The organism is Arthrobacter sp. Dra40 (assembly GCF_059091905.1).
On the sequence record NZ_JBNHHB010000038.1, the window covers coordinates 1 to 46,733 of the forward strand.

Sequence of the window (46,733 nt, forward strand, 5' to 3'; positions counted from 1 at the left end):
CGAACTCCACCCGGTACCGGTAGTCCAGGTAGGTCATCTCGCCCCACGGGGTGGAGCGCATCTTGTCCCGCATGTCCGCCGGGGTGGAGATCTCCGGGGTGCGCTTCTGGAACTTCACCGCGTTCGCGCCGGCCTCGGCCGCGACGTCGATCAGCTGCTTGGCGATCTCGATGTCGCCGTTGTGGTTGATCCCGATCTCGCCGATCACGTAGACCGGCTGCCCGGCACCGACCAGCACGTCACCGATCGCGACAGGAGCCGGCGCACCGGCAGGAGAATTGGAAGGCATAGCGTGCGTGGTCAATGTAACTCTTTCTGTACCGCTGACTCGATGACCACCCCACGCTATGGTCAAACGGTAAAGCAAGAGGGCCAGCTAGGTTGCCGGCCGGTGTACAGGAAGCGACGAACTGAAAAAGCGCTTTCGGCAGAGGCGCATAAGTGCTATTGGGCCCGGTAAGGGAGGCGTCCCCGTACCGGGCCCCAGATGGATCGAGCGGCCCCCGAAACCGGGAGCCGCTCACAAGCAGTTGATCAGAAGGACCTACATATCAGTCGCGGGTGAGGCGACGGTGCGTCACGCGGTGCGGCTTGGCCGCATCCGGCCCGAGCCGCTCGACCTTGTTCTGCTCGTAGGAATCGAAGTTGCCCTCGAACCAGTACCAGTTCGCCGGTTCTTCTTCGGTGCCCTCGTAAGCAAGAATGTGGGTGGCCACCCGGTCCAAGAACCAGCGGTCGTGCGAGACCACCACTGCGCAGCCGGGGAATTCCAGCAGCGCGTTTTCCAGGCTGGACAGCGTTTCCACGTCCAGGTCGTTGGTCGGTTCGTCGAGCAGCAGCAGGTTGCCGCCCTGCTTCAGGGTCATTGCCAAGTTCAACCGGTTACGTTCACCGCCGGAGAGAACGCCGGCCTTCTTCTGCTGGTCCGGGCCCTTGAACCCGAAGGCGGAGACATAGGCGCGGGACGGCATTTCGACCTGACCCACTTGGATGTGGTCCAGTCCGTCGGAGACCACCTCCCACAGGGTCTTGTTCGGGTCGATGCCGCCGCGGGACTGGTCCACGTAGGAGATCTTCACTGAATCACCGATCTTCAGCTCACCGCCGTCCAGCGGTTCGAGGCCGACGATGGTCTTGAAAAGCGTGGTTTTGCCGACGCCGTTGGGTCCGATTACGCCGACAATGCCGTTGCGCGGCAGCGAGAAGGACAGCCCGTTAATCAGCTCGCGGTCGCCGAACCCCTTGCGAAGGTCGCTCGCCTCGATGACCAGCTGACCCAGCCGCGGTCCCGGCGGAATCTGGATTTCTTCGAAGTCCAACTTCCGCGTGCGCTCGGCCTCGGCGGCCATTTCCTCGTAGCGCGCCAGACGTGCCTTTGACTTGGTCTGCCGGCCCTTGGCGTTGGAGCGGACCCAGTCCAGTTCCTCGGACAGGCGCTTGGCCAGCTTTTGGTCTTTCTTGCCCTGGACTTCCAGTCGGGCGCGCTTCTTCTCCAAGTAGGTGGAGTAGTTGCCCTCGTACGGGTACAGGTGGCCGCGGTCCACTTCGGCGATCCATTCGGCCACGTGGTCCAGGAAGTACCGATCGTGGGTCACGGCCAGGACGGCACCTGCGTACGACTTCAGGTGCTGTTCCAGCCACAGCACGCTTTCGGCGTCCAAGTGGTTGGTGGGCTCATCGAGCAGCAGAAGGTCCGGCTTCTGCAGCAGCAGCTTGCACAGCGCCACCCGGCGTCGCTCACCGCCGGAGAGCACGGTCACGTCGGCGTCGCCCGGGGGGCAGCGCAGCGCATCCATGGCCTGTTCCAGCTGCGAGTCGATGTCCCAAGCGTCGGCGGTGTCGATCGCCTCCTGCAGCTTGCCCATCTCTTCCAGCAGGGCATCGTAGTCGGCATCCGGGCTGGCCATCTCTTCGGAGATCTCGTTGAAGCGCTGGATCTTCCCGTAAATCTCTCCAACGCCTTCCTGCACGTTGCCGAGGACCGTCTTTTCCTCGTTCAGAGGCGGCTCCTGAAGCAGGATGCCCACGGTGTAGCCGGGGCTCAGCCGGGCCTCGCCGTTCGACGGTGTGTCCAGCCCGGCCATGATCTTCAGGATTGTGGACTTGCCCGCACCATTGGGGCCGACCACGCCGATCTTGGCGCCGGGGAAGAACGACATGCTCACGTCGTCCAGAATGACTTTGTCGCCAACGGCCTTGCGAGCCTTGGTCATCGTGTAAATGAATTCCGCCATGCCCTCAAGGCTAGTCGCTGCGCCCCGCGATCACACATTCAGCACAAAGGCCATCCGATGGCGGCCGGGGCGCCCACCGCCCGCCACCGGACGCTCAGCTGGCGATCGGCAGGTCCGCGCCGCTTTCCCCGGCCTCGTCGGATGCTTCCTCACCCGGGGGCGACATGGCCGGTCGGCCGGTTCCAGCCGGTGCGCCGCCTCCTGTGTCCGGCCCGGCCTCAGCGAGTTCCGGATCCACCAGCGCCATCGACCGGTAATCCGTACCGGAGCGCAGGTGCTGCCCGTCCTGGCCCTCCGGCAGCACTGCACTCATTGGCGCCGCCGACCAGTTCTTGATGAATTCCGCGGTGCCCCGGCGCAAGTCGTGCCCGATCGAATCGGCGTCAATCTCCGGCGACGTGCCGCGGCGGCCGTCCTGCAGTTCCCACTGGCGCAGTTTCAGCTTGCCGGTAACCACCACCGGATCGCCCTTGGACAGGCTCCTCCACAAGTTTTCAGCCAGTCCGCGGAAGGCTTGCACCGTGTACCAGTTGGTTACGCCCTTGACCCACTCGCCGGTGTCCCGGTTCAGCCAATCCCCGGACGATGCCAGCCTGAACTCGGCCACTGCGTCACCCTTCTTGGTCCGCTTCCGCTGCACTTCCGTGCCAAGCACGCCGCGGACCGTGATGTAGTCACTCATCTCCTGCCTCCGATCTGTCTGTCGCCGGCGGGGACGCCGGCACCCATCACTCTTCTGGAGCAGCACGTGACACAGAAGTCTCCGGAGTGTGGCTGTGGACGGAAGGTGGCTCAGCGGCCATTGTGTAGGAGCGGCCCCACTTCGGCCCACCCCGAGAGCGGCTGGATTCTCCGGTCTGTATGGCCAGCAACCCCGCGTCCGGGTCGCCCAAGCTAATTTTTCTGGTCCACAAAATGAACTCTCTGGGGTTTTCCGCTTTGCACGGCAATCAGGCCGATGATGTGAGCCGCTTTGAGGCTACGGTGAATCGATATCGCGCCTAGATCCACCCCTCTTCCTGGTCGCGTCCTTCCCATAGCGAGACTCCGGAGAACGACACCTATGGCTCACGGTCAAACACAGGTCAATGACAGCCGCTTCCCCTTCCCGCGCAAGCTCGTGACGGGCTGCACAGCGTTACTGCTGCTCTTCCCACTGGGTGCGTCCCCGGCGTGGGCCGCAGAAACGGATGCAGCGGGAGCCTTCGAAACTTCGAATCCGGCCCACGGCACCCCACCAGAAGCTGCCCCGGTGAATGTCCCCGCCACACCGGCCACTCCATCGGAACCCGCTACCGGCGCGCCGAGGGAACCTGCGCTCCGGGACGCAGCCTCGGCACCAGCGCCTCATACAGAAACGCAACCGCATGCCGGAGACGGCCACAACGATCCGTCTCCTTCAACCGAGGAGGACAATGCCGGTAGCCGTGAAGACGGCGGGGAGATCCCTTTCGACGACATGACTCCGGAGCAACTGCAGCAACTCATGAAGTCCCTGTACGGAGAACGCGGCGCCGCCATGGGCAAGGGCCAGGAGCTAGCCGAAGAGAACGCCGCAAAACTGGACGAACCCGAAGAGCAACAAAAGCTAGACGAAACGCTCGAGACTCTCGACGTTGAACGCACAGCGTCCGTTCAAGCCCCAGCCGCAACGACCTCGGCCACAGAGGACAAATGGCGTCCCGCCGGAATTCAAGGCATTGACGTCAGCAATTGGCAGGGCGCAGACGTCAACTGGCAGGATCAATATGACAAAGGCGTTCGCTTTGCCTACGCCAAAAGCACGGAGGGGACCTATTTTGAGGACACCACCTTCGCCAATAATTATACCCGCGGGTATCGGGCCGGCATCATCCGCGGCGCCTACCATTTCGCCATTCCGAGGGTCTCAACGGGCAAGGCGCAAGCGGAATTCATGCTCAAGAACGGCGGAGGCTGGTCCGCCGACGGGCGCACGTTGCCGCCTCTCTTGGACATCGAGCACAACCCGTACTCGAAACTGTACGGAAACATGTGTTACAACATGTCCGCAACCTCGCTGGTGAACTGGATCAAGGATTTCTCGAACACCATCAAAGCCAGGACCGGACGGCTGCCGGCTATTTACACGACTGCAAGTTGGTGGAACAAGTGCACGGGCAATAGCACGGCATTCAAGAATCACCCGCTCCACGTGGCCGGCTACCCCATCGCCGGCTGGCCTGCCACGGACGCGCCGATGATCCCCAACGGTTGGAAGACCTGGGACATCTGGCAGTACAGCTCTACCGGTCCCTTCATTGGCGACTCCAACGTCTGGCGTGGCAGCCTTGCCCAGTTGAAGTCTTTCGCGAAGAATGCAAGCTTCAAGTCAGGTGCCCGGATCACTAAATCGACTACAACGCCGGGGACTTCGCGCCTCGCTGGCTCTGACCGCTACGCAACAGCTGTCGCCATTTCGCAGCGCTCTTTCAGTCCCGGCGTGGACAGTGTCTTTATAGCCTCCGGCGCTGGTTACGCTGATGCGCTGGCGGGTGGACCCGCGGCGGCTCGCGAAGCCAGTCCCGTATTGTTTGTCGCCAAAAACAGCGTCCCGTCAACCGTCCAGAACGAGCTCAAGCGTTTGAAGCCTCGAACCATCTACATCCTTGGCGGGACTGGCGCCGTCAGATCCGGCGTTCATCGGTCCCTCCAACGGATTGCCAGCGTCAAGCGAATTGGCGGCGCCGATCGGTACGAGACGGCTTCGGCCCTGGTGGATCAGGTTTGGGGCACCTCCCGCACCGTTTATGTCGCCTCCGGGGCCGATTACCCGGATGCCTTGGCTGGCGGCGCCGCTGCCGCTGGTCAAGGAGCACCCGTTCTGATGACCAGGCCGAACGTGCTGCCCAAACCGACGGCGGCAGCGATGAAACGCTTGAAGCCTTCCCGGGTCGTGGTCCTCGGTGGCACCGGTGCTGTTTCCAAAAAGGTGGCCGGACAGATCGCATCAACCCTGAAGTCTGTCGGCGTCAGCGCCTCCCAGGTCCGCTATGCAGGTTCCGACCGTTACGACACAGCTGCGAAGGTCGCCCGCGGCGAGTTCCCCGCTACTCAGTGGCGAATCATGTACGCGTCGGGCTTGGACTATCCTGACGCATTGGCCAGCGCTCCGGCTGCCGCAATCAACGGGGCACCGCTCCTCCTGACCCGGGCTACATGCTCGCCTGGCCCGGTCGCTCACGCGTCAGCCGCATTCGCGAGCGCTCTGGCGTCCTACGGTGCTTCACCTGTGCGCATTATCGCGGGCGGATCCGGTGTAGTGACAACCGCGGCACCGACGAGCCGCTGCTGACCGCGCTCAACACAGGAGCCTGGATTCGTCCTGAAGGAGCGAGCACGCGCGCGACCAATCTGTTGAGAGGCCGATCCTGCGTAATCACGACGGCTTGGTAGAGTAAATGGTGGATTTGACCCGAGCCGGTCGACAGTAAGCGGCCCGGGCTGAAGCCGCCAGCCTCGGTAGCTCAGCGGATAGAGCAGGAGCCTTCTAATCTCTTGGTCGCAGGTTCGATTCCTGTCCGGGGCACAATAAGAACTGGCCGCCCTTGCGGCGGCGCCTACTGGCATTTTGGTGACATCAACCCGGCTGGCTGGTCGCACGGCTGGTTCCGCGCCTGAGGCAAAGCGCGCAGTCCGCTATAGCGGCGCCGGCGGAGGTCACAATGAAGTAGCCGATCCCGCGGAGCGAAGATGACGACGGCAACCAGTCACCGAGACGGGCAGGCCGCCGTCGTTCCCGAGCCCGGCACCCCGGAACGACTTCCCGGGCCGCTGTGGTGAGAAGCGTCTCAATTGAACATGGCCGTACCGGGAACCGACCGCGCACAGGTATCGTTACCTATCCGTAATATTCTCTCTGATCGAATTAGGTATGAAATATGGCTGACGATTCCGCTGCCAACGACACGCGAAAGCCGTTTCTAGGACTAAGTGGCACCCAAACTATTGGCTCGGCGATGGCCGCGGTGACCTCCGCAGTAGTGGGGTCCTTTCTCGGCGTCGCCGGAACGCTGATCGGCGCCGCACTTGGTTCCGTCGTCGCTACCGTGGGCGCCGCGCTCTATGCCCGAACGCTGAGCTCGGCCGCCACTGTGGCGATGAAGAAAATCCCCAAGGCTCGAGTGGGCGCCCTCCGGGAGGTAGAAAGGGCGGCAGCCAGCGCCCCGTCAGAGGCGATCGAACAGCCGACTAAACCTGCCAGAAAGCCCATCGCCCCGATGACGTGGGTCAAGGTCGGACTGGCCAGCGCCGCAGCCTTCGCCATCGCGATGGTCGGCATTACCGCAGTCGAATTCGGCACCAGCCAGCCAATCTCCAGCTTGGTCTCGTCGACTACGGGCATTGACCGTGCCTCGAGCGCCCACAAGACGACGCTTGGCTTCTTGGGCGGCAACCAGGAGGCCTCGGATCAAAAGGACAAGCCGGCCAAGCAGGACGAGGACCCCGCGAAGACTGAAGATGGCGCAGCCGACGACGCTGTGCCCACGGATGATCCCGCAGTCGGCGGGAACAGCTCAACCGAAACTGAAGCGCCGGGAAATGGCGAGTCGGACGGCACGGAACAGGGCCCTTCCCCTGCCCCTGCCCCGGAAACGGGCCAGACCGCCGAGCCTGCTCCCGAAACGAGCCAGGCCCCGGCACCGGAAGAGATCCCGGAGCCCGGTCCAGCCGAGCAAGGCGCCCCGTCTGATGGCGGCGGCGACGCCGGAACCGGCCAGTAGCAAGTCCCTTCCGCGGCTGGGCGCCGGCCGCCCTGCCGCGGAAGTCGATGGCTGCATCCTGTCACCGCGGGAAGGCCGGGCACCGATAAACAGTCAGAAAACCGTTCGTTGACAGCGTCTGGGCGCAGGTCCATACTGGCTGCTGTCTGCACGGCCTTCCGCGGAAACAGACCGCGGTTTCAGTCCGCAGCCAGGGGGAAAAGCGGGTGGCGCCATGCTCGCAAGCGCGTTGGTCATGCCGTCCAAACCGGCGGCTTTCCTGTCCGCGATGCTCCTTGTCGCCGGCGTCCTGTTCCCTTCGTTTCTGTCCGCAGACGTCCTAAGCTGGGGCCCGCTCCCGCCCGGGCACAGCAATGCGGCGGGAGACAGCACGGGCGGGCCGGGAACCGCCGTCGGGATCGACGTGCGGGTCATGACCTTCAACATCCGGCACGGCACGGATGAGGATAACGACCTTGACCTGGAGAGCGTTGCCGACGATATTGAATCCGCCGAGGCACAGATCGTCGGGCTACAGGAGGTAGACCGGCACCGCTCCGCCCGGAGCGATTTCGTCGACCAGGCCAAATGGCTGGCGAAACGCCTTCACATGCATTTTGCCTTTGGACTTAACCGCGTGACACCGCCGAAGAAGGGGCACAAGAAGCCCGGCCTGCACGGGGTCGTCGTGCTGAGCAAGTTTCCCATCCTATCCGCGCGCAACCACATGCTGACCAACATCAAGTACAAACACCGCCCCACCAAGCAGCGCAGCATGCTGGAGGTGGTGGTTGACGTTGAAGGCACCAAGGTCAGCTTCTACAACACGCATCTGGACAACCAGCGCAAGGAACAGCGCCTGGCCTCGATGAAGGAAATTCTGGCGATAACGCGGCAGTCCCGCAGTCCATCGATCCTTGTCGGCGACTTGAACTCCCAGCCTTTCTCCGGCGTGGTGGCCCTTGCCAAGACACAATTTCACGATGTGATGGCTGACCTGGGAGAAGGCGATGAGCCCACCTTCCCCTACGATGACCCGGACCGGAGGATCGACTACATTCTGACCCGGGGACCGATCTCCGCGCGCTGGGCCCAGGTGATTGACACGGGGTCCTCGGACCATATGCCCGTGCTGGCGGGCCTCACTATCGCCAAGTCCGCCAAGCAATCTATGTCGACTCCGAGTGGAGTGGAGGGCGGGCCGGGGATTGTGCCGCATCCGTCGGCCGCGCCGAGGACCGGCGCCAGGCGAATGTGGTTCTGACCAGGAGCCCCGGCCAGCCGGCGACGGTGCCCCGGGCGGGTCAGGGGCGCATCGACGACGACGCCGGGCGATCGCCGTCGTCGTGGCTCGGCGGGCTGGCATCATTCGGATCAGCACGTTGCCGCGGCTGAACCGGCGGCAGCATTTGGTCCACCACGCGCCGGGCGGCACCGCCGTCGTCCTTTGGCGCGAAGCGTGCTGCAAACTCCTCCAGCCGGAGCTCGCGCTTGGGATCCGGGGCAGCCGCCTCAGCCAGCGCATCGAACAGTTCGTCTTGGGTCTTGACCACCGGCCCGGGCAGGTCCGGACCATAGTCGAGGTAGAAGCCGCGCAGGGTGTCCCGGTAATGCTCCAGGTCGTAGGCGTAGAAGACGATCGGCCGGCGGAGAATGGCATAGTCGAACAGGACAGATGAATAGTCGGTCACCAGCACGTCGCTGGCCAGAAACAGTTCCTGGATTTCCGGATAGCCGGAAACGTCTCGGACGCAGCCCGCGACGCTCTCCGGAATGGTGAGCCGGTTGGCGATCAGCACATGCATCCGCAGCAGGAGCACGGTGTTTGTCCCAAAGCGCCGTTGGAAGGCATTTAGGTCCAGCGGCAGTTCAAAGCCGAACCGCCCTGTGCCGGTGGACTGGTCGTCCCGGAAGGTCGGCGCGTACAGCACCACCCGACGTCCGTGCGGAATGCCAAGCCGCTCCCTGATGACGTTGCCCGCGTCACTCCGGCGGCCCAGCGCGAGCACGTCGTTGCGCGGATAGCCTTCCTCCAGCACGGGCCCCCGATAGCCGAAGGCGCTGCGGAAGGCGCGCGTGGCATACGAACTGGGCGAAAGCAGCACGCTCCATTGCCGGACGGCTTGGTTGACCCGGGCCATATAGTCCTCATCACGGCCATGGACCTGTTCCAGGTCCAGCAGCATGCGCTTGAGGGGTGTGCCATGCCAGGTTTGGATGAACACGCCATTTCGGCGGCGTCGCAGGTAGTGCGGGAAGTTCTGGTTGTTTACCCAGTACTTTGCCCTGGCAAGATACCAAAAATAGCCCGGCGAGAGCCGCCGCACCACCTTGGTCCGTGGATCGCTGCTGGGCAGTTTCCGGTGGTAGATCCAGACTTTGCGGCGCTGGTCCCCGCGTCGCACCAGTTCCTCGTAGAGGTAGCGGGGGCTGTCCGCGTACTGGGTGCCCAGCCCGCTTTCGAACACGACGAGGTCCTCGGCGATCGGTGTGCGGGACACTGCGCGGAAGAATCGGCGCATCGCTGGGAAGTAGAACCGGCTGCTACGCAGCCGATGGCCCGCGGTTTGCACAATTTCCGGTACTCCGCCGTCGCGCAGTCCGCGCGGGGCAGGCCGAGCGCCGAGCACCGCATCGAAAATGCGGCGGCAGTTCTGCTGGTCCTTGAACGTGAGGAACCGGCGGGCCCGCCGCTGGTATTCCGAGGTGACTGTGCAGCCGGCCCCGAGAGCCTCCTCCAGCAGGTCCAGCAGGCTGTCACGGTCGAACGCGATCCTGCCCGGCAGTTCCGCGTCCAGGTCCAGGTGCGACCCCCGCGGACCCAGGAAGCGTTCCCTGTCGAACTGGTAGTAGAGCACCGGTTTATCCAAGAAGCTGAAATCGAATCCCACGCTGGAGTAGTCCGTGACCAGCAGCGCGCTCTGCTTAAGCAGGTGCTGAACGCTGACTTCTCCCTGCGAAATGACGCGGGCCGGGACGCCGTCGAAGTAGGAGCGGTACTGCTGCATGTTGGGGTGCAGACAAAAGACCAGTTCTGCTCCGTACTTTTCGGCCAAAGCGGACATCCGGGGGTCCCGCAGGAAACCAGACCAGGCGCGCAGATAGTCGGACTCGGCGAAGTGGCCAGGATCCTGCAGCCAGTCGCGCCAGGTAGGGATGATCAGGATCTGGTTCGGTTTGACCGGCACGTCTCCGGCAAAGAGAGTGTCGAAACGGGACAGGCCCGTTACCGCAACCTGCTCCGGCCGGTAGCCGAAGTCGCTGACAATGTACTCCTTCTCCCGCTCCGAGCTGACCAAAAAGAGGTCCGTTTCGAAGCCCGGGGAATTGCGCCCGTAGTTAGGCACCATCCATTTGGTCCCCATGACTCCGTGTTGCAGGAAGACCTTCACGCTCCCCACCGAACGGTGGAACTGCGGCAGCCTCGTCGGGTAGAGGAAGTCGGGGTGATGCGAGCCAATGAACCGTTCGGCTTTCAGGGCCACTTCCACGTGCTCTTTGGACTGATACGCGACGACGTAATCCAAACCCTGAAGGTTCCGGACCTCCGGGGAATCCGGATCGATGACGTAGTAAGCGTCGATCTCCGGATGGCTGGCGCGCAGGTACTGGAAGAAGGCCAAACCCGTGTCCTGGGCTTTGTAGGGCTGCTCCCCTACCAGCCATACCGGGCGACCTGCCACCTTACCAACATTCCGCACCCGGGGCAACCGGGCGCGGGCGTGCTCCTGCAGGCTCTCGAAGGCGTCAGTATCCAGCAGCTCAATATGGAATGACGTCTTCTTCGCTTTGAACGTGTAATACGGGATGATGCACAGGGTGCGCTCGCCGCGGTTCTTCCAGCCGGGCCGGGTCAGCGTCCGGACGATATATCGGGTGCGGCCTACCCGCACGCGGTGCGGCTGGTCCGACGCACGGTCATGGACCTCCAGCCAGGCGTCCAGAATGCCGTCTTTGGTCAGTGCATCATCCGATAGGGCGCCCAGGTCAAGCCGAACCGAGAGCCGGTATTCGTGAAGGCCGAAATTGCGCTGGGTCACGGTGCTATCCAGAGCCAGACGTGCGGGGGCGGTGTACCGGGTTCCGCTGCGGCGGCCGATGAGGACGAGATCGGCCCGCACTGCCTCGCCGTGGCGCGTGCGCAGCCGCCCGGAGAGCCGGACGACGCCTCCGGCCACCGAGAGGCGTTTCACGTAAATGACGTTGTAGGGCTTCAGCTGGCGGTCGACCGCGAGGCGGAGAAAGCCGTTGCGGTTCACATACAGCGCCAGGACGTTCCCAGTGTCCGCCGTGACCGGCCGCAGTGGGCCGATATTAGTGCGTCGGAACCTGCCCACGGAGACGAAGCCACGGGCATGCCCGTCTTCCGCCTCAACCCTTGATGCATAGCGCGGCAACCGGTCTGCCACGGCCCTGACTTCCAGCAGCACCGGCAGGACACCACCCTCGCCGTCATGGGCCGGCTGCGCAGCGACGCCCGGGAACTCCTCCAGCGCGATCACTGCCGAGTACTCTGGCCCCGCGTGGCCGGCGACGTGGCCGGGACCAATGCGCGGCGCCACAGGCGGAGCAACGGCCGGAGCCACTGGGTTCAGTTCGGCCAGACGGACGAACTCCTCCCCGGATCTGGTCCACAGCGCGATCGGTGTCAGCTCCGCCGACAGTCTCAGGCGCACCGTCAACTGCGTGCCCTGCTGGCTGACAGTCAGCCGGTGCAACTCCAGCCGGGCGCCGGCCGCGCTCCGGTCCAGAACGTGCTCAGCGCGCCGCCGGGCCGTGCGCAGCAGGCTCCGGAGGGAAGCCGACGCGGTCACTCTTGCACCTCGAACGAGCATGGCACCGGGAAGTACTCGGTGAGGAACTCCTGCACCATCCGGTCTAGCGCGCCCGCGTCCAACCCGGTGCTGTCCACCTCATTAAGGCAGAAGACGTCCGAACTGCGGTCCCGTAGCAGCCGCAGTAACTTGCCTTGGGCGGAGGGCTGGGAGATGTCGCAGTACCGGTAGCTCAACCGTCCAGGCACTGTGGTGCCGATCAGGTAACCGTAATAGTGGGCAACCGCGGACGCCACCGAGACGTCCTCGGGCGTGCGGAACTTCGCCGACGTGGTCGCTCGGATCTGGTCCGGAAAATGCTGTTCGATCCGGGCCAGCGTGCTGACCCGCTCCGGGTGGGCCACGTGCTGGAATTTGTAGGCGACAGTCTTGCCGAAGGCCGCCTCGAGCAGCTCACGGTTCCGGCGGGCCGCACTGTCCACGGGAAGGTCCTCGGGGCTGCCTGGCCCAAAGCCCACTGCCTTGTTGGATAGGAACATCTTGGTCAGCCCGTTACCGAGGAAGAATAGTTCAGGATCCACATGCCGGCCGAAGAAGACGTCGTCGTTCAGGTAGAGAAAGTGCTCGCTTAGGCCTGGAATGCGGTGCAGCTGTGCCTCGATGGCATGCGAGTTAAAGGTGGGCAGCGCGCCGGGGTCCGCAAAGATTTCGCGGTGGTGCACCAGCGTGATCCGAGGGTTGGCGAAGTCCAACCAACTCGGGGCCTGCCCGGCGGTGACCAGGTAGACGTGGTTGATCCAGGGGGCGAAGTAGTCCAGCGAGCGCAACGAGAAGCGCAGTTCGTCATGCTGCCGGAAGCGGGCCTCGTTCGCCGAATACGCGCTGTACCGGCTTCCGCGGTCGCCACCGTGGTCGACCGCTTGCCGCCAGGCCTCGGCTTTCTCGGCGGCCCACGCTGGATCGGCGCCGTCCACCCAGGTGTAGACGGCGTCAATTGGAAAGGTGACGTCCGAATACAACGGCAGAGTCCGGCGCGGACCGGCGGCCACGCTCAGCACACAGCCATGCCGCTGGTCGGCCAGCACTACTCCGCCTGCCTCCAATGCCTCGAAAAAGGTCAGCTTCTCGCCCGGGTTCGGCTTGGCATCCGCGACAGGATACGGACCCTCCCCCGTGCCGGAGAGCACATAGACGGGCCGCCCCTTCGCGGCATGTGCCACAGCCGCCACGGCCTGCTGCAGTTGCTCGGGCGCGATGTCCAAGGTGGGACCTTCGCCGGGCAGCGTCACGTCTCGGTAGGCGACGCCGGCGGTCTCGAGGGCTCCAACTAACAGAGCCCGGTTGTCCGCAATGGCCCGGACTGCGCTGAACCGTGCCACCGAACGCGCTGGCAGCAGTCCCCCCGCCACAGACACGGCGGCTTCGCCCTCGGTCAATTCGGTGTGCTGGACCCGCAGCCGGGTGTGGTCCACGGCCCGCTTGAGGCCGCGCTGCATCCCCGTCCTGCCGTAGACAAGGTTGAACAGGGTCCGCGCCATGGGCCTGGGAAGGGTGCGTGCGAACCATCCCCGCACTGCAGCGATCATACGTTTCCCTCCCCCAGCGGACCGGTAGTCCCCCTCAGCAGGAATACTAGGCTGGTAACAGTCCCACGGAAAGCAGGAAAGCCCTTGACCATCGCCGCCACCGCCCGACGTACGCTGGAGCTAGCACGCGACCGAGCCGCAGGAACGCTGCTGGAGCGACGGGTCCGGATCAAGCTCGCCGCCGCCAATACCGGCGCCCCGGATCGGTTCGACTGCGTGGTCTACTTTGCCGATGATCCCGGCAGCGCCTACCAGCTCCGGCAATGGCTGGCGCCGCTGGCGGAGCTGGCCAAGAGGCATCCGACTGCCGTGCTGGTGCACCGGGCGACAACGGCCGCTGCGCTGCTGCGGGATTCTCCGCTGCCGGTGTTCCTAACCACCGGCATTGGTCAGGTGGAGGACTTCGTGGACTCCCACCACGTCAGGTTGGTGTTCTACGTGAACAACAACCGGGACAATTTCACCGTCCTGCGCCTCGCCGGACCGCGCCACGTGCACCTGAGCCACGGCGAGAGCGACAAGATTTCGATGGCGTCAAACCAACTCAAGGCCTACGACTATGCCTTCATCGCGGGTGCCGCGTCCCGCGAGCGCATCCTCGGCCGCCTCCACCTGATGGACCCAGCCAAGCTGGTGGAGATCGGCCGGCCCCAGCTGGACGCTCCGGTGCGGGACATCAAAGCGTACGACGGCGGACGGACCACTGTGCTGTATGCCCCCACCTGGGAAGGGGACCGGCCGGCGATGTCCTACGGTTCGGCGAACAGCCACGGCACCGCCCTCGTCGAGGCACTGCTGGCCGATCCGCGCTACCGGCTGATCTTCCGGCCGCACCCGCGTACCGGGGTACGCGTCCCCGCCCATCGGACCGCGGTACGCCACATCACCAGCCTCATCACGAACGCTCAGCAGCAGGATCCCCGGGCCGGGCATTATCTGGACACGCGCCCCGACGTCGCGGCTGCAATGGCCGAGGCCGACGCATGCATCTGCGACATCTCGGCGGTGGCGATGGACTGGCTGCCACACGCCAAGCCGTTGCTGGTCACGCGCCCGGTGGATCCAGAGGCCGAGATCCAGGACAGCGGCATCACCGCCGTCGTGCCGCTGCTGGACGCCACGGATGCGGTAGACGTCCCCAGCATCCTCGCAGGCATGCTGTCCCGGCCCGTCCCTCAAGAGCAGATGGCCCTGGTGGAACACCATTTCGGCAATACGGCACCGGGGGCTGGCACCCAACGCTTTATGAATGCAGTAGAGCAGGTGCTGCAAGCGGGCTGAAGCCCTCCCTGTCGCAATCGAAGCAATACCTCCGGGAGAAGTAGCTGGTTGCCCATGTGTAAGTCTTCGAACGGGCGTGGTCCTTGCCCGGAAGGGGCTCCGGGGGCCAAGCCTTCCCTGCCCGTTATCGGCGGCGTGAGACAAGGTGTTGTCCTCTTACAGGCCGAAGAGTAGCGTTCGGGCACTATCGCATCTTGGGGTTGCGCGCTGGGAAGACGGTTGCCACCGGCTCCCAGGACTCCGGTGGCAAGGCGAACGTCAGTATCTCCAACCCCTTGGAGGTCGGGCACGTGTACCGTGCGGTGACCGGCGCCGGCAGCACCGATACGGTCTTCAGCGCTGTCAGTTACGCGTCCAAGACGTTACCAAGAAGTCCGGAGTCCCCGTGGTGTACCTCATCACGAACGATCAACACCCGCAGCCGCTACTTCAAAGGCCGGTTTGCCACAGCCGATGGGAAGCTGTATTTCGGACCGCTGTGGGACTTTGATATCTCAGCCTGGAAACGCCAATGACGATCCCGGTTTCCGGAAGGCCGTCAGCAAGCGCTGGACCAAGTTCACGCCTCGTTAGAAGAATAGCGATTCCTACCTGGCCAGCCAAAGCAAGCTGAGCCGACTGCCGCTCCCTTCTTCCCAAGGGGAGCGGCGGGTAGACTGACCGGCACACCTTGGCCGTGACCTTCGTCAGGAGCCACCACGAACGCTCAGCCAACAGCACCGGCCGGAACCAGCCATGATTCCGGCAGCACGCCCCGCAGGGCCGGCTTCCGGCAGGATATCCAAGGCCTGCGGGCGCTCGCCGTGTCCATGGTCGTGGTCTACCATCTCTGGCCCGGGACGCTAACCGGCGGCTTCGTAGGCGTGGACGTCTTCTTCGTCATCTCCGGTTACCTGATGACGGCACATCTGCTCGGCAAGCAGCCGCGGACCGGCCGGGACCTGCTCCAGTTCTGGGGCCGGCGCATCCGCCGACTACTGCCGGCAGCCTTCGTTGTGCTCGCCGCGACGGCGGTGGGCTCGCGGCTGCTGGCCCCACCTACACAGTGGGAGGACACTGCCCGGCAGATCATCGGTTCGGCGCTGTACGTGCAGAACTGGCTGCTGGCCAACAGTTCGGTGGACTATCTGGCAGCCGATAACGCCCCCACGCCTGTCCAGCACTTTTGGTCTCTGTCCGTGGAGGAGCAGTTCTACCTTGGCTGGCCGGTGCTGATGCTGCTGGTCTTCGCGGCTGCCCGTCAACGGCACCTCCGTCCGGCCGTGGCGGTTCGGTGGATGGTGGCAGCGGTGATCGTGGTTTCGCTGGCCTTCTCCGTGCTGGGCACCGCGGCCGAGCCGGCGAGCGCCTACTTCATCACCCCCACGCGGATCTGGGAACTGGCCGCAGGAGGCTTCGCCGCCACCCTCCCGCCGCTCGCCGCCACTCGCCTCTCACAGCAGACGACGGCGGCGCTTGGCTGGGCAGGCATGGCGGCTATCGTGGTGGCCGGGGCCACCTTTTCCACCCAGACCCCCTTCCCCGGCTATACCGCGCTGTTGCCGGTGCTGGGCACGGTAATGGTGGTGCTGGCAGGATCAACCCAGTCATACTCCCCCGCCGGGATCCTGCGGCCGCGCCCGGTCCAGTGGCTCGGAGATGCGTCTTACTCGATCTACTTGTGGCATTGGCCCCTGATCGTGCTGCTGCCTCTGCACTTGGGCGGCGCCGGCCTGCCGGCCCAGCTAACCGTCCTGGCGCTGACGTTGGCCCTCTCGGCTGTGACGAAAACTTATGTTGAAGACAGGTTCCGGCGGTCACTGCCCTCGGCTCGGCTGCTGCCCAGTTACCGCTTTGCCGCCGTCGGTATGGCAGCATTGGCGGTCTTTGGCGGTGTCCAGCTGGCGGAAGTTGGCGTGCGCCATCAGGTGGCGGCCAGCCAGTTGGCCGCGGTGACGCAGAGCGGGGAACCGTGCATCGGTGCGGCGGCCGCAGCAATGGGCTTCGACCGCTGCCCGCAGGATCCGCAGGCGACGCTTGTGCCGGACCCGTCCCTGGCCAAGGACGACCTGCCGGATGCCTACCGGGACGGCTGTTGGGCGACCAATGATTTCGCGGACCGGCCGGTGTGCCGTTATGGCAAGGGGCCGGTGCGGATCGCACTGGTGGGCAATTCCCATGCCGGACAGTGGCTGCCCGCGCTGCAGGCGCTGGCCGGGCAACAAGGCTGGACCATCACCACCTTCCTGGCCTCCCGCTGTAACGCGACCGACGCCCCGCTTGAGCTAGGCAGTGAAACCAAGACACAGAACTGCCTGGCCTACGGGGACTGGGTGATGGAGCAGACCAAGGGCAGCCAGTTCGACTTGGTCATCACCTCAGAACGCCAGTCTGTCCCGGTGCGGGGCGAGAGCTGGGGCACCACTCAGGCGCCTGCCCTCGCCGGTTATGAATCGTACATAAAGCAGTGGGCCGCGGCCGACACCCGCGTGCTGGCGATCAAAGACCCGCCTTATCCGGGAATTAAGATCAGCAACATCCCCGACTGCTTGGCCTCGAACCCCGGCAACCCCAGCGCCTGCTCCGGCACGCCGTCCAGCTGGCACTGGATGGACCCGTTGGACGGTGCGGTCCGCAACCTGTCCCTGCCAGGCATCAGCCGGGTGGACCTGGACAAGTACTTCTGCGTTGACGGTGTCTGCCCGGCGGCCATCGGGTCCGTGGTTGCCTATCGAGATGGCTCCCACATCACGGCAACCTACGCCTCCTCACTGGTCCCGTATTTGGAGCAGCCGATCAGCAAAGCCCTGGCGGCTCCCCGCCCGGGGGCAAAATAGCTGCACCGGAGCGGCGCGAACGGGCCGCGTGGGCTCATCCCCCCGGCAGCACCGGTCCCGCACGGAGCGTCCGGCAGGCCCGGATCGCCCAGGCCCGCTAGGCGGCCACCGAGTTGGCGCAGGTACCTGCCCAACGGTCGCAGCCTTTACCTGTCGACCGGGCACCAGATGCCGGCGGGCACCGGTACTTTTCCCCGGGCAAAAGGGGCACGAGGCTGCAGGTTTGGCCTGAATTTGTAAATTCTTTATACAAATTTGCTCCGACACTGCATTAGGGCGGGCGTGGCGCGCGTCCTGATGTTAATGTGAAGCGGTCAATCCACATCCGCCCAGCCATTTTCATATCGGTGTCGCATCGCAGCGGCGACGAAGCCTTGGAGCAGCTTTATGAGCATTCGCAACACTTTGTCCGCGGGCGCCCCGTCCTTACGCCGCAATCCTGCGTGGTTGATCTCGGCCCTGACCACCGTGGCGCTGGCGTCCTCCACTTTGCTGATGGTTCCACCGGCCGCCGTAGCCGCTGAGCTGCCACCCGAAAACACCATCGAAGGCCCGCTGGATGAAACGGCCAACAGGGCCAGTCCCACCGATGCCGCCGCAGTCCCCGAAACTGCGCCCGCAGCCGATCCAGCGGTTGAACCAGCGGTTGAACCGACCGGAACGAACATCGCTGAACCTACGGCTGATCCGGTCGAGACAGAGGCCGCCGAACAAGATCCAGCCCCTGCCGCTACCGAACAGGCAACACCACCCGCCGTCGAAAAACCTCTGGGTGAAACGTTGGAGGCCCTGCTGGATCCTGCGGCCGAGGTTGACGTTGACGAGCTCACGCAGGAACAGCTGGACGGCCTGATGAAGGCCCTACAGGGTGAAGACGGTGCCCAGATGGGGCAAGGCCTTCAACTCCGCCAGGAACTTGCGGAGCCGGATCAGCTTGAACAACTTGAGCAGAACCTGCGGCAGGAGCTGGCACCGGACGCGGAAGTGCTGTCCATCGACCGGATGGCAGCGGTACAGCCGCTGGCTGCGCTGAACCGTAACAAAGCCCGGCCGAACGGTGTCCAGGGCATCGATGTCAGCAGCCACCAAGGAACAGTCAACTGGAAATCCGAGTGGAACCAAGGCGCCCGCTTCGCGTACGTCAAGGCCACTGAGGCCACCACGTACCTAAATCCGTACTTTGGCCAGCAGTACGGCGGGTCCTACACGCAGGGCATGATCCGCGGCGCCTATCACTTCGCCATTCCGAGTGTTTCCTCGGGGAAGGCGCAGGCGGACTACCTGCTGAGGAACGGCGGCGCCTGGTCTGCCGACGGGAAGACGCTCCCTCCGCTGCTGGATATTGAATACAACCCGTATACGAAGCTGGGCAACACTTGCTACAACATGAGTGCCAAGAACATGGTGGCCTGGATCAAGGACTTCTCCAACACCGTAAAGTCCCGCACCGGGCGGGTCCCGGCGATCTATACCACTGCCGGCTGGTGGAACCAGTGCACCGGCAACAGCACCGCGTTCCGCGACCATCCGCTGCACATCGCCGAGTACGGGGTCGCCTACCCAGACCCGATGCCGGCCGGCTGGAAAAGCTGGGACATATGGCAGTACAGCTCCACCGGACCGTTCGTCGGGGACTCCAACGTCTGGCGCGGTAGTTGGACCGACCTCAAGAACTTCGCCGGCCTCTACGACCGCAAGCTGCGCAATGCCGCGCCCGGGGACCTGACCGGGGACGGCAACGGGGATCTGCTCTCGCGTCGCAGCGATGGGACCATGTGGCTCTACCCCGGCAACGGCAGGGGCGGATTCGGCGCGGCCCGCAAGATCAGCGGCGGCTGGCAGAAATACGATGCGATTATCGGCGCCGGGGACCTGAACGGGGACAAGCGCCCGGACGTCCTGGCCCGGCACACCGACGGCTCCCTGTGGTTCATGGCGGGTACCTCCAGCGCCACCCTTGCGAAGGGTGTGAAGATATCCGCGAAGGGTTGGAACAAGTTCCGTTCCATCCTGGTTCCCGGCGATCTGAACGGAGACGGCAAGCGGGATGTCCTGGTGACGTTGTCCGACGGGACCGCCTGGGTCTTCCCCGGCCTCGGCACCGGCCGATTTGGGTCCCGGACCAAGGTGGCTTCCGGCTGGGGCGGCTACAACCAACTGGCCGCGCCCGGCGACTTCAGCGGCGATGGCAAAGCAGATGTTCTGGGCCGCAGGGCCGACGGTTCCCTCTGGGTCCTGCGCGGCACCCGGACAACCAAACTGGACAGAACCTTTACCGCCGCTACGCGGGTTGCCTCCAAAGGCTGGGACAAGTTCACCCAGATCCTTGGTTTAGGAGACAACAACCGCGACCGCAAGGCCGACGTCGTCGTCACCCTTCCAGACGGCAATCTCGGATTCTTCAGGGGCACCCAGATGAAGGATTCCACAGGAGTAAAGGGCCGCGTACGGGCGGGACAGTCCATCTGGCACACTTACAACCTTGTGCTGGCCGCAGGCGATCTCAACGGCGACGGGGATCCCGACCTATTAGCCCGCAAGTCCAACGGTTCCTTGTGGTTCGCCGCCGGTAACGGCAAGGGCGGCTACGGCGCCCGGGTCAAGATAGGCTCGAGCGGCTGGAACAAATTCAACCTCCTGGTGGGCGTGGGCGACTACAACGGCGACGGTCGGGACGACGTGCTGGCCCGCGGGCAGAAGGGATCCCTGTGGCTCTACCCAGGAACCGGCCGCGTTGCGGCAGGCAAGCCAGTGTTCGCCAAGGAGGTTCGTATCGGCAAGAGCGGCTGGAATAAGTTCCGCCACCTGCTCGGCGCCGGCGACGTGAATCGGGACGGCAAACAGGACCTGCTTGCCGTCCAAAGTAACGGCGCCGCTTACCTGTACGCGGGCACCGGCAATGGAGGTACCGGGAAAAAGTCCCGGATAGAGTCTGGCTGGCAAAGTTACGCCGCGATGGCAGGCACCGGCGACTACACCGGAGACGGGGCAGTCGACCTGGTTGCACGGAAGCGTGACGGCTCGCTATGGCTGCTCTCCGGGTACAAGTCGTATTCCACTTCAAACGGCTGGTTCGCGGCCGAGAGAAAAATTGCGTCCACGGGCTGGAACAAGTTCAACCGGATCCTCGGAGTGGGCAATTTCAACCAGGACAGCAAGCCGGACCTGGTGGTCACCAAGCCGGACGGCTCGGGCTGGTTCCTCGCGGGCACCCGCTTTGAGCACAGCGGATTGTTCTCGCGCCGGGCGGCCGGCAGGCTGTGACGTAGGGCCCACCCGCCCGTCGCCCCAGCCAAGCCCGTATATGATGGGTACTTGCCTCCGGCCCTTCGCACCCGCCGGAGGCAAGTACAAGCGGCCACCGCTGAGGGCCGCTGGACCAGAGGCCGGCTCACCACCCCTGCAGGCATGATTGTCACCGCTGCCCGCTGCCGGCATCCGTAACGCGCGAAAGGCAGCAGTACCGCCATGCAGATTAACGGCACGCCAACCGCTGTCACGGCTCTGCGCACCCAGGCAAGGCGGCTGGTCCGCGCCTATGGGCGGGTAACGGACCCAGACCCACTTCGGACTCTGCAGCGTCGACTTGAGCAGCGGACCGCTGCGATGCCCGGCCTGGTCGGGGTTGGGAGGCACTCAGAAACGTGCGTGTGCCTGGACTTCAGGGACGGCGCGCTGGTCTATGCCTTCGACCTGCGGGTGAAGGCCAACCAGGTGGAACTGTCAGTGGTGGGCCGGGACGCCCTGTCCAAGCGCGTGCTTCGCAGTTCCCTAGTGGGCCTGGCCCCAATGGTCCGGGACAAGGGCGAGCGCCACATGCTGGCCCAATGGCTAGGCGGTCGGAGCGCGCGCCCGCGCATCGTTGAGGAATCGTTGGCCAAAATGCAGTGGCTGACCGGCCTGTTGCACACCTTGCCGCACGAGGCGTTTCCGGACCGACCGGTCCCCGGCGACCATGTGCTCACCTACTGGTGGGACCAAAAACCGAACTTCGGAGACACCATTGGCCCGTGGCTGGTGGGCGCGATGACCCGCCGCCCGGTGGTCAATAGCAGGTGGACCGAGCCGCAGCAGCCCGCGTTATTTACCGTCGGATCTGTCGTGGGCCATCTGAATGTGCCCGGGCACGAACTGTGGGGCTCTGGAATCATCAACCCGCTGGGCGCTGGGAAGGCCCAGCGGATCGGGCCCAACAAACCGGCTGCCATCCATGCCGTGCGGGGACGGCTGACCCGACACGAACTCACCACCAAACTGGGCTGGGATGTCCCGGAAGTCTATGGGGACCCGGCCTTGCTGCTGCCACGGTTTATGGAACCGGCGGTGTCAAAGCAGGCCGGCAAGATCGCCATCGTGCCGCACTATTCACACAAGCCCCATTTCGCCGGCGTCAAGGGTCCGCAACTGAACGTGGTCAACGTCGGCAACGGGCTGGAGCGCGTGGTGGCCCAGATCGCCCACGCGAGCCACTGCATTTCAACGTCGCTGCACGGGATCATCCTCGCCCACGCCTACGGTGTCCCTTGGACCTGGCTGCGGATCGGAGATCATGCCTTGCATGGAGACGACTTCAAGTTCGAGGACTTCTTCAGCGTCCTGGCGCGCGATGAGGTCGCGGAGGCAATAGTCGCGGCCGAGCAGATCCCGGCAACGGACTTCGTCAAATTGGCTCAGGCTGCCAGACGGCCCGCCGACACGCTCAGCTCGGACCTGCTGCAGGATGCGTTTCCCGGCATACTTCCCGGCATGAAATAGAGGCAATCGTGAACGCGCCTACCATTTCCATTGTCACCCCCACCTACAACTGCCAGCCGTTGCTACAGGAATGCCTGAAGAGCGTGTTCAACCAGACCTTGTCCCAGTCTGAGATAGAGATCATCGTGGTGGACGACGGTTCCACCGACGGCACGTGGGACTACCTGCAGTCCCTGCGCGCGGAGCATCCGAACCTGGTGGCCCTGCGGCAGGAGAATTCGGGCAGGCCCAGCGTGGGCCGCAACCGCGGCCTGGCCTCTGCCACCGGCGAGTTCGTCTTCTTCCTCGACTCCGACGACTGGTTCTCCCCGGAGGCCTTGGAGCGGATGGTTGCCGCCGCCCGCGAGCACGGGTCCGACGTCGTCGTTGCGCTTGCTGTGGGGGACAACCGGACGGTCCGGCAGGCCTCCTACCTGAACACCGTCTACGACGCCGATGTGCTCGACGACGGCGCGTGGCGGACACTTTCTCCGTGGAAGCTTTTCCGCACCTCCCTGGTGCGCCGTCTCGGAGTCGAATTCCCGGAAGACATGGTCCAGGGCGAAGACCAAGTCTTCGTGGCGCAGTGCTACCTGGCCGCCCGAAAGGTCACGACCCTGGCGGACTACGACTATTACCATCTGCGCGGTCGTGAGGATGGCGGCAACGTTTCCAAACAACGGCAGTCGCTGCGGAACAAACTGCTGACCACCACCCGGATGGCCGAAATCATCGTGGCGCACACGGAGCCGGGCCTGCGTCGGCAGAGATTTTTCCACCGCGTAATTTTCAGGACGCTGGCGCCGGGGCTGGGCAAGCCGTTCATGACCGCGCCGGTCGATGAGCAGGAGGAATTCCTGAGCCGGATCCAGCGGGAAGTCCTGACCAGCATGGGCAGCGACGACCTCGCAGCGGCAAGGGACAAGTCCCGACTGCGGCTGGCGGTGGCCTTGGAGGGGACCGTGGCACACTTGACTGACCTCAACCGCCAGTTGGCAAGACCGTCCTATGCGGCAGAAAATGGCAGACTGCACTTCGATCTCGGCCCCGAACTCAACGCCTTGGTCCCTGCTGAATTGCGCCGGGTCACGGACGCTGCCAAACTCAGCCACAGCTTCGAAGGGTTGGCCAGCACGGCCGGCGGGCTGGCAATCATCTACCGCATTCAAACTCCGCTCCCTGAGGGCCCGGATCTGGCACTTCAACCGCCGGTCATGAAGTTGCTGACTCGAGGCTCCTCCCTCGTCACGGTCAGCGTGCCCGGCAAAGCGCTTGACGACCAGCGCTGGCAATTCGTTGTTGGAGCGGAGCTGCTCCCCCAAGCTCCGACGGTTCCCGTGGTCTGGGACGCACACCTGGTGTTGTCTGACAGCAGCGGACGGCTGTGCTCCTCCCGCGCTTCCTATCCCCGCTTCCCGGATGCAACCCAAGCCCGCGCCGTGGTGCTTTTATCACCGGAGGACGACGCGGCTGCCTACTTGGAGGCCTATTCCACAACCCATGGCAGCCTGAGTGTGCGCCAAGGCGGGTCGCCGAAGTTCACGGCGGTCAGAGTTTCCCACTACGGCGACGGCGATCTGAAGCTGACGCTGCCCAGGAACGGCGGGAAGTTGCGCGCTGCCGCACTCTTGACCGTGCACGGACGCTTGCAGCTCGAACATCAGCTGCTTTCGGACGGCCAGCTGATCGTCCGGCAGCCGGGCGCCTCTGCTATCGAGGCAGATTCGGCCCGGGCGACGGACACTGGGGTCCCTCCGTTCGCCCTGGAGGTCGAGTGCGAAAAGACCAGCTCGCAGGTGCCCGTGATCCTCGCGGACGGCAGATTGGTCCCGCTGAGGGTGACCGACGCTGTGCGGAAGCCTTCGGCCGCCGCCATTCGCACCCCTAAGGCGCAGCACCACGATCACAACAGTCCTTTGTTGAAACGCAGCGGACTCTCCTGGTTGCTGGACCGGCTCCGCCGCTCAAAACGACACGCACACCGCGGGTGAGCGCCACATGGCTTCACCATGCCTAGAATTCCCCCAACTGCCCCCATTGAAAGCTTGACATGGCACTGATATCAGCTGATGATTCCGAAACGCTTCCCAGCGCCCGGCGGGTGCTGCGCAGCCTGGCCGGCGAGGCAGGTTACGGGCTGATCCTGACGCTGCTCGCCACGGCCGCAGCCGCAGTGGCGGTTTCCGACGGATCCGTCTGGCTGGCTACGGCTATGCTCTCCGTGATTAGTGCCGCCGGTATTGTCCAATTGGCGGTGCCCGGCCTACGGCCTGTCGAATCGCTGGGGCACCTCGTGGTCCCACGAACGGCAGCTATTGCCGCTGCGTCCCTACTTCTGACACAAACCGCCCCGTCAGCCTCCGGACGCTGGACCGTGGCGCTCACTGCTGGTGCGGCTCTGGGCATGGTGATACTGGAGCCCCTCTTGCTCCGTGCACTGGGCGCGCGGCAGGCTTTCACAGCCCATTTGCCTGGTGTTTCCGCAGTGCCAAAGTTGACGCGCCATGCTCACGCCTATGTGATGGGCTCGTTCATATTGCCGTGCTGGGGCGCCGCGACGGCCGCGCTGGGATGGCCGGTCTGGCTCTGGAGCATCGCCGCGGCGGTCGTCCTCGGGTTCTACGGAGCCGCCGGATGGAATGCGTACCGGCGGGCAGTCGCCAGCCGCGCCATCGAAAGCAACCTCCGCGCGGCGCTACGGCAGTATGCCCCCGACTTCATCATCTATACCGCCCGGCCGGACGATGCGTCCTATCAGGTGGCCATGTGGCTTCCCTACCTGCAGCGCACCGGCAAGAAGTTCATCATTGTCACTCGCTCGTTGGTGCCCGCCGAAGCCCTGGCTGCCATGACCGATGCCCCCGTGGTCATGCGCCCCCGGGTCGCGGACCTCGACGACGTGGTGGTGCCCAGCATCAATGCTGTGTTCTACGTCAACGCTTCCTCTGGCAACGGTGCCATGGTGCGGTTCCATGAACTCACGCACGTGTACCTAGGCCACGGGGATTCGGACAAGCCACCGTCGTACAATCCAACGCACGCCATGTATGACAGAATCTTTGCCGCCGGCGAAGCTGCCACCCGTCGCTACGCCGAGCATGGCGTCTCGATCCCGCAGGACAAATTCCAGATTGTCGGCCGCCCGCAACTGGAAAGCGTCCAGCCCGCCCGGCCCAAGGGGGCCGGGGCCCCCGTGGTGCTCTACGCCCCCACGTGGCGAGGACACGTGGAGGAGACCTTCTTCCACTCGCTGCCCGTGGGAGAAAAGATTGTCCGCTCGCTGCTGGATCGCGGCGCCACCGTCATCTTCCGCCCGCACCCGTTCAGCTACGACTTCCCCGAGGACGCCGCGCTCATCGGCAATATTCAGGAACTCCTGCGAGAGGATGCGCAAAGCACCGGCCGGAAGCATCTGTGGGGTGCCGAGGCGGAGTCGGTCCGCGGTATCGTCGAATGCATCAATGTCTCCGACGCCATGGTGTCGGACGTCTCGAGCGTGGTCTCGGATTACCTGTACTCCGACAAGCCATTCGCCATGGTTGCGGTCAACGCCGCACCCGAGGACTTTGTCCGCCAGTACCCGATCGCCCGGGCCTCCTACATACTTGAGGGCGGCCTGGCCAACGTGGACCAGGTCCTGGACTCGCTTCTGGGTGCAGACGAGATGGCCGGTGTCAGGTCCGCGCTGCGCTCGGACTACCTGGGCGACTTTCCGGTGGAGGGCTACGCGGAGGTATTCATCGAAGCTGCCCGCGCCGTGGCTTCGGCACGTCCGCGTCATGCTGGTGGTACTGGTGTCGCGAATAGCGGCAGCAGCCCTGCAGACGCTAAGGCCCGCGGCAAGGCCCGGCGGCGCGGACGGCTGGCGCTGCTGCGCTTCGCCCTGCCCGCCGCAGGCGCTGCCGCAGTGTGGTGCGGACAGCTAGTGGGCGCGCCGACGGCATTGGTCTCTTCGATGGGGCTGGCCACGATCGGAGTCACGCTGTTCTTCCACCGGCGTTCACTCCGGCGACGCCAATTGCTCAAGGACTTGCTCGACGAAAATTTGGGCTCGCGCGTCGTGCTCGTCCTAGCGCTCATCCTTCAGCTTGGTGTGCCCGGCTGGTCCGGCGCGGGCTTGTGGCTGACACTGGCCTTGGGCTGCTGGCTGGCAGCCACAGCGCTGGAAGGCTATGCCGCGAATGCCTGGACGCCGCGCGGACTGAATGCCCGCAACATCCCGGGCATCAACACCGAGGGCTCCGCCGTCCTGCCTCTGGGCAGCGCGGCCGTGGCAAGCTTGACCTTCCTGGCCGCCGGCTTCGTGGGCGCGTTCGTCGGCGCGGCTCCCGCCGCAGCTGCAGCGATGTCGCTGCTGGTGCTGGTCGCCAGCGCCGTCCTCCTGACGGGCGGGTGGCAGCGCAGCTACCGGAATCTTCGTCATGAGGCACAGCTGGGCCGGAAAGTGAAACAGCTCGCCCCGCAATTCGCCCTGTACTTTGCCTCCAACGACGGAGCCGGGTATCAGGCAGGCATGTGGCTGCCGTATCTGGACCGGCTCGGCCGACCCTATATCATCATCACGCGGACCCTGAAGATGATGAAGGCCATCGCCGCCGTGACGGACGCACCGGTCATTCACCGGCCGACTTTGCGCAGCCTCGAAGAGGTCATTCCGCCTAGCCTCAAGGTCGCTTTTTACGTCAACAATGCGGTCAAGAACACGCACTTCATCGAGCGCCGCGAGGTTCGCCATGTCTGGCTCAATCACGGTGACTCGGAGAAACCCGCTTGCTACAACCCGGTGCACGCCATCTATGACCACATTTTCAGTGCTGGCCAAGCCGGTGTGGACCGCTACGCCCGCCACGGCGTTAAGATTCCGCGGGAAAAGTTCCGGATTGTCGGACGCCCCCAGGTGGAGGAAATCCAGCGCCGCCAGGGCCCGCCCGGCCCGAACCCCACGGTTCTTTATGCCCCGACCTGGCGGGGCCCCTTTGCAGACACTGCCGTTTACTCGTTGCCGCGCGGCCGGGACATCGTGGAGGGCCTGCTGGCCCGGGGCTGTACCGTGGTCTTCCGCGCGCACCCCCTTAACTACCGTTTCCCTGAGGCCGGTGCGTGGATCACCGAGATCGGCGAAATGCTCGCGGCCGATGCCGCAGCCACGGGGCGGAGGCACGTGTACGGGGAGGCAGCCGAGCAGGAGATGAGCGTGGTGGATTGTTTCAACGCCTCGGATGCCATGGTCTCCGACGTCTCGGCTATGGTGTCCGACTACCTCCAGTCCGGCAAACCGTTCTCGATCGTCTCCGTCGGGCGGAACATCGAAGAGCTGGCAGAGGAGGTCCCGGCTTCCCAGGCGGCCTACGTCATCGAAGAAGACTTGGGCAACCTGGATCAGGCGCTGGATAGCCTGCTGGTCCATGATCCGCTCGCTGCCCAACGCGAGGCCACGCGCGTCTACTACCTTGGCGACTTCCCCACCGGCAGCTACGCGGATGGCTTCCTCGAAGCCGCGCGTGAGCTGATCGACGCACCGAGGCGGTCGTCGTGAAAGCCGCGCTGCGTACCGCAGTGTCCCGCACCGCAGGCGCCGTTGTACTCGGCATTGGAGCCGGCGTTTTAGCGGCCTCGCTAGCGCTGGACGGTTCGACGGGACTGGGCTGGGTGCTCCTAGGCGGAATCGGCACGGCTCTTAGCGTTGTCCTGGTTCCCATTACTCATCGGGTCCTTGCGGTCCACCATGTCACCGCCTACAACCTCCCAGGGATAAAGCTGCCGGTCACACCGCAGGCCTGGGTTCCGAGCGTCCTGGCTGGCGCCAGCCTGCTCGGCACCGCGGCCATTCTTAATGCCGGCTGGAACTTGGTCTGGTGGATCTTGTGGCTGGCCGCCATGGGAGCAGCCATGACGGGCGTGGGAGGCTATGCTTTCTGGCTGGCCCGCCAGCGCGGCCGCCGCTGGCCGGCCGTCCAGCAGTCGCTCGAAAGTTACGGCCCGCAATTCCTTATCTACACGGGCCGCAAGGACGGAGGCGCGTACCAGATCGAGCAGTGGCTTGGGCCGCTGAAGGAACTGGGAGTGCCGTTCGCCGTCGTCACGCGGCACAACGACGCGGCCGACGCCCTGCGCCGGCGGCCGGCCTTGGCCGGAGTTCCGCTCATTGCCTGCTTGAACACCGCCGAGCTGGACAAGGTCATCGCCCCAACTGTCCGCGCGGTCTTCTACGTCAACTCCGTCGCGTCAAACATCAACATGGTCAGCTACCGGCACCTGACCCACGTCTACCTCGGGCATGGGGATTCGGACAAAGAGATCTCGGCCCACCCAGTCCACGCCATGTACGACAAGATCTTTGTAGCCGGCCAGGCGGCCATTGAACGCTACCGCGCCCACAACGTACACATCCCGGAAGAGAAGTTCGCCGTCGTTGGCCGGCCACAATTGCGCGGCGCGCATCGGGGACCGCGCAAGCGCGGTCAGGACGAGCCCTTGACGGTTCTCTATGCACCCACCTGGCTTGGCTACAACAATGCGTCCACACTCAGTTCGCTTGAGCACGCGGGGCAGTACATCCAGCGTCTGTTGGCCTCCGGGGCCAGGATTGTCTTCCGTCCGCATCCATTCAGCGTCAAGTCTTCGGACGAGCGTCGGCTGGTAGCCGCCGTGGACGCGCTGCTGCTACGCCACGGAGGCCCACACATGCTGTCCAGCCAGGCGCGGGCCGCGGACTTGGTGGAACTGTTCAATGAGTCGGATGCACTCCTCACCGATGTCTCCAGCGTCCTGGTGGACTATACATTCACCGGCAAGCCCATTGGCGTGATCTCGTGGACACGCGACCACATGCCCGAACGCTACCCCTCGCTGCGCGCTGCACAACTGCTGCTCTCCCCTGAGGATGCCGACATGCTGCTTGACTGCGCACGGCGGGGCACGAACCTGCACGGCGGGGTTGGATCAGGCTACCAGGGCCAGGCCGCGTCCTTCGAGACCGCTGTATGGGCGGTCCTGGCCGCTAGTCCGGGCGAGGAAAATGCGGCGCTGCCTGCGGCGACGGTGGATCCCGAAGCCATCACCTCGGCAGGGTGAGGGCCGTCCTAAATGGAGGGCCGCGGTCCAGGCGCTTTTCTTTCGTCCTACCGCATCCGGACTTGCCACATTGATGGCCTAGAGTCTGTCCGTGCCCGTCAATGCGTGCTGGCAGCCGCGGCCCTTTAAGCTAGCCGCACCTCCTCCCCTGTCGATGACCTCCGCACAGTGCTGCGCAATTGACGGCTGCCCTCAACGCGCCGCTGCGGGGACTGCCGGCGCCACAGCGACGCCCAGGCGGACGTGTGGATGACTGGCCAGCCGGAAGAAGCTCAACCCGGTCATACCGCACTTGACCGCGGGATCGGATCGGACTCCGATCCGATCCCGCTCGGTCGTGCCGGCCAGCGCTTCCCGCCCGGTATGGGCGGGGTGCCGAAGGAAATGCGAACGATCTACTTCGTTGACCTCGTCGCGGTCGCGGATGGTTTATTGTCAGCCTCTTCGTCAAGCTTTCCGAATACTGCTTCGACAAACCGCTGCGAAGCACGCCCGTCTTCCAGACTCAGGAAATCCGTCTTGAACTTCAAATAGGCTTCCGCATAACCCAGCTTCAGCCGAGGAAGATCCATCAGACTGTCGACAACCTCATCGGTGGTTCGCACCAACGGCCCGGGGGCAGTAGGTTCGTAGTCGAAGAGCCAGTTCCGCCGATCGCGATACAGTTTCAAGTCTGGAACGAAGAAAATCATCGGCTTACCGGTCACACCGAAGTCAAAGCGGAGGGATGAGTAGTCCGCGATGGCTGCATCCGCGGCCAGGTAGAGGTCCGCAACGTCTGGATAACTGGTGACATCTATAAGGTTGGGATGGCTTTCGCTAATCCTGCTATTCGATCTGGCGTTGAAGGCATGTCCACGCATCAATAGCACGTATTTATCGCCCAGCCGGTTCAGCATGTTGCGGGTATCGAGAAAATTCACAAAAGGTGCGCTGTGATCATCCTGCGATAAGTAGTCCCGGAACGTAGGCGCGTACAGCACGACCGTCTGCCCTTCGGTTATCCCCAGTGCCTGGCGCACCGCGGCCCGCCTGGCCGGAGCTTGCGAGGACAGGAGCACGTCATTGCGGGGGTAACCGATTTCAAGAACGCATCCATCGTACTTGAAATCCCGACGCAGATACGGGGTCGCATACGTCGCCGGCGAGACCAGGTAGTCCCAATCCGCAGCCCGACGATCAAAGCTTGCAATTCTCTCCCGGGAGAAGCCCAGCTGTTTCCAATGCGGGTGGCCCATTTCCTTGAACGGGTAGCCGTGGAAGGTTTCTATGACCTTCTGATGTGGGGCCTTTTTGTGGTAAATGGGCTGATGCATATTGTCCATAATGAACTCAGCGTTTCGAAGCAACTCATACCATTCCCGGCTCTCGTGGACTACAGGTGTGCCGCCTTCAGGTACCGGTACAGAATGATCAGTGACAGCCCAGTAAACCTTGATGTCCGGCCGACTGTTACGCAGCTCGGCGAAGACAGCGCCGGCGTTGCAACCAGTATTCTCACCGTAATAGCTGCGGAACAGCGCGGTACCCATGGCCGGCACGACAGGCATATCGGCGTGCCAGTCCTGCAGCTGTCTTTGCTGACGGCTGCCCCGTTCATCGACTCGTAACGGACGCAGGACTTCGACAGTGAGCTCCCGGGCCGGACTGATGTCCAGCCGGAGGTTCATTAGATCGGCGTTCTGAACAAGGGGCGCCCGACTTACAAGCTCCGCAGACGGAACGAGGTCTAACCGAGCATCGTCTACGAAGGCTTGCAGCCGGTACAAACCAACGGGCAGGGGAAGCACTGGCCCGGACCATTGAGCGGCTTCAAGACCCATCCGAACAAGCGCAGCGTTGCTGGTGGGTTCAATGTCGGCCGTCACCGTAGCATTTACACCAATCGCCCGGAGGGCCAGACGGCCCTCCGGAATATCGTTGACACGCACCTCGAGTTCAATGGAGCGTCCATCGAGCCGGATGGTGTCCACGAATACTGCCGGCCGCCGTTCCTCCATACTCAGATTCCCAGCGTCCGTTTCTTTGGGAATGACCAGGGCGCCAGCCTGCGCCGGAGCGTCGTCTGCCAGAGCCCACACGACCGGGGATTTTTTACCATTCGCCTGCACAGCACGCACGATCCACTGATGTGCCGGCACATCAGTCCGGCGCAGGCGCATGCCAATAAGGTCCGGCAGATCGAAATCCGCATAGACCGTATTGCCTTCATCCACTAGCAGGTTCGCTAAAACGCGGACATTGTAGGCTCGGTTCCGAAGTTCGAGCCGCTTGAGATGATAGGGCCTGTCCACGTCCAGCGTGAGCGAGACGTGGCGCCCCTCAACGTTGGCTGTCCGCGCCAAGGCAATGGGCTTGTAATAGTGCAGTTCGAGCGACCCGTCGGAGCGCCGCCGGGGAAGTACTCGCGTAACAGGCGAAATTGAGCGAGCCCGCAGGTACCCTGCAGAACCCCACTTGGTAATGCCCCGCAGAGGCCCGGACGCCACCCGCGGACCGACGCGGACGGTAACAACAACCTCCCACTGTGCGCCGTTCCCTGCAGCCACCAACTCCGGATGAGTGACCGGAATTGTCATTTCAAAAGCTGCGTGCTCGTAATTGCACCACTTATGTTTTGACATGGCACTGACCTCGGGATCGACGCGCATCACCGTGGACACGCGCACGCGGCTGCCGGTGGCAGAATTCAACAGTTCGGCTTCAACATGGGTTTCGTTCTCAACGGTGTCCATGTTGTCGATATAGGCCCACCCTTGGACCTTCAGATCACCGTCGGCAGACCACCATACGCGGCGGACCCCGGAGACGATACGCATCTGTCGCTCGATGAGCGCAAAACGGTGCCGAGGTAGAGACAGCGCAGGGTCGTCAAAGAACGGCAACGTTACCAACACGTCGCCGCCATCAACTATGGTCTGAAAATTCTTGGTGTTTGATCCTCCACGGTCGTAGAAGTCGATAAGCGTTTCCCTCTCGCCGCGCGTTAGGAGCTCGTAGGCAACCCGTGATTGCGGCGTCATCAGGGCCCACATCCAGTCCTCGCTGCCGTCCAAAAATTCGGCAAGCCCGGTCCGTAGCGTCTCAAAGTAGTCTTGATCCCCCCGGGGCACAGCCGCAACCGAGTGAGGGAAGTCGTTAGCCAGAAGCTGGGCCAACCGCTGAAGCCGGAGTCCGCTCTTGCCATGCTGGACACAGATTCGCAGGCTTTGCCTGGCCGCGTTCAACCGCTCCGTCAGATCCTCCGACGTGTGAATCTGCTGGGAAATTGAGGAGTGATCTTCCCTCGATCGCCAGTTAACAAAACACCGGCCGATGACGTCGACGGACTTGGCCCGGCAATAGGCCTGCGCGGATACGGGTTGATCCTCATACTTCACTCCCGCGGGGAAAGACAGTGCCGCTCGATCCCAAAACGTCCGCCGATAAACTTTGGACCAAGCGACCGCGTTCACCATCATCTCCGGCAAATCGTCAATTGCCACCTTGAGCATGGTCTGCGCATGCAGAGCCTGAATCCACGGCGCAGATTTCCATTTTCGGGACGAATTGAAACGGTTATAGCCGAAGATTGCAAAATCCGAGCCGGTTTTTTGGAGTGTATCCACAGCTGTCCGATAAGCCTCCGAAGCAATGGTGTCATCCGAATCCAAAAAGCAGAGATACTGCCCCCTGGCAACGCGGACGCCAGCGTTCCGGGCCTCGCTCAGGCCGACGTTACTTGGCAGTCGGACCAACCGGATACGCGAATCCTCAAGCATGAGTCGTCTTACGACCTGAACGGAATCGTCTGGAGAACAATCGTCCACCACGATAATTTCCAAATCCCGCAGCGTTTGACCCAGAAGGCTGCGAAGGCAAGCTTCTAGATATTGTTCGACGTTGTACACCGGAACTACGACGGAAAGGAGGGGGCCGCGGCGCAGAGGAAAGCTTCGGAACAAGTTTCCAGCGCTACTCGCTTTGCGACTTGCCAGCGAATAGGCCCGCCTCACGACAGTTCCTAGTGACGACACCTGCGCTGACAATGCTTGAACCTTGGACATACTCGATACCGGCAAGGAGAATCCCTTTCCGCAGCTGCGAAAGAAGTACATTCTTTAGACGAAATCTACATACTTCGCGCAAACTTACAGTGCTTTATTGGCAAATCAAAAAAATGGACGATCATTTGGTGCCGCAACTTCTGCGACAGCCGCCGTTCAGGCGGGAAATTGCGTTATTTGATCAAGTCACGAACTTTCCTACGGATCTTGCGAAGCACCGGGTACCTGGTCGCCAACTTGGCCTTGGAGCTCTGAAGCACCGGCCGGAGACCCGGAACCCGGGGACTCATTGCCTGCTGTTTCACCAGCGTGCGTTCCAGATTGCCGATCTGCGCCTTAAGACGCTGGTCCTGCGCGGCCAATTCGCGTTGCAGAGATTCGACCTGCGCGGTCAGCGCCTTGTTTGAGGCATTGGTGCTGTCGGCCAACTTTTGGAGTTTGACTACTTCGTTCCGCGTCTTGACTATCGACGGTGGATTGGAAGCTGACTCGATCAGCGGGAAGGGGACTTGGTAGCGCTGTCCGACCCGCTGCGCGTCACCCCAGGATCCTTGGTGCAACCAGGAAAGGCGCTCGATCAACTGCTCTCGGAACTGGGGCTCCGGGGCCATCAGTGACCTGACAGCCGGAGGCAGATCAGCGGCTTCCAAATCAGAGGCGAAGTTCGAGGGGACAGATGGCGGGGTGTAAATGTTGGCGAGATGGTTGCGATTGAGAAAGTCGCGGTAGCGTACAAAGTTTTCGGCATGGGCCGCGTTGAATTCAGTGAAGTCTGCCTCTTCATAAAGAGTGGCTGCATCTAGGCCCGCGTCCACGTCCCGGACCATCCGGTACGGAATCTTGTGGTACTTTGCCAATTCCAAAGTGCGGGAGTCAAAGGCAAGGACCACCGATGGCGTCCCGGCCAAGAGCCCCGCGATGTTTCCATGAATCCTCGTACCGAAGGAAAAATCGCGCTCGCGCATAAATCGCACCCAGGTAGTTGGATCCAGGAAGAGGCGGATCTTGTCCTCCCGGTAGAGGCGGTGCTGCGAATGAATCGGCATGTCATCCGGCACCGGCGACTGTGGATTTTCGCCCCATAGCAGCAACTTCAGTCGCGCATTCTCCTGGGCCACGAAAATGAGGTCATCATACTTGCGGGCGTGGGCGGTGGCGATTTTGCCCATGAGTTGAACACTGGGGGTAATGTTGATCGCCAGCGAACTACTGTGAGTAATTGTTTCAGTTTTCTTGGTGACCTTGAGGTCCGCACCGTACATATAGAGCGATGGGCAGCCGATAATCTCGACGTGCTCATCGCCGTAGCCAAGCCGCCGCAGGAAATCCGCAGTCATCTCGCCCCGGACGCCGACAGTGGCGGACCGATCCAGGACCGCGTTCATAAACCGCTTCACCGATGCCTTCATGCCATCGCTGAAAGCGAACTTTGTCTCATCGGCCGCCATCTGGGTGCCGATGCCAACGACTGTCACGGGCATGTCGAGTTGTTCAATGACACCGGTCATACGGTCCAGATAGGGCAGGAAGCTCTGTCGGAAAGCGTTCGCGAGCGGGACGACAAACGCATCGAATTCGTCGTTCATCCGCCGCACGTAGTCTCGCGTGATGCCGCCTCGTTCCGTCAGATACCCGGATGAAACAACCTCCGTTCCCTCCACGGAAAGCGCCCGATGAACGGCGTCGCTGAAGAGTAGGTTTCCCGAATTCGTGCCGAGAATGTTCTGAACGAGACTCATCGGCGCCGGGACGGGCGACAGCGGGTCCTTACCTGACCTGATTAGTATCCGAGTCAAGATTCGCTCCTAGAGGTCGAGTTGAGAGTTCAAGGCGGATAGGGTGCCGCCGCCGAACCGGGCACGTAGCCTGGAAAGCGGACGCGCTACGGCGACACCAGGGAAGGCGATGCGAAGCCGGCCGGAGGTTGATGGCCGGATGCTGTGGATATGGGCACCGAACTGCATTGATTCCCTACTGCGCTACCAGGACGGCCGCAGACAGAGGGTCAACTTTTCGTACATCGATAACGTGGCCAGTTCTGCCGGAGATGAGGACGTCGATGGAACTGCGTGCAACCGTCTCGGACTCGAGCAGGCCGGCGGGGTCCTCTTTGCCGAAGGCCTTGGTGCGCATGGGAGTGCCGGTTCTTTCCGGGTTTACGCAGTTCACCCGCACGCCGTCCTCGGACCATTCGTCGGCCAGTGCCTGGGTCAGGTTCACTGTGGCGGCCTTGGCGGAGCTGTAGAGGCTGTAGCTGGCCCGCCCCCGCGTGTAGGAACTGGAGGTGAACAGCAGCAGGGAACCACCGGTCTTCCGGAGTTCCGGGTAGAAAGTCTGTGCCACAAGAACGGGGCCGATGTAGTTGATTTCCGTCGATTCGTAGATTGTCTCGTCCGACGTCTCGCTGAGGAGGCCACGGGGCAGCACGCCGGCAGTGTTGACCACGTAATCAATGCGGCCAGTTTCGGCCAGTACTTGGTCACGTGCTGCAACGAGGTCCTCACGGCGGTTCACGTGGGTTTTGGTGCTGGAGCGGGAGAAACTCTTCACGGTTGCGCCGTAGCGGGCGGCCATCGCCGCGACGTCGGCACCAATTCCGTAGGAGCCGCCGAAGACGACAACGGTCTTCCCCTCCAGTGCGGCGCGGTAGTCTTCCTCGCTGGAGGGCGCGGGCACGTCGTTGCTGGTGAGCTGGAAGAGCTTGTCCGCGATGTAAATATCGATCGGCTCGGTGACCTTCATATTGCGGTCATCACCCGGGACGACGGCGATCGGGACCTCGGGCTTGTACTTGAGCACCACAGTGCAGTCATCGGTGGCAGCGAAATCGGGATCCTTGGCGGCCTCGGCGTAGGCCGCCCGGATGACGCTGAGCCTGAAGGCCTGGGGTGTCTGGCCGCGGCGCAGCATGGCCCGTGGCGGAACGGAGCTGATGACCGGGTATCCGTCGACCTCCTTGCCGGCCACGGCGATGATGGTGTCCGCAGAGGCAATGGCTACATCCACCGCACCGTGCGCATCCAGCGCCTTGACCACGTCGGTAACGATACGCGGCGAGAGCAGGGGCCTGACCGCATCGTGAAGAATGACGTTACATTCCTCGTCGTCCAAGGCGGCCAAGGCACGCTGCGTCGTGTCGTTGCGGTTATCCGCGCCCTCAAGGATCTGCGACACCTTCTGGAAGTCGTTGCGCTTGACGATCTCACGAACGTTGTCCAGATAGCCGGGAGTCATCATGACGAGGACTTCGTCGATGGCGGGGTGGCTGTTGAGGACATCCAGCGTGTGCTCCATGATCGGCCGCCCGGCGATCTTAATCAGCTGCTTGGGAATATTCAGGCCGACGCGCGACCCGACGCCTCCGGCAAGTACTACTGCAACGTTCCGTAGTTCAGTCAAAGACTTACTCCTCATTAATCAATCCGTTGGCGGGCCGCCCGGACCAGTTTACCGGCAGTTCACGCTTGCCCGAGTTGGAGCCGTTCCGCCGCGGATCAATCCCGGGCCCGCCCAGACGTACGAAAAGCGCGCACCCGCTTGCTGGCGAACCGAATACGTTGTGCCACAACTCTCCTTGTCCAGACGGGAGGGGCCATAGAGCACACCCAGTGGTGAGAGCGTCAAAAGGAAAACCTGGACGTTTGCCCGCACACCTTTAGCGGGCAAAAATGGCTGCCTTGCCCGCCTCCTTGCGGTCGATGATTGCCTGCGAGGCCTCCAGGAACGGCTCTGCCGCCTGCGGGCCGATGACGTCGCCGAGGCAGTACCTGCGGCGCTCTGCGCGCTTGGCCGCCAGAGGATCGGCGCCCAGCAGGCCGTCCAGGGCCGGAACCAGAGTGGACAGGTCCTTCTCAATCACGTAGGCGACCTGCGCCGTCGGGAACTCGCGTAGGAACGCCTCCCCGCCCGAGGTGATGGCCGCCATCGCGAAGGGCTTGCCGGAGGCCAGATACTCGGAGGCAATGCTGGAGACGTCCGTGACCAGCGCGTCCGAAAGATTGAAGCAGCCGGCAACATCGAGGTCCCGCTCCGCGGCAGGACCGAAGACGTGCTTACGGCCCGAGGCCTCGGCGTCCTTACCCAGCAGATCGTGTATCTTCAGCACCTGCTTCTTATCGGCCGGGATCCCATAGCTCAACGGGTGCGGCCGGAAGGCCACCGTGGCACCGCGTTCCAGCAGCGCTTCGACGATGTCCGGCCCGATAGGCAGCGAGGAATAGCTGGTGCTAGGACGGCCGCCCTGCCACGTTGGTGCATAAAGCACCGTCGGAGAGACCGGAACAGTTGCACCTTCGCGGAATTCAATCTTCTCCACCTGCGGCCGGCCCACCAGCTCGAACTTCTCCCGCGGAATATCGATGCCGTGGGCAGCGTAGCGTGCGACGCCCTGCTCACCGCAGACGAAGAGCTTGTCGTACGTGGCGTGCCTCGGGTGGAAGTTGGCTTCCTTGTCCGAGTCGCCGTGGTTCAGCCAGATGTGGGTGAGCTTGCGGTACCGCTGGAAGGCGGCATTGCCCGGGCTGCCCTGGACGTAGTAGGCCGCCTTCAGGCTAGGGACAACCAGACGGTCCAGTGCACCGGTTGCGCCCTCCAGTACGCTGACGACCGGCGCGTTGGTCAGGCGCGCGATGACCGGCACAGTCGCAGGATTTTTGGTGATCACGACGAAGGGACGGTTCAGCCGTTCCAGATAAGGAAGCCACATGCCTAACTGGTAATCCGCGCCCTTTAGCGCGGCGTAGTAAACCGCAAACTCCGGCTTGTGCTTCTTCAGCAGTTCCGGCAGACGGTCGTAGTTCTGCTTGCTGATGGCCTGGCTCAGGAGGGCATGGCGGACCACGCGGAAGAAGGGCAGCAGCTGAATCAGGGCGAATAGCAACGGAATCCAGCCCGGAACCCGGAACGCGGCCAGCAGCACCGACACGGCGATGATGGTCAGCGTGTTCCGCGTAAGCGTCCCTGCCGCAAAGGGAGGTCGCGGCAGCTCCGGGGCGCCCGGCAGATGTGCTGCCTGCTGTTTTTTCGCGCCGAGGATTTTCTTGAGCGCTGGCTCCTGGAGAACGATGACGGTAGTCAGCCCGAGAGCAGCCCAGCTCCACCCGGCATGCGCGGGAACCATATGGACATAAAAGGCACCGGCCGCCACCGCCAGTACGACCCGCAAGGAAACATAGGAGGCCAGCAGTCCCCCAACGTAGGGGTTCCGCAGGGGGCGCCTCTTGAGCCACACAACGGCAAGGTACGGCAGAGCTGCAATCGCCGTGCCTATCACGGCCGCGAGTGTGGTCGGGGCCGACAACACCACAACGCAGCCGGCGACCGCCAGCATGCTGAGCCCCAGGGTCTGCCCCAGGTCACGGGTATCGCCCGGCAGACTCCTCAGGGCACCGAGAAGTCCCATTTCCCCCTGCGAACGGGCCATGTTCAGCTAAGCTCCTTGACGATCTGGCTGATGCTGTCAAGGGTGCGCTTCAGCTCCTCCACATGGCGCTCGTCGAAGGCACTCAGTACCCGCTTCATCTCCGTGGTCGAGATGCCAGTGGTCCGGGGCAGGTAGACGACCTCGACTTTGTCTTCCAGGTCGTCGAATTTCCCTCTCCAGTCCTCACCAATGCCGAACGCATCCACGTTGTACTTTTCGATGTCTTCGCGCTTCTGCGCCCAGTTTTCCTCCGGGATGGCCATGTCCACATAGCGGATGGCGCGCACTATCTCTATCCGCTGTTCGAACGGAACGACAGGCTTCTTGCCCTTAACAGCGTTGAACTCGTCCGTGGATACCCCGACAATCAGACGGTCCCCCAGCTCGCTCAGCCGTTTGAGAATGTTCAGATGGCCGATATGGAACAAGTCGAATGTTCCATAGGTGAGAACCGTTTTACCCACGAGTGTTTCCCCCGCCTCTTCCGTTCACCTTGAGTTTGCCCGCCTGTCATCTTAGGGTACGCGTGTGCTACCCATGCTGCCGGCGCCGGTTAGAGCGCTGGCCAGCGGCCTGAAGCGCCCATGCGGATGATGGTAGACCACTTCAGCTTTCGCTTGCTCTCCCCTGGTCCCCACGGGTCCTGCTGCCAGCCGGCACGCCAGCCGGCGAACCAAGGCTTGAGTTGCCCGAGGTCGCCCCGAGAGCGGAGGATCTGAACCAGGGTCCAGGAGCCTACATAGGCCCAGCTGAACGGCCAGCGCAGGTTGCGACGGGCAAGCCATACCCGGTTGCGGGCGTTAAGTCGGAAGAATTCTTCGTGGCGGCGAGGATCGATCACCGGGTGCCCTGCGCGCAGGTCGCCGGCGTACCAGGTACGAAAACCGGTGTCCCAGACGCGCCAGGCGAATTCGATTCCTTCGTGGGCGTACCAGAACGGGGACGGCCAGCCACCGGTGCGATCGAACACGTCGCGGCGCATAGCGATGGCCATCTCGACGACAGAAAACACGTTGCTGGACGTATAGGCGCTGCCCTTGCGCAGCCGCGGGATCCAGCGCTGCGGTGCGTCGGGGTCCTCCGGGTCTTCGATCCGGGGCTGGATCATTCCGATATCTGGCCGGTCCCGGAATAGTCGCGCGCAGGAGAGCAGGAAGTCCTCGTCCGGCAGCCAGGCGTCGTCATCGAGGAAGAAGAGGTACTCACCCGAGACCTCCGGCACGCCCGCGTTGCGTCCTGCCGGGATCCCCAGGTTCTCCTCCAGGTGCAGGCCCTTAAAACCTCTGGGCAGCCCTTCGGGCTGCCAGCCGTTGCCGACGACGACTACGTCCACGCTGACCCCACGCTGTGCCTGCAGGGAGGCAAAGCCGCGCTGCAGCTCCTCTGGCCGCGTGCCCTGCGTGAGGATGACGACACCGACGGTGGGCATCGCCGCGGAGTCGCCGGCCGCCGTCGCACAATTGTTCGGCACCGTGGCGCTCACTTCCGCAACCGAGGGGAAGCCATAATGGCCACGAAGTGACCGATGTTGACGAGAAGCACAGCCGGCACCATGACGTAGAGCAGCCAGCGCTCCCCCAGCACCGCCTCGCCGGCGATCAATGAAACCACTGAGGCGGCCAAGATGAGCAGGCTCATTTCCACCGAGTGCAGCACCCGGTGAAAAGGCAGGAAACGGGCCATCCGCCGGAGTCTTCCCACCAACGAAGTGGCAGGGACGGCTTTGGCTTCAGCGGTATCGGGAAGCTTGTCCAGTCCGGCCAGAGCCCGCGAGGCATGGACCATTTCGTTCTGCGCTTTGTTCAGCACGATCAGGAACGCCAAGACCGCACCGAGGAAGAGATACAGGTATCCCTGGCCCGGATCGCGCCCAAGCAGCCCGAAGTCCCCGAGGCACCGCAGCCCCAGGGCGATGGGGATCAGGCCCTCAGTCGTGTAGTGGCCGATCTTGTCCAGGAAGATTCCCTTGGGGCTCTGGGTTCCGCGCCAACGCGCGACTTCCCCGTCGCTGCAGTCGAAGTACAGCTGGAGCTGGGAAAAGAACACCGCCAACAGCGGACCCCAGATGCCTGGGATGAGCAGGCAGGCGGAGATAGCCCAGCCGGAGAGGATCATCAGGCCTGTCACGCCATTGGCGCTGATCGGCGTGCGTACCAGCACACTCGTCAGATAGATGGAGATGTGCCGCAGGTACAGTTCGGCCGTCCAGTGCTCGGCGTTCTTGCGGCTGCGCACCTCCGGTGGCTGGGCGACGGCGCGCAACTGCTCGAGCGTAGGACGGGCCGGGCGGGTGGTGTCAGTCAAGAATTCCTCCGGCTGGTGTCTACTGTGCCGGCTGCGCCGAAGAGCCGTCCCCGAACATACCCCAACCCCCAACTGATATGGATGCTGGGCAGCACTGCAAGCAGGCGAATCCGTTCGGCTGGGCCCACGTCCCCGCGCATCGTCGCCGAAGCACCAACCACGCCGGCGCCGTACAGCACAGGGAAAAGGGAGGCCGCCGACGCTGCACGCTTCAGCCAGACCGGCCAAATGTGGGTCGCTCCAGTGAATCTAGCCATTGCTGCGGCCGCACCTGTTGCCAATCCTCCCACCAACAGCGGTGGCATGAAATGTCGTATGGACTTGCCCGATCTGTGACGGCGAGCCAGCTCCGCTCTCCAAATACCCGCGGCATAGAACTGCCTCACCAGCTTGTCCCAATCAGCGCGCGGCCAATAGGTAACCTTGAGTTGCGGATCAAACCATACCTTGAAGCCAGCTTCCCGGAGCCGCAAGCACAAATCCCAATCCTGCCCGCGCCAAAACGTCTCGTCGTAACCGCCTACGGCCTCGAGTGCTTCACGGCGGAAAACCCCCAAGTAGGCGGATTCGGCAGGGCCCTCCGGGGCCCCGCTATGGTAAGCCGCTCCCCCGAGGCCAAGCGGAGAATGATAGGCACCTGCCACGGCTCGCTGAAAAGGCGACCGTCCCTTAGCATCCATCAACCCGCCAACATCGGCGGCTCCCGTGCGGAGAAGAGCTTCGACACCTTTGGCCGTGTAGTCAGGCTCCAGCTCTGTGTGGGCATCCACGCGGACGACGATCGGGTACTGGGAAGCTTCAATAGCCAGGTTCAACCCGCTGGGCGTCCTGCCAGTCGGCGAATCGACGGCCTTGATCCTCTGTTCCCGCCGTTGCAGGTCCTCAACTATTTCGTTCGTTCCATCCGTCGACGGCCCCAGGGCGAGGACGACCTCTTTGGGTCCGTCGTAGCGCTGCCCGAGGACACTGGCCACCGCGTCTGCAACGTGACTCGCCTCGTTCAGAATGGGCATGATGTACGAGACGCCCGGAGTTCCCGATATCGGCGTCAGAGTCCGACTCATTGATTCCGCAACTTCTGGTAAGCCCTGATCACTTGCGTTGGATCACCGTCCATGCGAAGTTCGCCCTTTTCGATCCAGAGCGCGCGATTGCAGGTGTCCTTGATTGACTTCATAGAGTGCGAGACGAGGAACACGGTTCCCGCATTCTCACGCATCTCCCTGATGCGGGCTTCACTGCGCTGCCGGAAGCGCTGGTCCCCGACTGCAAGGGCTTCGTCGACGATCAGAATGTCGTGCTGTTTTGAAGCAGCGATGGCGAACTTGAGGCGTGCCTGCATGCCAGAGGAATACGTGCCCATGGGCAGGTCGATGAACTGCTCGAGTTCCGCGAAGGCGATGATTTCGTCCTTGAGTTCCGCCATTTCAGCTTTGGTGAATCCCAACGCTAGGCCCCCCAAGATGATGTTCTTTTCACCCGAAAGCTTTGGCATCAGAGCAGCACCGACGCCCAACATGCTGGGCCGGGAAGAGGCGTAGATCGCCCCGCTTGTCGTGGGTGTTAGCCCCACGATGGCGCGCATCAACGTGGACTTGCCAGATCCATTCGAACCGATGATGCCGATTGACTCGTTCTCATACGCCTTGAACGTCACGCCCTTAAGGGCATGAACCGTGCGAAGGGCCTTGTGCGGCGTCAAAATCTTGCGCGTACCCTCTTTGAGGCCTTTTCCCGAAGCATGCGCCTTGTACTCCACGTGAACGGAGTCCGCAATGACGACGGGTTTGCTGCGCTCTGGCGTTTCAGTCATGGTTCCGCCCTTCCTCAGTAGATCCTGCCGTAGCGCTCCTCGGCCTTCCAAAAGAAGACCACCCCAATCACCAGAAGAGCAACGCTCCACATGCTTGCATAGAGCCAAAAGATGGGGTCAACCGTGTGGCCTGGGAGCATGGCGGCACGCGCCAGCGAGAGGAACTCGTACAACGGGTGGAAGTCGAAGACAGCGACCAGCGCAGGGAACTTGCCCAAAATCCGGTCCACCTGGAAGAACACTCCAGACGTGTAGAAGAGCACGCGGGTGACGATAGGAATGATTTCCTTGATATCCGTGAGGTGTACGGTCAGCCTCGCCGCGATCAGCGCTACACCCGTGTTGAACATGGTCATCAGGACTACAAGCGGGATGATCGCCAGCCAACTCCACGAAAGTGGGTTCCCGGTCAGCAGGACGATCAATGCCATGACAGCTAGGATCGGCACCAAGTTCATGAGCTGCTGAATGACAGCAGCGAGAGGAAGAGTGATCCGGGGGAAGGCCAAGGTCTGGACCAGTGCCTTGTTCCGCATAATCGAGTCGGCACCGTGTGAAAATGAACTGGCGAAGAATTCGAAGAGGAAAACACCAATGACAATGTAGGCAACGACGTCATCGGGCCGCCGGTCTCCCTGCAGCACACCGAAAACGAGTCCATAGATCAACGCGTTCATGGTGGGCTTCAGCGCGACCCAGGCCATGCCCAACCGGTTTTCCTCGTTGCCAGCCTGAATCCGGTACTTCGCCATGGACGTTGTCAGTTCACGGCGACGCCAGACTTCAGCCAGATACTCGCGCAAGGGTGGTCTTTGCCCGACCCGCTGAAGATTGTTCTGCGCCGCTTCCTCGGCAAGGCTCATGCCACATGTCCCTTACAGGTCAGTCAAAATAAAACACTAATCGCGGCAGGGCTTGCCCCCGCCGCGCCTCTACTGAGTGTAGTAGATCCGTCAGATCGGTCTTGCAGTCTCTAGCCCTGGTCAAGCCTCATCGTTCCGAAAGAACACGCGCAGTTCCAAGCTATGCTGCCCTGCTGCATCTTGGACGTAGATGGCTTTCCCCACAATTCCTTCGAGGGCACCCGTACCAGAACCAGGGATGATGTGGCCGTCACTGGCCGCAGCATCGCCCTCTGCGAGGCCCCAGTGTTGGATCACCATGGTGCCTTCACGTCCATCCACAGATCCGGTAAAGACTTCGGACGCGACGTATCCGGCACCGGTTGCGTTGCCGGCCATGAGCAACTCAGCCCGGCTGGTGCCTGTGATTAAGCCGTCAAAAACTTTGGTCACGAGTACGCGGCTTAGATCGGAGTTGGTCCCTTCGACTTCGTACGGTTCGGGAACCCAGTCAGTGACGTCAAAGTCTGCGGCGATGATGTGTTCGGCGTCGTTGGTCATGAGGCCTACGGTCTCCTAGGTAAGTGCCGGACAGGTCAGCGCCTCAGAAAAGGCGCTGGTCGTCTGCATCGGCGTATTTCTTGCGGAAGAGTTTGCGGGTTTTCGGGTCCAAGAACACCAGGTACAGCGCGAAGGCAACCGCCACGATGCAGGCAAGTAGCCGGGCAGTGTCAAGGTCGAACTCGATGTACGGAAAGATATCCAGCTGGTCCGTGATCGCGTAGATCATGAGGAACGAGGTCACCGCGTAGACCGTTCGAACCTGCCAGTCATTCCGAATACCGGTGGCGGCGAAGAGCGGCAGCAGCCAGACGATGTACCAGGGTTGGATCATCGGGCCCAGCAACACCACTGCGGCCAGTGCCAGCGCCAACCGCCGGACGATTCGATCGTAGCTGCCGCGGAACATGGTGTAGAGCACTATGAGCACGGCTACGACTTTTCCGGCCGTGTAGACGGCGGATTGCACCACAGCGCCGTCGAATCCCAGTCCGCCGGAGATCAGCCCCAGCAAGATCCCCAGCAGTCCCACCGGTGCGTACCAGATCATCAGGCCGGCACCTTGCTGGCTGAGCGCTCCAACCCAGCCGAAGCCGAGGCCGTTAATCACGCCCAACACCGCAAGCAGTCCGAAGGAAAGGCCAGCGGTCAAGGCCCAATAGCCAAATTTGCGCGGCCAACTGGCGCCCTTGCCCGCCCACAGCAGCCCGACAAACGGCAGGAAGATCAGCGTGATCGGCTTGATCGCAATGGAGAGCGTCACCAGCAGGATGCCCAGCAACACCCTCCGGGTGGCCGCGTAATAGAGGCCGGCCAGGGCAAGTCCAAGCATCAGGGCATCGTTGTGGATGCTGGCAATGAAGGTGGTCAGGAACAGCGGGTTGGCACAAGCCAGCCAGAGCGCGCGGTTCGGATTGATCCCGTGCAGTTCCGCGAGTTTGGGGCCGTAGTAGACGCACATCGCGGCGCCGGCGATGGCGAGAATCCGGAACATGACGATGGAGTATTCCGGGTGCCCGCCGCTGAGCCAGACGATGAACTCTTCCAACCACAGGAATATCGGGCCGTAGGGAGTTGGGCTGCGTGCCCAGAGATCATCGGCGCCGGTCTGCAGGTAATTCTGTAATTGGTCATACCCATCCACGTAGGGATTGAGGTTGTTAACCATGACTTTGCCCTGCGCGATATATGCGTACACATCGCGGCTGAACAATGGGATGCTCAGCGCCAAGGGCGAACCCCAAGCGACGATTGCGGTCAGCGTGGCCCGGCGCGCCTCGGCGCCCCAAACGGTGAACTGCTGGCCCAGCCGCAACCACGCGCGAACCAGGATCATGCCGCCCAATGCCAGCAGGATCACCGAGAGGATAACCCCGACGAGTTCCACACGCAGGAAGATCAGCAGCGGCCAGCGGCGTAGCTCGGACACCGAGGCCAGCCAGCCGACCCCCAGAGAACCGAGGAACATCATGAAGGATCCGACGGCGCCCTCGACGATGCTCAGGCTGGACCGCTCCTTAACGTCGCTTCCACCCCGAGGGACGGAGGGCTCGGCCGTAGGTCTTTGCGCGGTCATCGTCTCGGCGGTCCAATCACTCCGGGGTCGGTACACCTGGTCCGGTGCGGTCATCGTCTCGGCGGTGGTCCGCACGCCTCAGAACGGTCAGGCGGACGCATCAGCAGACAGCTGCTGATGGTGCTTTCTGCATGTTAGCACCGGGCACCTCGCCAGTCCGTGCGAACTCGTCCCGCGATGCAAGACCAGGACGCGATACATTTGACGGGTGCCAATCTCTAACGAACATATTGTCTGGATCGACTGCGAAATGACCGGGCTGGACCTCGAGGCGGATGCGCTGATCGAGGTTGCCGTCCTGGTCACCGACTCGGAACTCAACGTTTTGGGCGAAGGAGTCGATGTTGTCATCAAGCCCAGCGCAGAGTCCCTGGCCCAGATGAACGACTTCGTTCGCACCATGCACACCACGTCCAAACTGCTGGACGAGCTCCCGCACGGCATGACCATGGCAGAAGCCGAGGACAAAGTGATGGAATACATCACGCAGTGGGTTCCGGAGCCGCGCAAGGCACAGCTGGCGGGCAACTCCGTCGGCACGGACCGGACGTTCCTGGCCCGGGACATGCCCCGCGTCGTAGACCATTTGCACTACCGAATCATCGACGTCTCCACCATCAAGGAACTGTCCCGCCGCTGGTTCACCCGCGCCTACTTCCAGTCCCCGGCCAAGAGCGGCGGACACCGCGCGCTGGGAGACATCAAAGACTCCATCAACGAACTCCGGTACTACCGCGAAGCTGTTTTCGTCCCCTCCCCCGGCCCGGATTCCGCCACCGCCAAGAAGATCGCGGCCGGCATCAGCGCCACCCCGGCCGGCTAGATTGTTAGGTGCGCCACTTTCACCTCGGGAATGGTCTAAAGTGGCAAAAGCCAGATGAAAAGCATGTAAACTAGTCTGCGTTGCCTTACTGGTTGGAGACCGGCAGGAACCGCTTGAGCGGGGCC

28 protein-coding genes and 1 tRNA gene are annotated in these 46,733 nt (G+C 63.1%); 12 read left to right on the forward strand and 17 right to left on the reverse strand.

From position 1 onward, the window contains the following. The 3 genes from AC5RWT_RS16540 to AC5RWT_RS16550 all read right to left on the reverse strand — a co-directional run. Positions 1–289, reverse strand: a 289-nt coding sequence (locus AC5RWT_RS16540) for an N-acetylneuraminate synthase family protein (protein ID WP_494081116.1), incomplete at its 3' end; no start/stop codon positions are given. 262 nt (positions 290–551) lie between these two features. Continuing rightward, a complete protein-coding gene (ettA, locus tag AC5RWT_RS16545; protein WP_494081092.1) occupies positions 552–2,234 on the reverse strand; it encodes an energy-dependent translational throttle protein EttA in 1,683 nt (560 codons plus the stop codon). A 94-nt stretch (positions 2,235–2,328) separates the two neighbouring features. Continuing rightward, positions 2,329–2,916 carry a single-stranded DNA-binding protein gene (locus AC5RWT_RS16550; protein WP_494081093.1) on the reverse strand — a complete coding sequence of 196 codons (588 nt, stop codon included), beginning with the start codon at positions 2,914–2,916 and terminating at the stop codon, positions 2,329–2,331. Between the two features lie 777 nt (positions 2,917–3,693). Between AC5RWT_RS16550 and AC5RWT_RS16555 the strand changes: the two genes are divergently transcribed. From AC5RWT_RS16555 to AC5RWT_RS16570, 4 genes are all read left to right on the forward strand, one after another. Next, the gene (locus tag AC5RWT_RS16555; RefSeq protein ID WP_494081094.1) at positions 3,694–5,547 is read left to right on the forward strand and encodes a cell wall-binding repeat-containing protein; all 1,854 of its coding nucleotides are present in this window, start codon (positions 3,694–3,696) and stop codon (positions 5,545–5,547) included. A 161-nt stretch (positions 5,548–5,708) separates the two neighbouring features. After that, a tRNA-Arg gene (locus AC5RWT_RS16560) sits at positions 5,709–5,781 on the forward strand. A 352-nt stretch (positions 5,782–6,133) separates the two neighbouring features. Then, complete coding sequence (locus AC5RWT_RS16565; protein ID WP_494081095.1) at positions 6,134–6,976, forward strand: hypothetical protein; 843 nt, start codon at positions 6,134–6,136, stop codon at positions 6,974–6,976. Positions 6,977–7,190: 214 nt separating this feature from the next. Next, the gene (locus AC5RWT_RS16570; protein ID WP_494081096.1) at positions 7,191–8,219 is read left to right on the forward strand and encodes an endonuclease/exonuclease/phosphatase family protein; all 1,029 of its coding nucleotides are present in this window, start codon (positions 7,191–7,193) and stop codon (positions 8,217–8,219) included. A gap of 40 nt (positions 8,220–8,259) precedes the next feature. Here AC5RWT_RS16570 and AC5RWT_RS16575 read toward each other — a convergent pair whose 3' ends face one another. Together AC5RWT_RS16575 and AC5RWT_RS16580 are read right to left on the reverse strand one after the other, a co-directional pair. Next, complete coding sequence (locus AC5RWT_RS16575; RefSeq protein WP_494081097.1) at positions 8,260–11,769, reverse strand: CDP-glycerol glycerophosphotransferase family protein; 3,510 nt, start codon at positions 11,767–11,769, stop codon at positions 8,260–8,262. Beyond that, positions 11,766–13,268, reverse strand: a complete 1,503-nt coding sequence (locus tag AC5RWT_RS16580; RefSeq protein ID WP_494081098.1) for a stealth family protein — start codon at positions 13,266–13,268, stop codon at positions 11,766–11,768. The genes AC5RWT_RS16575 and AC5RWT_RS16580 overlap by 4 nt, the downstream gene beginning before the upstream one ends. Before the next feature lie 132 nt (positions 13,269–13,400). Here AC5RWT_RS16580 and AC5RWT_RS16585 point away from each other — a divergent pair, with 132 nt between their 5' ends. The 7 genes from AC5RWT_RS16585 to AC5RWT_RS16615 all read left to right on the forward strand — a co-directional run bounded on the left by AC5RWT_RS16585 (position 13,401) and on the right by AC5RWT_RS16615 (position 29,221). Beyond that, positions 13,401–14,597, forward strand: coding sequence for a CDP-glycerol glycerophosphotransferase family protein (locus tag AC5RWT_RS16585; RefSeq protein WP_494081099.1), 1,197 nt, complete (start codon positions 13,401–13,403; stop codon positions 14,595–14,597). Positions 14,598–15,385: 788 nt separating this feature from the next. Continuing rightward, the gene (locus AC5RWT_RS16590; RefSeq protein ID WP_494081117.1) at positions 15,386–17,413 is read left to right on the forward strand and encodes an acyltransferase family protein; all 2,028 of its coding nucleotides are present in this window, start codon (positions 15,386–15,388) and stop codon (positions 17,411–17,413) included. 387 nt (positions 17,414–17,800) lie between these two features. After that, positions 17,801–20,677 carry a GH25 family lysozyme gene (locus AC5RWT_RS16595; RefSeq protein WP_494081100.1) on the forward strand — a complete coding sequence of 959 codons (2,877 nt, stop codon included), beginning with the start codon at positions 17,801–17,803 and terminating at the stop codon, positions 20,675–20,677. Between the two features lie 384 nt (positions 20,678–21,061). Further along, positions 21,062–22,168 (forward strand): polysaccharide pyruvyl transferase family protein, encoded by a 1,107-nt coding sequence (locus AC5RWT_RS16600; RefSeq protein ID WP_494081101.1) that lies wholly within the window; start codon positions 21,062–21,064, stop codon positions 22,166–22,168. A gap of 8 nt (positions 22,169–22,176) precedes the next feature. Next, the gene (locus tag AC5RWT_RS16605) at positions 22,177–24,138 is read left to right on the forward strand and encodes a glycosyltransferase family 2 protein (protein WP_494081102.1); all 1,962 of its coding nucleotides are present in this window, start codon (positions 22,177–22,179) and stop codon (positions 24,136–24,138) included. Between the two features lie 59 nt (positions 24,139–24,197). After that, positions 24,198–27,683 carry a CDP-glycerol glycerophosphotransferase family protein gene (locus AC5RWT_RS16610; RefSeq protein WP_494081103.1) on the forward strand — a complete coding sequence of 1,162 codons (3,486 nt, stop codon included), beginning with the start codon at positions 24,198–24,200 and terminating at the stop codon, positions 27,681–27,683. Next, positions 27,680–29,221, forward strand: coding sequence for a CDP-glycerol glycerophosphotransferase family protein (locus tag AC5RWT_RS16615; protein WP_494081104.1), 1,542 nt, complete (start codon positions 27,680–27,682; stop codon positions 29,219–29,221). Before AC5RWT_RS16610 ends, AC5RWT_RS16615 begins: the two co-directional genes overlap by 4 nt. 395 nt (positions 29,222–29,616) lie before the next feature. Here AC5RWT_RS16615 and AC5RWT_RS16620 read toward each other — a convergent pair whose 3' ends face one another. The 12 genes from AC5RWT_RS16620 to mptB all read right to left on the reverse strand — a co-directional run bounded on the left by AC5RWT_RS16620 (position 29,617) and on the right by mptB (position 45,785). Further along, complete coding sequence (locus AC5RWT_RS16620) at positions 29,617–33,318, reverse strand: bifunctional glycosyltransferase/CDP-glycerol:glycerophosphate glycerophosphotransferase (RefSeq protein WP_494081105.1); 3,702 nt, start codon at positions 33,316–33,318, stop codon at positions 29,617–29,619. A gap of 122 nt (positions 33,319–33,440) precedes the next feature. After that, on the reverse strand, positions 33,441–35,006 hold the full coding sequence (locus tag AC5RWT_RS16625; protein ID WP_494081106.1) for a polysaccharide pyruvyl transferase family protein: 1,566 nt from the start codon (positions 35,004–35,006) through the stop codon (positions 33,441–33,443). Positions 35,007–35,238: 232 nt separating this feature from the next. After that, positions 35,239–36,666: an SDR family NAD(P)-dependent oxidoreductase gene (locus tag AC5RWT_RS16630; protein ID WP_494081107.1), complete on the reverse strand. Its 1,428-nt coding sequence runs from the start codon at positions 36,664–36,666 to the stop codon at positions 35,239–35,241. Positions 36,667–36,922: 256 nt separating this feature from the next. Continuing rightward, positions 36,923–38,689 carry a CDP-glycerol glycerophosphotransferase family protein gene (locus AC5RWT_RS16635; RefSeq protein WP_494081108.1) on the reverse strand — a complete coding sequence of 589 codons (1,767 nt, stop codon included), beginning with the start codon at positions 38,687–38,689 and terminating at the stop codon, positions 36,923–36,925. 2 nt (positions 38,690–38,691) lie between these two features. Then, complete coding sequence (locus tag AC5RWT_RS16640) at positions 38,692–39,153, reverse strand: FAD synthase family protein (protein WP_494081109.1); 462 nt, start codon at positions 39,151–39,153, stop codon at positions 38,692–38,694. Positions 39,154–39,242: 89 nt separating this feature from the next. After that, the gene (locus tag AC5RWT_RS16645) at positions 39,243–40,118 is read right to left on the reverse strand and encodes a glycosyltransferase family 2 protein (RefSeq protein ID WP_494081118.1); all 876 of its coding nucleotides are present in this window, start codon (positions 40,116–40,118) and stop codon (positions 39,243–39,245) included. A gap of 50 nt (positions 40,119–40,168) precedes the next feature. After that, the gene (locus AC5RWT_RS16650; RefSeq protein ID WP_494081110.1) at positions 40,169–40,993 is read right to left on the reverse strand and encodes a CDP-alcohol phosphatidyltransferase family protein; all 825 of its coding nucleotides are present in this window, start codon (positions 40,991–40,993) and stop codon (positions 40,169–40,171) included. Beyond that, entirely contained in the window at positions 40,990–42,057 is a 1,068-nt protein-coding gene (locus tag AC5RWT_RS16655; RefSeq protein ID WP_494081111.1) for a glycosyltransferase family 2 protein, read from the reverse strand. The genes AC5RWT_RS16650 and AC5RWT_RS16655 overlap by 4 nt, the downstream gene beginning before the upstream one ends. Further along, positions 42,054–42,806 (reverse strand): ABC transporter ATP-binding protein, encoded by a 753-nt coding sequence (locus AC5RWT_RS16660; RefSeq protein WP_494081112.1) that lies wholly within the window; start codon positions 42,804–42,806, stop codon positions 42,054–42,056. Before AC5RWT_RS16660 ends, AC5RWT_RS16655 begins: the two co-directional genes overlap by 4 nt. 14 nt (positions 42,807–42,820) lie before the next feature. Next, the gene (locus tag AC5RWT_RS16665) at positions 42,821–43,669 is read right to left on the reverse strand and encodes an ABC transporter permease (protein ID WP_494081113.1); all 849 of its coding nucleotides are present in this window, start codon (positions 43,667–43,669) and stop codon (positions 42,821–42,823) included. Between the two features lie 120 nt (positions 43,670–43,789). Then, on the reverse strand, positions 43,790–44,209 hold the full coding sequence (locus tag AC5RWT_RS16670) for a DUF3224 domain-containing protein (RefSeq protein WP_494081114.1): 420 nt from the start codon (positions 44,207–44,209) through the stop codon (positions 43,790–43,792). 43 nt (positions 44,210–44,252) lie between these two features. Next, positions 44,253–45,785 carry a polyprenol phosphomannose-dependent alpha 1,6 mannosyltransferase MptB gene (gene mptB / locus AC5RWT_RS16675; protein WP_494081119.1) on the reverse strand — a complete coding sequence of 511 codons (1,533 nt, stop codon included), beginning with the start codon at positions 45,783–45,785 and terminating at the stop codon, positions 44,253–44,255. A gap of 208 nt (positions 45,786–45,993) precedes the next feature. Here mptB and orn point away from each other — a divergent pair, with 208 nt between their 5' ends. Then, the gene (gene orn / locus AC5RWT_RS16680) at positions 45,994–46,608 is read left to right on the forward strand and encodes an oligoribonuclease (RefSeq protein WP_494081115.1); all 615 of its coding nucleotides are present in this window, start codon (positions 45,994–45,996) and stop codon (positions 46,606–46,608) included. Positions 46,609–46,733 lie beyond the last annotated feature (125 nt).

What these genes read in the sequence shown, in the direction of transcription:
- ettA (WP_494081092.1), bottom strand. Translation starts at nt 2,234, where the DNA reads ATGGCGGAATTCATTTACACGATGACCAAGGCTCGCAAGGCCGTTGGC.
- AC5RWT_RS16550 (WP_494081093.1), bottom strand. Translation starts at nt 2,916, where the DNA reads ATGAGTGACTACATCACGGTCCGCGGCGTGCTTGGCACGGAAGTGCAG.
- AC5RWT_RS16555 (WP_494081094.1), top strand. Translation starts at nt 3,694, where the DNA reads ATGACTCCGGAGCAACTGCAGCAACTCATGAAGTCCCTGTACGGAGAA.
- AC5RWT_RS16565 (WP_494081095.1), top strand. Translation starts at nt 6,134, where the DNA reads ATGGCTGACGATTCCGCTGCCAACGACACGCGAAAGCCGTTTCTAGGA.
- AC5RWT_RS16570 (WP_494081096.1), top strand. Translation starts at nt 7,191, where the DNA reads ATGCTCGCAAGCGCGTTGGTCATGCCGTCCAAACCGGCGGCTTTCCTG.
- AC5RWT_RS16580 (WP_494081098.1), bottom strand. Translation starts at nt 13,268, where the DNA reads ATGGCGCGGACCCTGTTCAACCTTGTCTACGGCAGGACGGGGATGCAG.
- AC5RWT_RS16595 (WP_494081100.1), top strand. Translation starts at nt 17,801, where the DNA reads ATGAGCATTCGCAACACTTTGTCCGCGGGCGCCCCGTCCTTACGCCGC.
- AC5RWT_RS16610 (WP_494081103.1), top strand. Translation starts at nt 24,198, where the DNA reads ATGGCACTGATATCAGCTGATGATTCCGAAACGCTTCCCAGCGCCCGG.
- AC5RWT_RS16620 (WP_494081105.1), bottom strand. Translation starts at nt 33,318, where the DNA reads ATGTACTTCTTTCGCAGCTGCGGAAAGGGATTCTCCTTGCCGGTATCG.
- AC5RWT_RS16625 (WP_494081106.1), bottom strand. Translation starts at nt 35,006, where the DNA reads ATGAGTCTCGTTCAGAACATTCTCGGCACGAATTCGGGAAACCTACTC.
- AC5RWT_RS16635 (WP_494081108.1), bottom strand. Translation starts at nt 38,689, where the DNA reads ATGGCCCGTTCGCAGGGGGAAATGGGACTTCTCGGTGCCCTGAGGAGT.
- AC5RWT_RS16645 (WP_494081118.1), bottom strand. Translation starts at nt 40,118, where the DNA reads ATGCCCACCGTCGGTGTCGTCATCCTCACGCAGGGCACGCGGCCAGAG.
- AC5RWT_RS16655 (WP_494081111.1), bottom strand. Translation starts at nt 42,057, where the DNA reads ATGAGTCGGACTCTGACGCCGATATCGGGAACTCCGGGCGTCTCGTAC.
- AC5RWT_RS16660 (WP_494081112.1), bottom strand. Translation starts at nt 42,806, where the DNA reads ATGACTGAAACGCCAGAGCGCAGCAAACCCGTCGTCATTGCGGACTCC.
- AC5RWT_RS16665 (WP_494081113.1), bottom strand. Translation starts at nt 43,669, where the DNA reads ATGAGCCTTGCCGAGGAAGCGGCGCAGAACAATCTTCAGCGGGTCGGG.
- AC5RWT_RS16670 (WP_494081114.1), bottom strand. Translation starts at nt 44,209, where the DNA reads ATGACCAACGACGCCGAACACATCATCGCCGCAGACTTTGACGTCACT.
- mptB (WP_494081119.1), bottom strand. Translation starts at nt 45,785, where the DNA reads ATGACCGCGCAAAGACCTACGGCCGAGCCCTCCGTCCCTCGGGGTGGA.